The following is a 55879-nucleotide window of genomic DNA, read 5'->3' as shown; positions in this document are numbered from 1 at the left end:
ACACGGACCGCCTGACACGACACGACACCGCTGCGCCGCGGCCAACCCCGGCAACGGGCCGAGGAGTTCCAGGAAAGATGAGCGACGAGCACTCACAGCAACGGCCCCGTGACCGGGCCGCCGGACCGCCGCCGGCCTGGGCGCCCAGAGGCGAGGCCGCCCGTCCCCGCAAGCGCACCGGATGGCGCCGGCTGCTGCCCACGTGGCGCCTGGTGCTCGGCGCGTTCGTCCTGGTCGTCCTGCTGATCGCGGGCGGCCTGATCGCGGGGTACACCCTGGTGGACATCCCCGCGGCGAACAAGGCGGCGACCGCCGAGAGCAACGTCTTCCTCTACGCGGACGGCAGCCAGCTCGCCCGCGACGGCGAGGTCAACCGGGAGAGCGTGCCGCTCAGCCGCATCCCCAAGAACGTCCAGCACGCCGTACTCGCCGCCGAGGACCGGGACTTCTACTCCGAGTCCGCCGTCAACCCCGAGGCGATGGTGCGCGCCGCGTGGAACACGGTCACCGGCAAGGGCAAGCAGTCCGGTTCCACGATCACCCAGCAGTACGTCAAGAACTACTACCTCGGCCAGGAACAGACCATCAGCCGCAAGGTGAAGGAGTTCTTCATCGCCATCAAGCTGGACCGCGAGTCCAGCAAGGACGACATCCTTGAGGGCTACCTCAACACCAGCTACTTCGGCCGCAACGCCTACGGGATCCAGGCCGCGTCCCAGGCGTACTACGGCAAGGACTCCGACAAGATCGACACGGCGCAGGGCGCCTACCTGGCGACGCTGCTCAACGCGCCGAGCGCGTACGACGTCGGGGCCCACCCCGAGAACAGGCCGCGGGCCATGGCCCGGTGGAACTACGTCCTCGACGGCATGGTCAAGAAGGGCTGGCTCGGCGCCGCCGAGCGCGCCTCCCTCAAGTTCCCGGCGCCCGGCAAGTCCCGGCCCCGGCTGGGGATGTCGGGCCAGCGCGGCTACCTCGTCGAGGCGGTCAAGGACTACCTCACCAGCAACAAGATCATCGATGAGCAGACGCTGGCCGCCGGCGGCTACCGGATCACCACGACCATCGACCGCAAGAAGCAGGACGCCTTCGTCAAGGCCGTGAAGTCCGAGCTGATGGACGAGCTGAGCGACTCCCGGAGGGTCGACTCCTACGTCCGCGCCGGCGGGGCCTCCATCGATCCAGGGACGGGGAAGGTCGTCGCCCTCTACGGCGGCATCGACTACACCAAGCAGTACGTCAACAACGCCACCCGCCGTGACTACCAGGTGGGTTCGACCTTCAAGCCGTTCGTCTTCACCTCGGCCGTGCAGCACGGCTCCACGACGCAGTCCGGCCGTCCGATCACCCCGTACACGATCTACGACGGGACCGACAAGCGGCAGGTCGTCGGGCCGGACGGGCCCGTCGGCTACAACCCCGCCAACGAGGACGACCGCAGCTACGGCCCCATCACCGTCACCAAGGCGACGGACCTGTCGGTCAACGCCGTGTACGCGCAGATGGCCGAGGACGTCGGCCCGGGGAAGGTGAAGGCCACGGCCGTCGCCCTCGGCATCCCCGAGAAGACCCCCGACCTGACCGCCTCCCCCTCGATCGCCCTCGGCCCCGCCACGGCCAGCGTCCTGGACATGGCCCAGGCGTACGCCACCCTCGCCAACCACGGGCGGCACGGGCCCTACACGCTGGTCGAGAAGGCCAGCAAGGGCGGCGAGAACCTCCAGCTGCCCAACCGCAAGGAGAAGAAGCAGGCCGTGCCGCGGGACGCGGCGGACACGACGACGTCCGTCCTGCAGAGCGTCGTCGACAGCCCCGGCGGGACGGGCGCCGCGGCCCGCAACTCCGGGCGGCCGTCGGCCGGCAAGACGGGGACGGCGGAGGAGGACAAGGCCGCCTGGTTCGCCGGCTACACCCCCGACCTCGCGACCGTGGTCGCCGTCATGGGCCAGGACTCCGACAGCGGCGAACAGAAGTCGCTCTACGGGGCGACGGGGCTGCCGCGCATCAACGGGGGCGGGTATCCGGCGCGGATCTGGGCCGCGTACACGGCGGACGCGCTGGAGGGGACGCCGGTGCGGGACTTCGACCTGGAGCTGGCGCGGGGGGCGTCCAGTCCGCCGCCGGAGGCGCCCTCGACGTCGGCGCCGCCGCCGGTCCCGTCCGCGCCGCCGGTCTCCTCCGCCCCGCCGAGGCGCCCCCCGACCTCCTCCTTCACCCCGCCCCCCGGCCCCCCACGGGCCCTCCCCCCGGCCCCCCGACCGGCCCCCCATCCGGCCCCCCGTCCCTCCCGATCATCACCCTCGGCCCGAACCCGGGGGCCCGTGAGGGCCGGGGCGGGGATCATCACGATCTGCTGGGTTACGACTACTGAGGTGGGGGTGGGGTCAGGCTCCCCAGAGGGGGCACCCCCGGGACGGGGCTGATTCAGCCCGTCCGGCGTCTGAGGACGAGCGGCGGAGCCGCGATCGGGGGGCCAGGGGGCGCAGCCCCCGGTGGGGTGCAGGGGCGAAGCCCCGCCGACCGCGCGGCAGCGCGCGCCCCCCGCCCCCCCCCCCCGCGCGGAACGCGCACCCGCCGCCCCGGGGCGCAGCCCCGCAGAAACGGTGAAGGGGCGGGGCGGGGAGAAAGAAAACCGCCTAGTGACCGGACGTGGCCTTGAGGCCGACGACCGCTACGAGCAGCAGCGCGACGAAGAAGATCCGGGCCGCCGTGGCGGGCTCGCCGAGGACGCACATGCCGAGCAGCGCCGCCCCGGCGGCACCGATGCCGACCCACACGCCGTACGCCGTACCGATCGGCAAGGAGCGGGCGGCCTGCGACAGCAGGAACATGCTCGCGAGGATGCCGGCGGCAGTGAAGACGCTGGGCCACAGCCGGGTGAAGCCCTCGGTGTACTTCATGCCCACCGACCAGCCGACCTCCAGCAGACCGGCCACGATCAGAAGAACCCATGCCATGACGACGGCACCTCCCAGTGACTCTCTCCAGGGGTGCGTCGTCTTGTCGTGACCCGGTACGGCGCGTCTCGTCGGGACCTGCGAGGGTAGCAAAAGTGTGCAGGCTACAGGTAGAGGCCCGTCGAGTCCTCCGCCCCCTCCAGCCGCTCCGCGGCCACCGCGTGCAGGTCCCGCTCGCGCATCAGCACGTAGGCCACGCCCCGGACCTCCACCTCGGCACGGTCCTCGGGGTCGTAGAGGACCCGGTCGCCGGGCTCGACCGTGCGTACGCTCTGTCCGACCGCCACGACCTCGGCCCAGGCCAGCCGGCGGCCCACCGCCGCCGTCGCCGGAATGACGATGCCGCCGGTGGAGCGGCGCTCGCCCTCGGGAATGTCGGTACGCACCAGCACCCGGTCGTGGAGCATCCGGATGGGCAGCTTGTCGTGGGTCGTGTTCGTACTCACGCCACGACGTTACCCGCCCGGACGGGCCGACGGCGCCCCAGGGGGCCGCACTGCGCCCGCTACGCCCTGCGCCGCTTCGAGGAGACGGTCAGCAGCCCCAGCACGCCCACGGCCAGCATCGCCGCCGGCACGATCCGCTCCAGCCGCGGCACGCCCTCGTCCGTCACGAACTGCGACCGCACATCGGCGATGACGCGATTCGCGAACGCACAGGCCCGGCCCGCGGTGTAGTCCACCTTCGAGGCGACCTTCGCCTTCGCGTCGCCGATGATCGTGCTCGGATGCATCCGCACCCCGATCTCGTCCAGCGTCGCGGCGAGCTCGTCGCGCCTGCGGGCGATGTCCGCCTCGATCTGCGCAGGGGTCCTGGCTTCCGGCACCGCGCTGCCTCCGTCGTATCGTCAGAGTGATTTACGAGTGATGACAACAGTCTGTCAGCTCCCCCGGCGGGACGCCCCACGGCACCCCCGCCCGACGCGCTGGCTAGGCTCGGGCCCGGCACCACGCGCACCGGCGAACCACCCGAGCGACCACCCAAGCGACCCCCAGAGGAGAGCCATGAGCACGCGCCTCGCGCCCGGCGACACCGCCCCCGACTTCACCCTCCCCGACGCCGACGGGCGGCCGGTCTCGCTGGCCGACCACAAGGGCCGCAAGGTCATCGTCTACTTCTACCCCGCCGCCCTGACGCCCGGCTGCACCAAGCAGGCCTGCGACTTCACCGACAACCTCGACTTCCTCGCCGGGCACGGCTACGACGTCATCGGCGTCTCCCCGGACAAGCCCGAGAAGCTCGCGACGTTCCGCGAGAAGGAGGACCTGAAGGTCACCCTCGTCGGCGACCCCGAGAAGAAGGTCCTGGAGGCGTACGGCGCGTTCGGCGAGAAGAAGCTCTACGGCAAGACCGTGACCGGCGTCATCCGCTCCACGGTGATCGTGGACGAGGAGGGCAAGGTCGAGCGCGCCCTCTACAACGTCAAGGCCACCGGCCACGTCGCGAAGATCATCAAGGACCTGGGGCTCTGACGGACCGGGCGTCCCGCGCCCCCGCCACGTCCCCGTCCGCGTTCCCCTCCGCACCCACGTCAGCGTCCTCGTCCTCGTCCGCCGGCTGCTCCGGGGCCTCCGGCAGGTCGAGGACGGCCTGCGCGCCCCCGCCCTCCGCGGAGCCGAACTCCAGCCGCGCGCCCAGCACCGCCGCCTGCCCCACCGCGATCGTCAGCCCCAGCCCGTGCCCGGTGCCGCGCTCCGGAGCGGCCGTGCGGAACCGCCGCGGGCCCTGGCTCACCAGCTCCGGCGGATAGCCCGGGCCGTGGTCGCGGACCACGATCCGGGTGCCCTCCACCCGCACCTCGATCGGCGGCTTGCCGTGCTTGGCCGCGTTGGCCAGGACGTTCACCAGGATCCGCTCCACCCGGCGGGCGTCCGTCGTCACGATCCGGCCCTCGCCGACGACCTCCACGGCCACGTCCTGCACCCCGCGCTGGCCCCGCGCCCGCTTGACGATCCCGCGCACCAGCGACGGCAGCTCCACGGCGTCCAGCTGGGCGCTCTCCACCCCGGCGTCCAGCCGGGACACCTCCAGCAGGTCCTCCACCAGGGCCCGCAGCGTCTGCGCCCGCTCCTGCACCATCTCCACCGCCCGCGGGTGCGGCAGCAGCTCCGCCGAGGCCACCAGACCCGCCACCGGGGTCCGCAGCTCGTGCGCCACGTCCGCGGTGAACTCGCGCTCCGCCTCCACCCGGGCCGCCAGCGCCGTCGCCATCGCCCGCACCGCGCGCTCCAGCTCCGCCACCTCGTCCCGCCCGGCCGGCACCGACCCCGTACCGCCCGGCACCGGCGTCTCCCCCGCGGCGATCCGCCGCGCCTCGGCCGCGCTGTGCCGCAGCCGCCGCGACAGCCCCTGCGCCACGAACCACCCCACCACGGCCATCAGCGCCACCGTCGCCGCGCCCGCCACCAGCAGGGCCCAGTCCAGCGCCCGCTGCAGCGGATCCCGCTTGGGGTACGGCGCCTGGATCGACAGCACCTTGCCGGCCCCGACCCCCGTCGCCGCCCACACCCGCGGATCGCTGCCGCCGCTGATGTATGTGCCCGAACGCCCCTGGGCCACCGCCTTCGCCAGCGGCGCCGGCAGCTTCGCGTCGTCCAGCTGCGCGCCCAGCGACAGCTGCCCCTCCCGCTGGTACAGCTGCAGCGCCGAGCTCAGCTGGCTGTCCTGCTGCGCCCGGGCCTGCTGCTCCCGCTCCAGGCCGGAGATGTGGTGGACGGCCAGTCCCAGCACCACGACGGCCAGCGCGGTGACGGAGGAGATCGCGAGCGCGATCCGGCCGCGGATACCCATGCCCATCACGCGATCGAGTACGTCTCCGTCGTCTTCCCGGCCGGGGTCAGGCCGGTGTACGCCACCTCCAGCGAGGTGAACGCCCGCGTCCCGTCGACGTCCCGCGGCGCGGAGAGCGTCAGCCGGGCCCGGAAGGCGGTGCGCGCCGAGCCGTTGGCGCCGCTCGACACCTGGACGACCCCGGTGCCCTCGGCGCGGTCCGCGGTGTACTCGTCCCACTCGATGTCGCTGGCGACGGTGGCGCCGGTGGCACAGGTCAGGGTGATGATCTTCGGCTCCCGGAGCGGTTCGCCGTAACCGCAGTCGCGAACGACCGGCAGCTCACCGGCCGCGCCCGCCCCGCCGAAGCCCGCGGCCGCCGACCGCTCGGCCTGCTCCTCCCGCGCCTTCTGGGCCCGGGCCGTCTTGGGGGCGTCGGACACCGCGCTCGCCCGGTCCATCCCGTGGCCGACCCACACGCCCCCGAGCAGCAGCACCGCCACCCCTCCGACGACCAGCAGCAGGGTGCGCACGCCGACCCTCCGACGACGGGGTACGGCACGGTCGGTCATCGGGCTCTCTTCCTCGGTCTCTTCGTCGCTCTCCGGGTCTCCGCCCTGAGGGACGGGTAAATACGCGGACGCGTTCCCTCAAGCGGACACGCGGTTCGGACGGACCTCGTCCCTGTGACCCGCCCCACAGGGGGCAACTCCGGCCGGGCGGCCCCCACTTCGCCGGCGGGCGGTCCCGGCGGCCCCGGGTGTCCCCGCCGCCGCCCGCCCGCTACGATGGCGGCGACCGGCGGCCGTGCCGGAATTGGCCAGACGGGCTGGGTTTAGGTCCCAGTGGGCTTCTGCCCGTGTGGGTTCGAGTCCCACCGGCCGTACGTCCCGAAGGCCCGCGCCCCGGTCCCGGAGCGCGGGCCTTCGTCATGCCCCGTCGCTCAGCCCAGCAACTCCCGCACCACCGGCACCAGTCCGCGGAACGCCTCGCCGCGGTGGCTGATGGCGTTCTTCTCCTCGGCGGTCAGCTCCGCGCAGGTGCGGGTCTCGCCGAGGGGCTGGAGGACCGGGTCGTAGCCGAAGCCGCCGGTGCCGGCGGGGGTGCGGCGGAGGGTGCCGAGGAGGCGGCCCTCGACGACGCGTTCGGTGCCGTCGGGCAGGGCCAGGGCGGCTGCGCAGAAGAAGTGGGCGCCGCGGTGCTCGTCGGCGATGTCGGAGAGCTGGGCCAGCAGGAGCTCCAGGTTGGCGCGGTCGTCGCCGTGGCGGCCGGACCAGCGGGCGGAGAAGATGCCGGGCGCGCCGCCCAGGACGTCCACGCAGAGGCCGGAGTCGTCGGCCACGGCCGGCAGGCCGGTGGCGCGGGCGAGGGCGTGCGCCTTGAGGAGGGCGTTCTCGGCGAAGGTGACGCCGGTCTCCTTGACGTCGGGGACCTCGGGGTAGGCGTCGGCGCCGACGAGTTCGACGTCGAGCGCGGCGTCCGTGAGGATGCGGCGCAGCTCGACGACCTTTCCGGGGTTGCGGGTGGCGAGGATCAGGCGCTTCGTGGTGCTCATGGGGCCCGATTATCGCGGGCGTTCAACCGGTGGCCCGGCACGCCCCGGCCAGGGAGTCGACGGCCCTGGTGAGGGAGGTCACGTCGGGGCGCTCGCCGTCGCCGATGCTGTCCTGGATGTCGTCGACGGCGGCGGTGAGTTCGCCGGTCGCGTCCTTGACGTCGGAGTCGCCCTGGGTGTCGGTCTGCCGGGTGACCTTGCCCAGGTCCCGGTTGATCCGGTCGATGAACTCCTGGGCCGCCTGCGGGTCCTTGGAGTCGTCGCGGATCGCGCCGCGCAGGTCGTCGACGTCGCGTCGGAGGTCCTCGGCGAGGGAGGCGCAGTCCACCGTCTTCTTCGAGCCGGAACAGCCGGTGACGGCGGGTATCGCGAGGACGGCGGCGAGTGCCGCGACGGCGGCGGTGCGGTGACGGTGGCGCGAGGCCATGGGACGGTTCCCCTCCGGTGGGCTTCGTTGCCCTGTGCTTCCTGGGGGTACGGGCTTCCCGCCGTACCCCCGTGAATGGTAGCTACAGCGTTCGCTCCAGGGCGTCGCGCTGGGCCTCGGCGAGCCCGGCGCAGCCCTTGACGGCCAGGTCGAGGAGGGAGTCGAGCTCGGCACGGTCGAAGGGCTGGGCCTCGGCGGTGCCCTGGACCTCGACGAAGCGGCCGTCGCCGGTGCAGACGACGTTCATGTCGGTCTCGGCGCGGACGTCCTCCTCGTAGCAGAGGTCGAGGAGGGGGACGCCGCCGACGATGCCGACGCTGACGGCGGAGACGGTGCCGGTGAGCGGGTGGCGGCCGTGCTTGACGAGCTTCTTGCGCTGGGCCCAGGCGACGGCGTCGGCGAGGGCGACGTAGGCGCCGGTGATCGCGGCGGTGCGGGTGCCGCCGTCCGCCTGGAGGACGTCGCAGTCGAGGACGATCGTGTTCTCGCCGAGGGCCTTGTAGTCGATGACGGCGCGCAGGGAGCGGCCGATGAGGCGGGAGATCTCGTGGGTGCGGCCGCCGATCTTCCCGCGGACGGACTCGCGGTCGCCGCGGGTGTTGGTGGCGCGCGGCAGCATCGCGTACTCGGCCGTCACCCAGCCCTCGCCGCTGCCCTTGCGCCAGCGGGGGACGCCCTCGGTGACACTGGCGGTGCAGAAGACCTTGGTGTCGCCGAAGGAGACGAGGACGGAGCCCTCTGCGTGCTTGCTCCAGCCGCGCTGGATGGTCACGGGGCGGAGCTGGTCGGGCGTGCGGCCGTCGATGCGAGACATGCTCCCGAGCCTAATTCGTTTCTAGCGGTCGCGGTGACGCCCGAGGGCTTCACCCGGTCGTTCGAGTGCTGGGGCTGTGACACCTTTCTTGAGCCCGGCCTGTGAGGTCTACCTATAGACCGTGTGGGCAGCCCCGGCACTCGTGGTGGTGGCGGTCGCGTGGGCGCCGGGCGGATGTCTTCGCATGGCCTGGCCCTCGACGCCTCGGTACAGATCGGCAACGCTCGGCGTTCTCGCGGCTGCCACCACCTGCTCTGCTCGCTCGTTGATCTTCGTGGTGCGAGCCCGCCGCGCGGTGACCTCTCAATTCGCCCGAGCCGCTACCGAGCTCCCGTCTAGACCGAGGCCCGCGTGGCGCGCTGGTGCCACGAACGGCTAGCGAGGTGGCGGACCGGTCCTCTGGCCGAGTCCTGGAATTAGGTCGCTGCGTGGCCCGCATGCGCTCGTGACCAGCGCAAACACTCATGCTCAGGGGAGGAGCACTCTTGATCTACTGCGGTATCGACTGGGCCGAACGCACCCATGACGTCGCCTTGGTCGACGACAGCGGACAGCTGCTGGCCAAGCGTCATATCACCGACGACGCGGCCGGCTACCGGATCCTGCTGGACCTGCTCGCCGAGTACGGCGACACAGAGGAGACCCCGATCCCTGTCGCGATCGAGACGTCCCGCGGCCTGCTGGTCGCCGTGCTGCGGACCGGCAAGCGGCAAGTCTTCGCCATCAACCCGATGGCCGCCGCCCGCTACCGCGACCGCCACAGCGTCAGCCGAAAGAAGTCCGACCCCGGCGACGCCCTCGTCCTCGCGAACATCCTCCGCACGGACATGCACGCCCACCGCCCCCTGCCCGGCGACAGCGACCTGGCCCGCGCCGTCGCCGTGCTCGCCCGCGCCCAGCAGGACGCGACCTGGAACCGCCAGCAGCTCGCCAACCAGCTCCGCTCACTCCTACGCGAGTACTACCCGGCCGCCCTCGAAGCGTTCGGCGTCTGGCAAAACGGCCTGTGCCGTCCCGAGGCCCGCGAGCTCCTCAAGGCCGCCCCGACCCCGGCCCGGGCGGCCCGGCTGACGCGCCCGCAGATCACCGCCGCTCTCAAGCGCGCTGGCCGCCAGCGCGGCATCGACGCCGAAGCCGAGCGGCTCCGCGAGGTCTTCCGCGCCGACTGGGCCCACCAGCCACAGCTGGTCGAGGACGCACTCGGCAAGCAGATGCTCGCCCTCCTCGTCCAGCTCGACGCCACCTGCACCGCCGCCGACGGCCTCGCCGAGGCAGTCGAAGAGGCTTTCCCTCAGCACCCGGACGCCAAAGTGATCACTAGCTTCCCCGGTCTCGGCATCCAGCTCGGCGCCCGGGTGCTCGCCGAGATCGGGGACGACCGGGCACGCTTCGCCGACGCCCGCGGCCTCAAGGCATACGCGGGTGCCTCGCCCATCACCCGCGCGTCCGGGAAAAAGTCCAGCATCACCCGGCGGTGGGTGAAGAACGACCGCCTCAACCACGCCGGATACCTCTGGGCCTTCGCCTCCCTACGAGCATCGCCCGGGGCCATGGCCCACTATCGGCGCCGCAAAGAGCAGGGAGACTGGCACGCTGCTACCCAACGCAATCTCTTCAACCGCATGATCGGACAGCTCTACCACTGTCTCAAGAACGGCGTGCTGTTCGACGAGCAGACCGCCTTCCCCACCGAGCTCGCCGCCGCGGCTTGACGCCTTAGCGTCGCGAGGTGTCTATAGGCATGGCGAAGGGCCCCGTTCCGGTGCCGGTGCGGGGCCCTGTCGTGGTACGGCCGTGAGCTCAGCGGCTCACATCATGTCCTCGATCTCGGCGGCGATCGGGTCGGCGTCGGTGCCGATGACGACCTGGATGGCGGTGCCCATCTTGACGACGCCGTGGGCGCCGGCGGCCTTCAGCGCGGCCTCGTCGACCAGGTCGGGGTCGTTGACCTCGGTGCGGAGACGGGTGATGCAGCCCTCGATCTCCTCGATGTTGTCGAGTCCGCCGAGGCCGGCGACGATCTTCTCAGCCTTGCTGGCCATGTGCACTCCTGTTGTCTCGGCCCTCGGCGGTCCCGCCGACCGGCTTTCACACGGTAACCCACGTTCAGAGCAACTACGCGGGCGTATGTCCGTCATCTGACGAATGATGGCGGCCACCGGGCCCTGCGCTCCGGACGGACCGAATCGCACCCCTCAGTGGTCTACACCAGTATGCCAGCCGGGAGGACACGGATGAGCGCGGAGGCCGCGACGGGACGCGGGCGCAAGGCCCTGCAGGGGCTGCTGCAGGGCCTGCAGAAGATGGGCCGCAGTCTCCAGCTGCCGATCGCGGTGCTCCCGGCCGCCGGGATCCTCAACCGGCTGGGGCAGCCGGACGTCTTCGGCAAGGACGGCCTGGGCTGGACGGACGTGGCGAAGGTCTTCGCCGGCGCGGGCGGCGCGCTGCTGGACTCCGCGCTGGGGCTGCCGCTGCTGTTCTGCGTGGGCGTGGCCATCGGCATGGCGAAGAAGGCGGACGGTTCGACGGCGCTGGCCGCGGTGGTGGCCTTCCTCGTCTACTTCTCCGTCCTCCACCAGTTCCCCGAGGACTGCCCGCGCACGGCGAAGTTCGAGGGCGCGGGGCTGTGGAGCGGGGTGTGCGTCTCGGGGTCGGGCGCGGCGACGCTCGCCGGCTTCCAGAACCCCGGCATCTTCGGCGGCATCGTGATCGGGCTGCTGAGCGCCTGGTTCTGGGTGCGCTTCCACCGGGTGCGGCTGGTGGACTGGCTGGGCTTCTTCAACGGCCGCCGGCTCGTCCCGATCATGATGTCGTTCGTGGCGCTGGTCTTCGCCGTCGTCTGCCTCTTCATCTGGCCGCCGGTCGGCGACGGGCTGACGCGCTTCAGCCGGTGGCTGACCGACCTGGGGCCGACGGGCTCGGGCGTCTTCGGGCTGGCGAACCGGGGGCTGCTGGTGGTGGGGCTGCACCAGTTCCTCAACACCTTCATGTGGTTCCAGTTCGGCTCGTTCACCAAGCCGGACGGGACGGTGGTGCACGGCGACATCAACCGCTTCCTGGCGGGCGACCCGACGGCCGGGCAGTTCACCTCCGGCTTCTTCCCGGTCATGATGTTCGCCCTGCCCGCGGCGGCCCTGGCGATCACGCACACCGCCCGGCCGGAGAACCGGAAGATGGTCGGCGGCATGATGCTGTCGGTGGCCCTGACGTCCTTCGTGACGGGCGTGACGGAGCCGATCGAGTACTCCTTCCTCTTCATCGCCCCGGCGCTGTACGCGCTGCACGCGGTGCTGACCGGGGTGTCGATGGCCGTGACGTGGGCACTGGGCGTACACGACGGATTCAGCTTCTCGGCGGGCCTGATCGACTACGTGATCAACTGGGGCCTGGCGACGCGGCCCTGGCTGATCATCCCCATCGGCTTCGCGTTCGCGATCGTCTATTACGTGGTGTTCCGCTTCGCGATCGCCACGTTCGACCTGCCGACGCCCGGGCGTGAACCGGAGGACGTCGCGCGGGAGATGGAGCGCGAGAAGGTGGAGTAGTCCGGGCGGTCCAGGGCCGTTTGGTCCCGGTTGTTCTGTGAGCCGCCCCACACCTCCCGTGTGTCACAGGCCACCGCTGTTGACGGATTCCTTTATGCCCGCTTCACGTGCTACAACAGGTCTAAACCACAAGTGGTGTAGACCAAATTAAGCGGGCCATCTCCCCCTCGATCCCCCGATCTTTCGAGTGCCCGCCTCACCTGGAGGAATCCGATGAGTACGGCTAGCGACGCCGCGGCCGAGAAAAAGGGCTTCGGAAAAAGCGCGATGGCGGTGGCCCAGCGTATCGGCCGCAGCCTCATGCTGCCGGTGGCGGTGCTTCCCGCGGCCGCGCTGATGGTCCGCCTCGGCCAGGACGACTTGCTGGGCAAGAAGTCGCTCCCCCACTTCCTGAACAAGATCGCCGAGTTCCTGGCAGCGGGTGGCGGCGCCATCATCAACAACATGGCGCTGCTGTTCGCGGTCGGCGTCGCCATCGGCTTCGCCAAGAAGTCGGACGGCTCGACGGCGCTGGCGGCCGTGGCCGGCTACCTCGTCTTCCAGAAGGTGCTGGCCACCTTCAAGGACGGGAGCCTGCCGCAGGTCGAGGCCGTCGTCGACCACAAGGTCGCCCTGGTGAACCAGGACGTCGACGCGAAGGTCCTCGGCGGCATCGTGATGGGCCTCGTGGTCGCGCTGATCTACCAGCGCTTCTACCGCACCAAACTGCCCGACTGGGCGGGCTTCTTCGGCGGCCGCCGGCTCGTGCCGATCCTGTCCTCCTTCGCCGGCCTCTTCATCGGCATCGCCTTCGGCTACGTCTGGCCCGTGCTCGGCAAGGGGCTGCACAACTTCGGTGAGTGGCTGGTCGGTTCGGGCGCCGTCGGCGCGGGCATCTTCGGTGTCGCCAACCGGGGTCTGATCCCCATCGGCATGCACCACCTGCTGAACTCCTTCCCCTGGTTCCAGGCCGGTTCGTTCGACGGCCCGAAGGGCGCCGTCAGCGGCGACATCGCGCGCTTCCTCGCCAAGGACCCCAGCGCCGGCCAGTTCATGACCGGCTTCTTCCCGATCATGATGTTCGCCCTGCCGGCCGCCTGCCTGGCGATCGTGCACTGCGCCCGTCCGGAGAACCGCAAGGTCGTCGGCGGCATGATGTTCTCGCTCGCCCTCACCGCGTTCGTCACCGGTGTCACCGAGCCGATCGAGTTCACCTTCATGTTCGTCGCGCCGGTGCTGTACGCCGTGCACGCGGTGCTCACCGGTGTCTCGATGGCCCTGACGTGGGCGCTCGGCATGAAGGACGGCTTCGGCTTCTCGGCCGGTGCGATCGACTTCCTGCTGAACTGGGGCATCGCCAGCAAGCCGTGGATGCTGATCCTGGTGGGGCTGTGCTTCGCGGTGATCTACTACGTGGTCTTCCGCTTCGCGATCACCAAGTTCAACTTGATGACGCCGGGGCGGGAGGTGGATCCGGAGTTTGCGGAGGCGGCGAAGGGGGTTGCTGCTGCGGCGGAGGCGAAGCCGGGGAAGGGCTCGAAGGCTGCGAAGTCTTCGACGTCTGCCAAGCCCGCGAAGTCTGCGAAGTCTGCGAAGTCTCAGGAGTCCGTGAAGGACGCCGCGTCCGCGAAGGACGCGAAGGCCGCTCCTGCGGCCAAGTCCAAGGGCTGACGTCCTCGGCCCGATCCCCCCGGAAGCCTCGCGTTCCCGGGGGGATTCGCGTTTTCCCGCCCCGGCCCCGCCCCTTCACCGTTTCTCAGGGGCTGCGCCCCTTCCACCCTCCCGGCCCCGGCCCAGGTCGCGCTCCGCGCGGCGGGCGGGGGCTGCGCCCCTTCCCCTTCCCGGGGCGCGGAGCCGGGGCCGTGCCCGCGCTCCGCGCGGTGGCGGGGGCTGCGCCCCCTGCACCCCCCTGATCGCGGCTCCGCCGCTCGTCCTCAAACGCCGGACGGGCTGGAATCAGCCCGTCCTGGGGGTACCCCCTCCGGGGGAGCTTGAGGACGACCGCGCGGAGCGCGGTTGCGGGGTCCGGGGCGGAGCCCCGAAGCAGGAGCCAGGGACGCAGCCCCAGTGGAGTGCAGGGGCGGAGCCCCGCGGGTCCAGGGGGCGAAGCCCCCGGTGGGGCGCAGGGGAAGCCCCCGCCTCGCCCCCTCGGAGTGCGGGGCGAAGCCCGCGGGGTCCAGGGGCACAGCCCCGCAGGGCCCAGGGGGCGAAGCCCCCGCACGCCGCGCGGCGGCGCGGGCCGGGGCCGGGGCGGAGCCCCGGGAGAAAGGGTGAAAGGGCGGGTCCGGGGCGAGTCACACCTCGTAGACGGCCCCGGCGTGGGCGAGCTCCGCAGGGCCCTCGTAGACGGAGCGCGCGTCGCGCAGGTTCGTCAACGGATCGGTCCACGGCGGGATGTGCGTGAGCACGAGGCGCCCCACGCGCGCACCGGCCGCGATGCGCCCGGCCTCGAGCCCGTTCAGATGCAGATCGGGAATGTCTTCCTTCCCGTGCGTGAACGACGCCTCGCACAGCAGCAGATCCGCGTCCTTCGCCAATGCGTTGATCGCCTCGCAGGGCCCCGTGTCCCCGGAGTAGACGACGGCCGAACCCCCGTGCTCCACCCGGAAGGCGAACGCCTCCACGGGGTGGTTGACGCGGTCGGTGAAGACCGTGAAGGGCCCCAGCGAGAAGGAGCCGGGTTCCAGCGTGCGGAAGTCGAAGACCTCGCTCATGCACGCCTCGTCCGGCACGTCCCCGTACGCGGTGAGCAGCCGCTCCTCCGTGCCGGCGGGCCCGTGGACGGGGATCGCCCCGGCCCGTCCGCCGTCGTGCCGGTAGTAACGGGCGACGAAGTAGCCGCACATGTCGATGCAGTGGTCGGGATGCAGGTGCGACAGCAGCACGGCGTCGAGGTCGTAGAGCCCGATGTGGCGCTGGAGCTCACCGAGGGCTCCGTTGCCCATGTCGAGGAGCAGCCGGTAGCCGTCGGCCTCCACGAGGTAGCTCGAACAGGCCGACTCCGTGGACGGGAACGACCCGGCGCATCCGACGACGGTGAGCTTCATGCGGGCCTGAACCTCCGTGGGCCGGTGACGGGGGGCTGGGGGCCATGCGGTGCGTCCGAGGGTAAGGCGGGAACGGAGCGCCCGCTCCTCGGAGGGCTGGGTGTGTGGCTGGAATCACCAGGACAATCAACCGGACAGCGGACCGGAACGGACCGGCGGTGGACCGGACGCGCGCAGGGCCCCGCCCGCACCCCGGAAGGTGCGGGCGGGGCCCTGCGCGCGGAGACCGCCCGGCCGCTAGAGCGGCCGCAGCTTCTCGGCGCGGTCGAGGGTGTCCATGAAGCGCCGGAAGCGCTCCGCGGACTCCTTGCTTCCGGCCGTCACCGTGAACTCCTCGGGCGACATGAAGGCCGCCAGCCGTTCACGCGTCTCAGGGGCGAGCGCATCCCATGCCGCCCGATCCAGCCGTGACTGCGCCGCAGCTTCCGCACTGCCAGTTTCCATTGTTGAGTTGCCTCATGTCCGAAGATCCACATGCGGGACAGTTCATGTGTGTCTCCCGGGATGATGTCAGTCGGCCGCCAACATCGGTAGGGGCGGCCTCAGGCCCATAGCCGGCCGTGCAGGGCGGCCACGGCCGCCTCGGTGGTCGGCGCGGTGTACACGCCGGTGGACAGGTATTTCCAGCCGCCGTCGGCGACGACGAAGGCGATGTCGGCGCGCTCCCCCGCCCGTACGGCCTTGCGCGCGACGCCGAGGGCGGCGTGCAGGACGGCGCCGGTGGAGACGCCCGCGAAGATACCCTCCTCGGCGAGGAGTTCACGGGTGCGCCGGACGGCGTCCTCCGAGCCGACGGAGAAGCGGGTGGTGAGGACCTTCTCGTCGTAGAGCTCGGGGACGAAGCCCTCGTCGAGGTTGCGCAGGCCGTAGACGAGATCGTCGTAGCGGGGCTCGGCGGCGACGATCCGCACGTCCGGCACGTGCTCGCGCAGATAGCGTCCGACGCCCATCAGGGTGCCGGTGGTGCCGAGCCCCGCGACGAAGTGGGTGATCTCCGGGAGGTCGGCGAGGATCTCGGGGCCGGTGGTGGCGTAGTGGGCCCCGGCGTTGTCGGGGTTGCCGTACTGGTAGAGCATCACCCAGTCGGGATGCTCCGCGGCCAGCTCCTTGGCCATCCGCACGGCCGTGTTGGAGCCCCCGGCGGCCGGCGAGGAGATGATCTCCGCGCCCCACATGGCGAGCAGCTGCCGCCGCTCCTCGCTGGTGTTCTCCGGCATGACGCAGACGATGCGGTAGCCCTTGAGCCGGGCGGCCATGGCCAGGGAGATGCCGGTGTTGCCCGAGGTGGGTTCGAGGATGGTGCACCCCGGGGTCAGCCGGCCGGCCCGCTCGGCCTGTTCGATCATGTGCAGGGCGGGGCGGTCCTTGACGGAACCGGTCGGGTTGCGGTCCTCCAGCTTGGCCCAGACGCGCACGTCCTCGGACGGCGAGAGGCGGGGCAGCCGGACGAGCGGGGTGTTGCCGACCGCCGCCAGGGGGCTCTCGTAGCGCATCGCGCTCCTAGGCCCTTCCGCCGGCGACGGCCGGGAGGATCGTCACGCTGTCGCCGTCGCCCAGCTCGGTGGCGATGCCGCCGAGGAAGCGGACGTCCTCGTCGTTGAGGTAGACGTTGACGAAGCGGCGCAGCTCGCCCCGGTCGTCGACGAGCCGCTCGCGGATGCCCGCGTGCCGGCTCTCCAGGTCGGTGAAGAGCTCGTCGAGCGTGGCGCCGCTGCCCTCGACTGCCTTCTTTCCGTCGGTGTAGGTGCGGAGGATGGTCGGGATGCGGACCTCGATGGCCATGGGTCGTGCTCCTCGTGAAGGGGGTTCTCTGCGGGGCAACCTCGGGCGCATGCTATCGATTCCCTGTACAGCACCCGTAAGTTCGTACCGGACGGACGCGGCTCAGCGGGCGTCGACGACCCGGACCTCCTCCTCCGTGATCACGCCGTCCACGATCCGGAAGGAACGGAACTGGAACGGTCCCGCGCCGTCCTTGTCCGCCGTCGAGACCAGGACGTAGTGGGCCCCGGGTTCGTTGGCGTACGAGACGTCGGTGCGGGAGGGGTACGCCTCGGTGGCGGTGTGCGAGTGGTAGATGACGACCGGCTCCTCGTCGCGGTCGTCCATCTCCCGGTAGAGCCGCAGCAGATCGGCCGAGTCGAACTCGTAGAACGTGGGCGACCGCGCGGCGTTGAGCATCGGGATGAAGCGCTCCGGCCGGTCGCTGCCCGCGGGGCCCGCGACCACCCCGCACGCCTCGTCGGGGTGGTCGGCGCGGGCGTGCGCGACGATCCTGTCGTAGAGGTCCTGGGTGAGCGTCAGCATGCGGTCAGCTTAGTTCGCGCGGCAGTTGCGGCCCCCCGGGGCCTCATTGACGCGTGCGCCCCGGCCGGGACGCCGCCGATGACGCCGCCGATGCCGTGGACGCCCGGCTCCGCGCGGGCCGTTGGCGCCCGGCTCCGCGAACGTCCCGCCCCGTACGGCCCGCTGGGCGCACCCGCGCAAGGGGCCGGACCGGGCGGGGAAGGGGCCGGGCGGGGGAAAGGGCCGGGCCCGCCCCCGCACCGGAGGGGTGGTGCGGGGGTGGGCCCGGGGCCGGGAGGGTCAGGCGGCCTGTTCGACCTGCGCGGCCTTCTCGGCCGTCCCGGCCGAGTAGTCCTTGCGCGCGAACGCCTGCGGGTTGCGGGCCTTGAGCACGAAGTACGAGGCGACCATGACCGCGGCCCAGACGGGAGCGCAGTAGAGCGAGACGCGCGAGTCCTTGTCGATGCCCATCAGCACGATCACCATGCCGATGAAGGCCAGGGCGAAGAGGCTCGTCCACGGCGCGCCGGGCGCCCTGAACTCCGACTGCGGCAGTTCGCCGCGGTCCGCCTTGCGGCGGTAGCGGAGCTGGGCGAGGAGGATCATGATCCAGGCCCACATGCCGGAGATGGTCGCGAAGGACACGACGTACTCGAACGCCTTGCCCGGCCACTGGTAGTTGATCCAGACGCCGACGAGCATGAACGCGGCCGAGACCGTCGTACCGCGCAGCGGCAGGCCGCGGGCGGACAGGACGCCGAAGAACTTCGGGCCCTGGCCGTTGAGCGCGAGGTCGCGCAGCATGCGGCCGGTGGAGTACATGCCGGAGTTGCAGGAGGACAACGCCGCGGTGAGGACGACGAAGTTGACGATCCCGGCGCCGGCCGGCAGGCCGATCTTGGCGAACGCCTCGACGAACGGGCTGACGCCCGGCTCGAAGACGGTCCAGCTGACCACGGACAGGATGATGACGAGCGCGCCCAGGTAGAAGACGGCGATGCGCCACGGCACGGTGTTGATGGCCTTGGGCAGGGTCTTCTTGGGGTCGGTCGCCTCGCCCGCGGTGACGCCGACGAGTTCGACGGCGAGGAAGGCGAACATCACGATCTGGAGCGTCATCAGCGTGCCGCCGATGCCCTTGGGGAAGAATCCGCCGTCGGACCAGAGCAGCGAGAAGGACGCGGTGTCACCGGCGTCGGAGAATCCGAGGGTGATGACGCCGATACCGATCAGGATCATGCCGATGATGGCGGTGACCTTGACCATGGAGAACCAGAACTCCAGCTCGCCGAAGAGCTTCACGGATATCAGGTTGGCCAGGTAGAGGACGGCGGTGAAGGCCAGCGCGGAGAGCCACTGGGGAATCGACTTGTCCCAGTACTGCACATACTTGGCCGCCGCGGTGACCTCGGTGATTCCGGTGACGACCCAGAAGAGCCAGTACGTCCAGCCGGTCACGTATCCCCAGAAGGGACCGAGGAATTCACGTGCGTAATCGGAGAAGGAGCCCGAGACCGGGCGGTACATGAGGAGCTCGCCGAGCGCCCGCATGATGAAGAAGATGACGAGACCGGCCATCGCATAGGCCAGGATGAGGCTCGGCCCGGCCTTGGATATCGCCGTTCCCGCACCGAGGAAGAGCCCGGTGCCGATGGCGCCACCAATGGCGATCATCTGGATCTGTCGGTTGCCCAGCCCCCGCTGGTAACCCTCGGAAGCGTCCTGACCGCTTCCGTTCTCGTCCCGCTCCCCGGCTGCGCCGGCGACACGGGACACGACCTGCTCAGAGGTCATGGTGGAACGCCTTTCTCCATACCGGTCCGGATCGTTCCGGACCGGGTTCCGATCCCCCCGGATGGAGTCCTGCACGTGCCGACGGTCGGTCGGCCTAAGCGCTCCCGCTCCCCGACATGGGTGGCGTCGATGGATGCAGGTCGTGAAGATTTATCACGAGTAACACCTAGATCGCCAGTTCGATTGTGTCCCAGGGCACACAAAAGGCCCCGGCAAAGCGGGACAAACCTAATAACGAGGGGCGAGAGCCGCCACTCGGTAATGCGATCGTTATCCGGACGGAGGCGTTCGCCCAGCGGACGGAGATCGGAAGGCGTAAATCCGGATCAGCGCGGCCCGAGCGTCTCGATCAGGGTCTCCTGGAGCCCGCCGAGCCAGAGGTACGCCATGACCATCGGCTTGCGGGGATCGTCGTCCGGCAGCCGGAAGAGGGCCTCGCTCTCGTCCTCGTCCGTGATCTCCAGCCGGGCACCGATCGTCAGCCGCAGGTCGTTCAGCGTGCCCAGCCACTGCCGGGAGGCCTCGGGGGTGAGGCGCAGGACCGCGCCGCGGTCGCCGGCGGGGGTCAGCCCGTCCAGCGAGCGGACGACGGCGAGGCCGTCCTCGCGCTTGCGCGCCCGCAGGTCGTTCTCGGTGAAGCGGCGGAACTCGGCCGCGTACGCCTTCGCCCGCTCGTCCGGCTCCTCGCCGGGCGCGCCGTACGCGTCGGGGAAGAGCCGGGCCAGGGCCGGGTCGGACGGCGGCTCGCTGGGCCCCTCGGCGAACAGCCGGGCCAGCGGATCGTCCCCCTCCGCCCCCGCGGCCCCGTCCTCGGGCCCGATCAGCTCCAGGAGCTGCACGGCGAGGCTGCGCAGGATGGAGATCTCCAGTTCGTCCAGGGCGATGGCGGCCCCGCCGCCCGGGAGCGGCTCGAAGTGCCCGGCCATCAGCGGTCCTGCGAGAGGGTCGCCCAGAGCCCGTACCCGTGCATCGCCTGCACGTCGCGCTCCATCTCCTCGCGCGTGCCGCTGGAGACGGTGGCGCGGCCCTTGTGGTGGACGTCGAGCATCAGCTTGCGGGCCTTGTCCTTGGAGTAGCCGAAGTACGTCTGGAAGACGTAGGTGACATAGCTCATCAGATTCACGGGGTCGTTGTGCACGAGGGTGACCCAGGGGACATCGGGCTCGGTCACGGCGAAGGGGGACTCGCCCGTCTCCGGACGCTCGATCTCGACAGGTGCCACACTCACGCCGGCTCCACACCTCGCTTCTCCGCCGCCCCGCGGCGGTCCGCCCACTGACTCCATGCTGCCACCTCGCCGGTCCGCGCGCACAAACGGCCCCCGAAATCGTCAGTCTGACGAGTAATGGCGGTAGCATCCGGGTGTCATCGGAACGGAAATGCGAGGTAGGGGCCAAGTGAACGCTGCGGACCTGGGGCTGCCGGTGGCTGTGCCGTCGACGGCGCTCTTCACCGACCGGTACGAGCTCACGATGGTGCAGGCCGCCCTCCGCGCCGGGACCGCCGACCGGCGCTCGGTCTTCGAGGTCTTCACCCGCCGGCTGCCCGAGGGGCGGCGCTACGGCGTGGTCGGCGGCATCGGGCGCGTCCTGGACGCGGTGGAGAACTTCCGCTTCGACCCCGCCGTCCTCCAGTTCCTGGAGCGGTTCGGGATCGTGGACGAGCCCACCCTCGCCTGGCTCGCCGACTACCGCTTCCGCGGCGACATCCGGGGCTATCCGGAGGGCGAGGTCTACTTCCCTGGCTCCCCCGTCATGCGGGTCGAGGGCACCTTCGCCGAGGCCGTGCTCCTGGAGACGGTGATCCTCTCCATCCTCAACCACGACTCGGCCGTCGCCGCGGCCGCCTCCCGGATGGCGGTCGCCGCGGGCGACCGGCCGCTGATCGAGATGGGCGCCCGGCGCACCCACGAGCTGGCGGCCGTCGCCGCCGCCCGCGCGGCCTACGTCGGCGGCTTCGCCTCCACCTCCGACCTCGCCGCCGGCTTCCGCTACAACATCCCGACCGTCGGCACCAGTGCGCACGCCTTCACGCTGCTGCACGACAGCGAGCGCGACGCCTTCCGTGCCCAGGTCGCCTCCCTGGGCGGCGGCACCACCCTCCTCGTCGACACCTACGACGTCCAGGAGGCCGTGAAGATGGCCGTCGAGATCGCGGGGCCCGAGCTCGGCGCCGTCCGCATCGACTCCGGCGACCTGCTGCTGCTCGCCCACCGGGTGCGCCAGCAGCTCGACGACCTCGGCGCGCGGAAGACGAAGATCGTGGTCACCAGCGACCTCGACGAGTACGCGATCGCCTCGCTGGCCGCCGCGCCCGTCGACGCCTACGGGGTGGGCACCCAGCTGGTGACCGGCAGCGGCCACCCGACCTGCTCGATGGTCTACAAGCTCGTCGCCCGGGCCGACGGGGACGGGCCGGACGCGCCGCTGCGGCCGGTCGCCAAGAAGTCCATGGGCGGCAAGATGTCGATCGGCGGCCGCAAGTGGGCCGCGCGGCGGCTGGACGCCGACGGCGTCGCCGAGGCGGAGGTCGTCGGCACCGGGCCGGTACCGGCGGACCTCGTGGACCGGCAGCTCCTGGTCGAGCTCGTCCGCGGCGGCAGCGTCGTCGGCCGCGAGCCGCTGGACGCGGCGCGCGAACGGCACATCGCGGCCCGCTCGGTCCTGCCGCTCTCCGCGACGCAGCTGTCCAGGGGGGAGCCCGTGCTGCCCACCGAGTACCTCTGACCGCCCCCTGTGCTCCTCCTCCCATCGCCCCACGGGACTCACTACCCTCGGTCACAGAGAGCCGATCCGCACCGTCGGCCGAGGGCCATTTCACCGAAGGATCGAGCGCCATGAACCGTGCACTGATCATCGTCGACGTGCAGAACGACTTCTGCGAGGGCGGCGCCCTGCCGGTGGCCGGCGGCGCCGACGTCGCGGCGGCCATAACGGACCTGGTCGGGGAGGCCACGGCCGGGTACGCCCATGTCGTCGCCTCCCGCGACATGCACGTGGACCCCGGGGACCACTTCTCCGACCACCCCGACTACGTCGACTCCTGGCCGGTGCACTGCGTCGCCGGTACGGAGGGCTCCGGTTTCCATCCCAACCTCGCCCCCGCCCTGGCCTCCGGCGCGATCGCCGCCGTCTTCGACAAGGGCGCCTACGCAGCGGGCTACAGCGCCTTCCAGGGCGCCGACGAGAACGGGACGTCGCTGGAGGACTGGCTGCACGCGCGCGACGTCGACGAGGTGGACGTCGTCGGCATCGCCACCGACCACTGCGTCCGCGCCACCGCCCTCGACGCGCGGCGCCTCGGCTTCACGACCACGGTCCTCCTCGACCTCACGGCCGGTGTGGCCCGCGAGACGGTGGCCTCCGCGGTGGAGGAGATGCGGCGGGCGGGTGTGAAGCTGGCGGGCTCGCCGGTGGTCGCGGCGGCGTAGCTTTTTTCTCTCCCCGCCCCGCCCTTTCACCGTTTCTGCGGGCCTGTTGCCCCGGGGGCCCGACCGCGCTCCGCGCGGGGCGGGACCGCGCGGCTCCGCGCGGGCGCGCGCGCGCGGCCGCGCGAAGCCGCGCGAAGCCGCGCGAAGCCGCGCGAAGCCGCGCGAAGCCGCGCGAAGCCGCGCGAAGCCGCGCGAAGCCGCGCGAAGCCGCGCGAAGCCGCGCGAAGCCGCGCGAAGCCGCGCGAAGCCGCGCGAAGCCGCGCGGTGGCGGGGCTTCGCCCCTGCACCCCACCGGGGGCTGCGCCCCCTGGGCCCCCTTCCGGGAGCTGCGCCCCGGACCGGACCGCGCTCTGCGCCGGCGGGGCGGGACCGCACGCTGCCGCGGTGAGCGGGGCGGCGCGCTCCACGCAGGTGGGGCGGGGACCGGTGCCCCCCCGCGCAGGCGGCTCGGGGCTTCGCCCCTTGCGCCCCCCGGGCTGCGCCCCCTGGCCCCCTCTTCGGGGCTCCGCCCCGGACCCCGCAACCGCGCTCCGAGCGGTTGTCCTCAAGCTCGCCCAGAGGGGGTACCCCCTCTGGGCGAGCTTGAGGACGAGCGGCGGAGCCGCGATCAGGGGGTGCAGGGGGCGGAGCCCCCCCGCCCGCCGCGCGGAGCGCGGCCCGACCCCGGGGCAGAGCCCCGCAAGGGGGTGCAGGGGGCGTAGCCCCCGCCACCGCGCGGCAGCGCGGACCCGCCTCGCCCGCGCGGCAGGGCGGTCCGCCCCAGGGGCGCAGCCCCTGCGGAAACGGTGAAAGGGCAGGGCGGGGAGAGAAAAAAGCTACGCGGCCCGCCCCCGCCGAGGCCGCAGCAACCGCCCTATCGGATGCCAGGACTCCGTCTCATCCCCCGGCACGGCCCGCCACACCAGCCCCTCAGGGTGGTACAGCGCCGCGCTGATCTCGTCGGGCGACGGCGGCTCGCTGTTCCCCCGCAGGTACACGGCCCGGAGCCCCAGATTCCGGACGCGGGTGAGCGCCCGCGCCCGGTTGGCCGCGTGGACGAGGACCCGTACCCGCTCCCCGGTCGTCCCCGCTCCGTCGCCGGACGGACACGGAAGGGACAGGGCGACGACCACACTCCCGTCCGGGAGCTTGACGAAACCACCGCCTGCCATCGGGCGACCACCCTCCGCCGGAGCACTCGTGTCAATAAGAGGACACCACCGGAAGCATCCAACCGCGAACCCCGGCACCCCGCCAGGGGATTCCGAAAAAACGCTTTTGACCTGCGGAAACAATAACCCAGCGAGCGGACGGCCGGGATCCGTTCCGGACCCGGGACACCACCGGTGACACCCCGCCCCGACCGGTGGTGTCAGTAAGCGCGTCGGCAAGCGCGAGCGCCCCCCGGCGCCGCCGCGACCCCGGCGCGACCTCACCGCGGGCAAGCGCACGGTTGTCGGCGGTTCCGCTCGGGCAGACAGGACCGTAGAGTCTTTTTGCGGTACGTACGTGTCGGCTCTGCACCCCACCATCCCCCCGAGGACGGATCCCGTCATGCCGCGTCCGACGTCAGCACAGATCGCCTACGGCTCGGTCACCGTCGTCCTGTCGACCCTCGCCATGCTCCTGCTGTCGGGGACGAGTTCGGCCACCGGGGTCGCCGTCGTCGTCCTGGGCGCCCTCGCGCTCGGGCTCGTCGTCGCCTCCCTCCTGCCGCTCCCCCGCCGGAGCCCACGCCCGGCCCGGGCGGCGCGGCCGCCGCGGACGGTGGCCCGGGGTCCCCGCGCCCCGCGGCAGCGCGCGGGGTCGGCGCCCGCCCGGGTGGGCGAGCACTCACTGCACGGTTGAGACCACGACCGTCTTCGCCGCCTTGTCGTGGATGCACTGGTGGTACGGCTGGTCCCAGGTGCACCACAGCACATTGATCACCCAGAAGACGAAGCCGCAGCAGGGCACGATCCACGGCAGGCAGTAGACCGCGGCCCGGACCCAGCCGGGCCCGTTCTGCGGGACGGCGCCGTTCTCCAGCACGGCGACCCGGAGTTGCAGCGCCATCTTGCCGAGCGTCTGGCCACGGGCCGTCAGCATCAGCCCCTCGTAGAGGAAGTAGACGATGGCGATGAGGATGCTGAGGCCGGTGTTCTTGGTGTTGTCCCGGTAGGGATCCCAGCTGTTCCAGGTGAAGGCCGAGTAGACCAGGCTGACCGGGATCGAGACGATCAGGAAGTCGATGACCCGGGCGACCAGCCGCTTGAAGCGGTTGCCCAGCGGCGGCATGCCCGCCAGCGGGTCGGTCGCCCCGCCCGGCCCGCCGTAGGGACCGCCGGGGCCGCCGGGCGGCGGCGGTCCGCCCGTGTCGTACGGACCGCCGGGCCCCGGGCCGCCGCCGTACGGCCCGCCGGGGTACGGTCCGCCGGCGGGCGGGCCGTTGCCGGGGGCGTGCCCGTACGGCGGGAGGTCGCCCGGCGGCTTCTGGCGGAACGGGTCGTCGTCCTGCGGCTGGTCCGTGCTCATGGCCCGAGTAGAACCCGGCGGCCCGGACGCCGCATCCGCCCGTATGCCGTTCGAGTTGCCCTCACCGGCGACCGCCCCGGCGGTCAGGCGCCGCCGGAGGACGCCACGAACGTCCGCGCCGCCTTGTCGTGCCAGCACTGGCGCCAGGGCCGGTCGAACAGACACCACACGACGCCCAGCAGCCCCACCCCCAGGACCCCCGGCAGGCTGTACATCAGCCAGCGCAGCAGCGCCGCGCCGAACGACGCGGTGTCGTGCGACTCGATGTCGAGCACGCGCACCCCGCACAGCCTCTTGCCCAGCGTGCGGCCCCACTTGGCGGTCGGCAGCGCCTCGTAGAGCACCCCGCCGACCAGCAGCGCGGCCAGCACGATCGCCAGATAGGTGCCCGTGGTGCCGTCGAGGAGCCAGACGGTCACGGTCTGCCCGGACCGCTTGGCGCGGTCCACCTTCTCGTCGATGTGCTCGACGGACTTGCCCCACAGCGGCACCGCGAGGGCGGCGAGCGCGCCGCCGAGGACGGCCGTGTCGACGAGCCGCGCGGCCAGCCGCCGGCCCAGCCCCGCCGGGCGGCCCTCCTGGCGGGCGGCCTGGAGGAAGGGGTTCTCCGTCGGCGGCTTCCAGGGCGCGGGCACCCCGCCCTCGCGCACGGCGAGCGGCGCGGCGGCCGCCTGCGGGGCGGGCAGCGGCTGAGGCTGCGGCTGCCCCTGCGGCTGAAGCTGCCCCTGCGGTTGGGGTTGCGGTTGCGGCTGGAGTTGGGGCTGAGGCTGGGACTGGAGTTGGGACTGATGCTGGGGCTGGGGCTGGGAATGGGGCTGGGGCTGGGAATGGGGCTGCGGGTGCCGCTGAGGATGCTGAGGCTGCTGCACCGCCTGTGGTGCGGGCTGCTGCTGAAGCTGCTGCGGGGACAGCCCCTGCGGCGGGGACCACGGCCCCCCGGACACCCCACCGTCCGGCCGCCCCGCCGCGGTCCGGTGCCCCGGCTGCTGCGCCGGGCCGGGCCGCCGGCCCTCCTCCGGCCACGGGCCCTGCGGCTGCGGCTCGGCCGGGGCCAGGGCCGACGGCCCGTGGTGGACCCGCGGCCCGGACGGCACCGGCCCGGGCTTGCGGCCGCCGAGGTCCATCGTCCCCTCGCGAACGGGCTCCACGGGCCCCGCGCCGGGCACACGCGGACCGTGCGCGGCGGACGCCGACGGCTCTCCGCCCCACGCCCCCGGCTCGCGCCGCGCGGGCAGCCGCTCCTCGTCGAAGAACACGGGCCCCGTCTCGTCCCGCCCCTGGCCGGCCAGCGAGGGGGACGGCGGCACGGGCCGCGGCGCGGCGAGGGCGGGCAGCGGCGCGGGGGCGAGGCCGGGCGGCGGTCCGGGCAGGGGCTCGCCCTCGGCGGGCGCGGGCCGGCTGGTGCCGGGGACCCAGGCGGTGCCGCTCCAGTAGCGGATGTAGCCGGGGATGGACGGGTCCGGGTAATAGCCTTGGCTGGGGCTGCCGTCGGCGGATCCCGGGATGGGTGCGCTCATGGTCTCCGGTGTCCCGTATCTGTTCGGCCGTGCTGGGATGTCAGGCAGTCTGCCGCACTGGCGTGGTGTCCTGTGTACCGCTCCGGGTCCGGTGCTCGCGACTGCGGGCGCACGTCCATGTGACCTCTATGCGCAAAAGACAACCCGGGGCGCAGCCAACAGGTCTACCAGACGGCTCCCCTCTGCGTGGACGTGACGCCGACGGGACCACTCACACGTGCGACCGGGAGGCGCCGCGGCGCGAAGTCGCGTCATGGCGCGGGGCCGGTCCGCTCTGTCCTGGTGCGGGGCCCGGTCGTGAGGGCCGCGCGGCGGACAGAGGACGAAAGAGGGCGCACTTCATGCATGCCGTGGTGGAACGAGACCTGGAGATGGACCTGGTGCTGGAGCCGGGGCGGAGCATTCCGGTGCCGGCGCGGCTGAGCTACCGGGCCGACGACCCGTACGCGGTCCGGATCGCCTTCCACGTCACCTCGCGGTCGCCGGTCAACTGGACCTTCGCGCGCGAGCTGTTGGCCGAGGGCGTCCACCGGGCCTGCGGCTCGGGGGACGTACGGGTGTGGCCCGGCTCGTCGGGCGGGCGGACGGTGGTGTGCGTGGCGCTGTCGTCGCCCGACGGCGAGGCGCTGCTGGAGGCGCCGGCCCCCGCGGTGCGCACCTGGCTGGAGAGCACGCTGCGTCTGGTGGAGCGGGGCGCGGAGGGCAAGTGGCTGGCGCTGGACGAGGGGTTGCGGGAGTTGCTGGGGGCGTAGGGCCGGGCGGCGAGGGCGGGACGCCCCGCGGGCGGCGCGCGCGGCGGCCCGCGCGGCGGCGCCCCCGGCCCGCGTCCCGGCTCAGAGCACCTTGCCGGGGTTCAGCAGCCCCAGGGGGTCGAAGACCGCCTTGATGCCGCGCTGCATCTCCATGGCCACCGGGCCCGCCTCCCTCGCCAGCCAGTCCTTCTTGAGGAGGCCGACCCCGTGCTCACCGGTGATCGTGCCGCCGAGTTCCAGCCCCAGGGCCATGATCTCGTCGAAGGACTCCCGGGCGCGGCGGGCCTCGTCCTCGTCGGCGGGGTCGAAGCAGACGACGGGATGGGTGTTGCCGTCGCCGGCGTGGGCGCAGACGCCGATGGTCAGGGCGTGCTTGTCGGCGATGGCGGCGGTGCCGTCGATGAGGTCGGCGAGGCGCGAGCGCGGGACGCAGACGTCGTCGATCATCGTGGCCGGGCGCAGCGCCTCCAGCGCGGGCAGCGCCATCCGCCGTGCGTGCAGGAGGAGTTCGGACTCCGCGGGGGAGTCGGCGGGGACGACCTCGGTGGCCCCGGCGGCGGTGCACAGCTCGCCGACGGCGGCCAGGTGCGGGGCGGGGTCGGGGGTGTCGAAGGCGGCGAGGAGCAGGGCCGCGGTGGTCTCCGGAAGTCCCATGTCCGCAAGGGAGTTGACGGCGCGGAGCGTCGTCCGGTCCATCAGCTCCAGCAGCGACGGGGCGTGGCCGTCGGCCATGATGCGGCGGACCGCCTCGCACGCGGCCGCTGCGGAGGGGAACTCGGCGGCCAGCGCGAGCTGTCGGGGCGGCGCCGGCTTGAGCGCGAGCACGGCCCGTACGACGACGCCGAGGCTGCCCTCCGAGCCGACGAACAGCCGCGTCAGGTCGTAGCCCGCGACGCCCTTGGCGGTGCGGCGGCCGGTGGTCAGCAGCCGGCCGTCGGCGAGGACGACGTCCAGTCCGAGGACGTATTCGGCGGTCACGCCGTACTTGACGCAGCACAGGCCGCCGGAGGCGGTGCCGATGTTGCCGCCGATGGTGCACTGCTCCCAACTCGACGGATCCGGCGGGTAGTAGAGGCCGTGTTCGGCGACGGCGCGGGAGAGGACGGCGTTGACGACGCCCGGTTCGACGACGGCGATGCGTTCGGCCGGGTCGATCTCCAGGATCCGGTCCATCTTGACGAGGGAGAGGACGATGCAGCCGTCCGTGGCGTTGGCCGCCCCGGAGAGCCCGGTGCGGGCGCCCTGCGGGACGACGGGGACGCGCAGCGCGGTGGCGGTGCGCATCACGTGCTGGACCTGCTCCGTCGTCCGGGGCAGGACGACGGCGGCGGGCGCGCCGGCGGCGCAGAAGCTCGCCATGTCGTTGGCGTAGGAGGCGGTGACGTCCGGGTCGGTGAGGACGGCGTTGGCGGGGAGTCCTTCGCGGAGGTGCTGGATCAGGTCGCCCATGTGTTCACTCTGCCACCGCCCGCCGCGCACACGGAAGATCGCCGCCCCGCCCGCGCGTGCGGGCGGGGCGGCGCGGTCCTGCGGCGGCCGGATCCCCTACAAGTTCCCCCGCTTGGCCTGCTCGCGCTCGATCGCCTCGAACAGCGCCTTGAAGTTGCCCTTGCCGAAGCCCATCGACCCGTGCCGCTCGATCATCTCGAAGAAGACCGTCGGCCGGTCCTGCACCGGCTTGGTGAAGATCTGGAGCAGGTAGCCGTCCTCGTCGCGGTCGACGAGGATCTTCAGCTCGCGGAGCGTCTCGACGGGGACGCGCGTCTCGCCCGCCCACTCGCCCAGGGTGTCGTAGTACGAGTCGGGCGTGTCCAGGAACTGGACGCCGGCCGCCTTCATCTGGCGCACGGTCGCGACGATGTCGTTCGTCGCGAGCGCGATGTGCTGGACGCCGGGCCCGCCGTAGAACTCCAGGTACTCGTCGATCTGCGACTTCTTCTTCGCCACGGCCGGCTCGTTGAGCGGGAACTTCACCTTGCGGGTGCCGTCCGCGACGACCTTGGACATCAGCGCGGAGTACTCGGTGGCGATGTCGTCGCCCACGAACTCCTTCATGTTCGTGAAGCCCATGACCTTGTGGTAGAAGGTCACCCACTCGTCCATGCGGCCGAGTTCGACGTTGCCCACGCAGTGGTCGATGGCCTGGAAGTTGCGCCGCTCGGGCGGGGTCACGATCGGTTCGGCGGCCGTGTAGCCGGGGAGGTAGGGGCCGTTGTAGCCGGAGCGGTCGACGAGCGTGTGGCGGGTCTCGCCGTACGTCGCGATGGCGGCGAGGACGACGGTGCCGTGCTCGTCCTTCAGCTCGTACGGCTCCTCCAGGCCGCGTGCGCCGTTCTCGACCGCGAAGGCGTACGCGGCCCGTGCGTCCGGGACCTCGATCGCCAGGTCCACGACGCCGTCGCCGTGCTCGGCCACGTGCCGCTCCAGGAAGCGGCCGCGCTCGCTCGTTGCCTTGATCACGGTGGTGAGGACGAACCGGGCGCCGCCCGACTCCAGGACGTAACTCGCCGTCTCCCGGCTGCCGTTCTCCGGTCCGGAGTAGGCGACCAGCTTCATGCCGAAGGCGGACGAGTAGTAGTGCGCCGCCTGCTTGGCGTTGCCGACGGCGAAGACCACCGCGTCCATCCCCTTGACCGGGAAGGGGTCGGCCTGCCGTGCGGTGTCAGAGGTGTGATCCGTGGTCTGCGTCATGGCCGCAGCGTCTCGCCGATCCACAAGGTGCGCAATAGTTCGTGCATCGGCTGGGCAATCTGCACAGTGCACCGCCGGTAACGCCGGACGTTCTGTACAGGATGCCCACGAGGGGAAGATCATGGCGATCGATCGTTTGGACGGCAGGCTCATCGAACTGCTCGCGCGCGAGCCGCGCATCGGCGTCCTGGAGGCGTCCCGCCGCCTGGGCGTCGCCCGCGGCACGGCACAGGCGCGGCTCGACCGCCTCCTGTCCCAGGGCGTCATCCGCGGCTTCGGGCCGGACGTGGACCCGGCGGCGCTCGGCTATCCGGTGACCGCCTTCGCCACGCTGGAGATCCGGCAGGGGCAGGGGGCGGACGTGCGCACGCACCTGGCGGGGGTGCCGGAGGTGCTGGAGCTGCACACCATCACCGGGCACGGGGACATGCTCTGCCGGCTCGTCGCCCGCTCGAACGCGGATCTCCAGCGGGTGATCGACAAGGTGGTCGGCATCGAGGGCATCGTGCGGGCGTCCACGGCGATCGTGATGGAGAACGCGGTGCCGCTGCGGATCATCCCCCTGGTGCGAGAGGCCGCGGGCGCCGACGACTGACCCCCACCCCAACCCTCTTCCACAGGAGCTCCGCCCTGTACGACCCGCCACTCCGCACGACGGGCCCGGGCCCCGCCCCGCACCCCACCCGGGGGCTCCGCCCCGGGCCCGCTACCGCGCTCCGCGTTCGGGAACGACGGGAACGAGCGGCGGAGCCGCGACGGAACCGCGCGCAGCGCGGCGGGGCACAGGGGGCGCAGCCCCCGCCACACCGCGCGGCAGCGCGGTCCCGGCCGAGGGCGCAGCCCCCCGGGTGGGGTGCGGGGCGCAGCCCCGGAAGAAACGGTGAAAGGGCGGGGCGGGGGCTCAATCCCCCGCGGGCATCAGCAGGCCGGCACCCGCCCCCCCGAAGACAACGCCTTCAGCGAGGCGACCGCATCCCGCAGACCGACGACGGGAATCAGGCGCATCCCCTCCGGAGCCTCCCCCTTCGCCTCCTCGCACTGCGCCTTCGGCACGAGGAAGACCGCAGCCCCGTCCCGCCCCTCCGCCTGCACCTTCAGCGGCACGCCGCCCACCGGGCCGACCGTCCCGTCCGGCTCGATCGTGCCCGTGCCGCCTATCGTCCGCCCGCCGGTGAGGTCGCCGCCCCGCCCGTCCCCGTCGAGCTTGTCGACGATGCCGAGGGCGAACATCAGGCCCGCGCTCGGCCCGCCGATGTCGGCGAGCCGGAGGGTCACCTTGACGTCCTTGGGCGAGCGGTGCAGATACGCGAGGGCGGCGCGCGTCGCGGAGTCCTGGGACTTGGTCATCTCGGCGATGTTGTGCTCCTCCGTCTCCTTGTCGGACTTGCCCGGCGGGAAGACGGAGTCGCGCGGCATCACCGCCCGGTCCGTGCGGAACCAGTCGCTCGCCACGTCCGCCAGGCCGACGTCCGCCCGCGGACCGGTGGCGATGATCGAGGACATCCGCAGCTGTCCGCTCGTGCGGCGGGTCTCCGCACCGCTCACCGAGATCACCGGCTTGCCCTGGTGGTCGCCCAGCACGTTCACCGTGGAGCCGGGCCGGGCGATGGAGAACGGCAGGGGGGCGAAGGCCGCGGTCCCGAGCAGGGCGAGGACGGGCAGGGCGCAGACGGCGGAGATCCGGGCCCGGGGGGACCACGCGGACGGGGGCGGGAAACGCATGGTGCGAATCTAGTTCACCGGCGGTCCCGCACGCCCGGCCGCCCTCACCTCAGCGCGTCCGCCACCTCCTTCGCCGCCTCGACGACCCGCGGCCCGACGCGGTGCGGGACGGCGTCGGTGAGCATGACGACGCCCACGCTGCCCTCGATGCCGCTGACGCCGAGCAGCGGCGCCGCGGCGCCGCTCGCGCCGGCCTCCAGCTCGCCGTGGGTGAGCGCGTAGCCGGGGTTGTCGACGTCGCCCGCGCGGGCGGCGAGTATGGCGCGGCCGGCCGCGCCGCGGTCCAGCGGGTGCCGGAAGCCGGCGCGGTAGGCGACGTGGTAGTCCGTCCAGGTCGGCTCGACGACGGCGACGGCGAGCGCCTCCGCGCCGTCGACGAGCGTCAGATGGGCGGTGGCGCCCACGTCCTCGGCCAGCGCCCGCAGCGCCGGCAGGGCCGCCTCCCGCACGAGCGGGTGCACCTGCCGGCCCAGCCGCAGGACGCCCAGGCCCACCCGGGCCCGGCCGCCGACGTCCCGCCGGACGAGCGCGTGCTGCTCGAGCGTGGCGAGCAGCCGGTAGACGACGGTCCGGTTGACGCCGAGCCGGGCGGCCAGCTCGGTGACGGTCAGGCCGTGGTCGGTGTCGGCGAGCAGTTTCAGGACGCGCAGTCCTCTGTCGAGCGTCTGCGAAGTCTCCGCGGTCACGACGCCCCCTCCTCCGATGAAAGGCGGGCTCTCGTCGTGGTGGGGTTGCGCCTCCGGTCCCGTCCGGCAGCGCGTGAGAGAGGCCGCCGGTGAAACAGACGTACAACCGGCCGCGCTCCGCGGCGGCGCTGCCACGGGGCGTGTGCGTGACCGGCACGCTAGCGAGCCGGTCCGCTCAGCGGAAGAGTCTGCCCACAATCCGGGCGCTCCGCACGGGATTTGGGGAAGGCCCGGTCGGCTGCCGCACCGGCCCGCTACTTCATGCGCGTCGCCCACTCCCGCAGCTTCTTGATGCGCTCCGTCAGCTGCCCGGCCGTCGCCTCCGCGCTCGGCGGGCCGCCGCAGGTGCGCCGCAGCTCGGTGTGGATCACGCCGTGCGGCTTGCCGCTCTGGTGGGCGTACGCCCCGACCAGGGTGTTGAGCTCCTTGCGCAGGTGCAGCAGCTCCTTGTGCGTGACCACCGGCCGCCGCTCGGCCGGGATCTCCAGCAGGTCGGCCTGCTCGTCCGGCTTGCGCCGGCTGTGCGCGATCTGCCGCGCCTGCCGCTTCTGGAGCAGCAGTTGGACCTGCTCGGGCTCCAGCAGGCCGGGAATGCCGAGGTAGTCCTGCTCCTCCTCGCTGCCCGGGTGGGCCTGCATGCCGAACTCGGCGCCGTTGTACATCACCCGGTCGAAGACGGCGTCGGACTCCAGCGCCTCGAACGGCAGCATGTCCTGCTCGCCGGTGTCCTCGTCCTGCTGCTTGTTCGCCTCGTCCATCTCCTTCTCGGACTCGGCGTAGGGGTCCTCCTCGTCCCCCTCCTTCTTCGGCCGGTCGAGGACGTGGTCGCGCTCGGCCTCCATCTCGTTGGCGAAGCCGAGCAGCATGGGGATGGTGGGGAGGAAGACGGACGCGGTCTCGCCGCGCCGGCGCGACCGGACGAAGCGGCCGACCGCCTGGGCGAAGAACAGCGGCGTCGAGATCGTCGTCGCGTAGACGCCGACCGCGAGCCGGGGCACGTCCACGCCCTCGGACACCATGCGGACGGCGACCATCCAGCGCGCGTCGCCCCGGGAGAAGTCGTCGATGCGCTGCGAGGCGCCGGAGTCGTCGGAGAGGACGACGGTGGGGCCCTCGCCGGTGATCTCCCGGAGCAGCTTGGCGTAGGCGCGCGCCGAGTCCTGGTCGGAGGCGATGACGAGGGCGCCGGCGTCCGGGATGGACTTCCGCACCTCGCTCAGCCGCTGGTCGGCGGCGCGCAGCACGTTGGGCATCCAGTCGCCGCGCGGGTCCAGCGCGGTGCGCCACGCCTGGCTGACCGCGTCCTTGGTCATCGGCTCGCCGAGGCGGGCCTCCAGCTCGTCGCCGGCCTTGGTGCGCCAGCGCATGTTGCCGCTGTAGGAGAGGAAGATGACCGGGCGGACGACGCCGTCGGCGAGCGCGTTGCCGTAGCCGTAGGTGTAGTCGGCGGAGGAGCGGCGGATCCCGTCGGCGCCCTCCTCGTACGTGACGAACGGGATGGGGTTGGTGTCCGAGCGGAACGGCGTGCCGGTCAGGCACAGCCGGCGGGTGGCCGGCTCGAACGCCTCCAGGCAGGCGTCGCCCCAGGAGCGGGAGTCGCCGGCGTGGTGGATCTCGTCCAGGATGACGAGCGTCTTGCGCTGCTCGCAGCGGTTGCGGTGCAGCATCGGGCGGACGCCGACGCCCGCGTACGTCACGGCGACGCCGTTGTACTCGCGGCCGAGCGGGCCCGCGCTGTACTCCGGGTCGAGCTTGATCCCGACGCGGGCGGCGGCCTCCGCCCACTGCTTCTTCAGGTGCTCGGTCGGCGCGACCACGGTCACCTGCTGGACGACGTGGTGGTGCAGCAGCCAGGAGGCGAGGGTCAGCGCGAAGGTGGTCTTTCCCGCTCCCGGGGTCGCGACGGCGAGGAAGTCGCGGGGCTGGGTCTGGACGTAACGGTCCATGGCGGCCTGCTGCCAGGCGCGCAGCTTGTTCGCGGTACCCCAGGGGGCCCGGCCGGGGAAGGCGGGCGAGAGGTGGTTGGTGGCTGTGGTGGTAGTCACGGTCTCCGTCGGGTGGATCGGGGGCCTTGAGGAAACGACAACCGCGACAGCCTACCCGGGGGCGAGTGGCGGGAGTCCCGTTCCCGCCACTCGCCCGGCGTCCGTGCGCGGCCCCCGCGGTGCGGGGCCCGGCCGTGCCGGGGGAGGGCAGCGCGAGCCGCACGTGTCCGGTTCGGGAGGCGAGGTCATGCCGGGCGCACCCCGCCCTTCGGCCGCAGCCGCGTGGCGACCAGCGCGCCGGCCACGGCCGTCGCGGCCATGGCGGTGTACACGGCGGCGAACGCCGCGTGGGGCGCCGCGTCCGCCGTGCCATGGGCGCCCTGGGCGACGGTCCCGCCCCCGAACGCGCCGAAGAGCACGCCCGCGACGCCGACGAGCACGATGTTCCCCAGCGCCTCGGAGATCTGGAGGGCCGCCGAGCTGACGCCCTCCTCCCCGCGCGGGGACAGCTCCAGCGCGAGCACCGCGCTGCTGGAGACGTTCAGCCCGATCCCGTAGCCGCCCACGATCCACGAGACGGCGACCAGCCACACCGGCGCCCCGTCCAGCAGCACCAGCGGCACCGTCGCGATCGCGGCGGCCATCAGCACCAGCCCGAGGCACATCAGCCGCCGCCGGTACGGCTCCAGCCGCGACCGGCTCTGGGTGTAGGAGCCGAGGCTCCAGGTGAGGCCGCCGCCGGTGAGGGAGAGTCCCGCGGCGGTCGCCGACATGCCGCGCTCGCTCACCAGCATGAGCGGGACGAAGCTCTCGGACGCGAGGAACGCGCCCACCGCGATCCCCCGCAGCAGCACCACGGACGGCAGCCCGCGCACCGCCCGGAAGGTGCCCTTGGGCAGCAGCCGGACGATGGACGGCGCGAGCAGCGCGAGCCCCGCGGCCGCCGGCACGAGGGCGAGCCACGCACGGTCCTGGCCCGCGTACTGGAGCAGTCCGGCCCCGACGGCGACGGCCAGCGCGAGGGCGATCCGCCGCCGGTCGGGAGCCCCTCCCGCCGCCCCGCGCGGGACCTTCCGCAGCGCCGGCAGCATCACCGCGAGCGGCAGCAGGATCAGCACCGGGATCGCCAGGAAGACCCAGCGCCAGCTCAGCCGCTCGGCCACCGAGCCGGCGACCACGGGGCCGACGAGGACGGGCACCACCCACGCGGCCGAGAACGCCGCGAGGATCTTGGGCCGCAGCCGGTCGGGGTAGGCGCGGCCCACGACCACGTACAGGGACACCACGACGAGCCCGCCGCCCAGGCCCTGCACGGCCCGCGACGCCACGAGCATCCACATCTGCTGCGCGGAGCCGGCGAGCACCAGCCCGGCGCCGAAGGTGGCGATGCCGGTGAAGAGCGGGCCCAGCGGCCCGGACCGGTCGGCCCACTGCCCCGCGACGGACATCGAGAAGAGGCTGGCCGTGAAGTAGGCGGAGAAGGCGAAGGCGTACAGCCCGACGCCGCCCAGCGCCCGGGCCGCGAAGGGCATGGCGGTGGTGATGGCGCTCGCCTCGAAGGCGATGAGGGAGACGACGGAGATGATGCCGAGGGTGAGCGCGCGGTACCGGCGTCCGAGGACGCCCCCGGCCTCCCCCGGTGGCGCCTCGGCGGCGTCGGCGGCCCCGGCGGCCGACGGTATGGAGTCAGTGCTGTTCATGCCGGAGAGCGTAGGGACGGAGCAGCTCCCGGCGCTTCTGTCCAGGGGCCGGAACGGTCTCGTCCGTTGGCCCTACCTCATCGGTCACGGACCGGGGCCCCACCCGCCCCACGCCCCTCCCGGCGAGCCCGCCGCGCGCCGTACGCCGTCCGCCTCGCGCCCGGCGCGCACCACCCCGTGACACGCCCCTCACCCCACCACGCGCACCCCCGTGACAAGCCCCCTCACCCCACCATCAGCACCCCCGCGTACGACACCCCCGCGATCACCGCCCACGCCCCCAGGCCGAGCGCCGCGACCCGCCCCCCGGTACGGACCAGCGACGGCAGGTGCACCGCGCTGCCGAGCCCGAACAGCGCGGCGGCGAGCAGCAGTTCCTGGACGTGCCGCGCCCCGTCCAGCACCACGCCCGGCAACAGGCCGGTGCTGCGCAGGCCCGCCATGGCCAGGAAGCCGGCGACGAACAGCGGGAGGACCGGCGGCCGCCGCCCGCCCCGGGCGGCGGCCGGCTCCCCGGCGCCGGACCCCCCGGCGCCGCCCGCCCGCCGCCGGCGCACCGCCACCGCGACGGCCCCCACCAGCGGCGCCAGCAGCGCCACCCGCATCAGCTTGACGAGGACCGCCTCGCCCAGCGCCTCCGGCCCCGCGGTCTGCGCGGTCGCCACGACCTGGCCCACGTCGTGCACGCCCGCCCCGACCCAGCGGCCGAAGGCCGCGTCGTCCAGCCCGAGGGGGTGGTGCAGCAGCGGCAGGACGCCGATGGCCAGCGTGCCGCAGAGCGTCACCAGCGCCACGGACGTCGCCGTGTCCTCCTCGTCGCTGCCGGACACCTCGCCGACCGCCCCGATGGCGGACGCCCCGCAGATCGCGTAGCCGGTCGCGATCAGCAGCGGCTGGTCGCCGCGCAGCCCGAGCCGGCGGCCGAGCCAGAGCGTGCCGAAGAAGGTGACGACGACGGTCACCAGCACCACCGCCACCGTCGCCCAGCCGACCCCCAGCACGTCGCCGAGGCTCAGCCGCAGTCCCAGCAGCACCACGCCGAGGCGCATCAGCCGCTTCCCCGCGAGGGTGAGCCCCGGCCGCCCGGCGCCGCGCACCCGCTCCCGGACGCCCGGCAGGTGCGCCGCGGCGACGCCCAGCACCACGGCAGCGGTGAGCAGCGGGACGGCGGGGACGAGCCGGTGCACCGCCCAGGCCAGGACCACCCCGGCGGCCGCCATGGCCAGGCCGGGCAGCCGGCCGGGCGGCGGCACGGCGCCGGCGGCGGTCCCGGGCCGGTTCTCGGTGAGGGTCACCGGTGCGCCCGCGGCGCGTCGTCCGCCGGCAGCCGGTACACGCGCCGCACGCTCGTGCCCAGCCGCGAGACGTCCGCGCCGTAGACGTGGATCGAGACCGCCGGGCCGGAGGAGGCGTTGCGCACCCGGTGGATGTCGCCGGGCGGCGCGAAGCCGCACACCTCGCCCTGCCGGTTGACCACGTCCTCGACGGCGACGAGCCGCGCGCTCGGCCCGTCGGGGACGAGCCGGTAGCGGCGCTCGCTCTCCGTGCCCTCGTGCACGCCGGTCACGCACCACGCGACGTGGTCGTGGATCGGCGTCCCCTGCCCGGGCAGCCACACCAGGGCCACGACCGAGAAGCCGCCGTCCGGTTCGGCGTGCAGGACGTGCTGGCGGTAGTGGTGCGGGTCCCCGGCGCGCTGCGCGTCGGTGAGCAGGTCGGGCGCCCCGAGGTGGCCGGCGAGCAGCTCGCCGACGAGGTAGGCGGTCGTGTCGGGCGGCAGACCGCGGTCCACCGCCTCCCTGATCTCGTCGACGAGCCCGCGGAGGCGGGCGGTGGCCGGGGGCGGGGGCGGAGCTGCGGACACGGTCGGCGCGGTGGGTGTCGTCATACGGGCAGCGTCGGGCGGCCGGTGGATCACGTCCAACGACAGTTCGTTGGGCGGGGGCGAAGCGGCGCTTATGGTTTGTTCGAACGGGGTGGTGGGTTCGACCGGTTCGAACGGGCCGGGCCGCGCCGCCCGCCCGCCGGGCCCGCCGGGTTCAGCAGCAGCCGGCCCGCCGCCGCGCCGCCGCCTTCAGCTCGTCCAGCACGAGCGCGGTGGCCGGGACGCGGAGGTGGTCGCGCAGGACGTACGCGGAGACCTGGCGGCGCGACGCCGGGTCGAGCGGCCGGCCGACGATCCGGTCGTGGCGCAGGAACGACAGCACCAGCCCCGGCATCATCGCCACCCCGAGCCCCTCCGCGACGAGCGACTGCACGACCAGGATGTCGTCCGTGGTGAACGCTATGTCGGGCGCGAAGCCGACCTGGGTGCACTCGTGCAGGAAGTTGGTGCGGCAGCGCAGGCAGCCGGCGATCCAGCGCTCCTCGGCGAGGTCGGCCAGGACGACGGCGCGGCGGCGGGCCAGCGGGTGCCCGGCGGGCATCAGCACCGTCAACTGGTCCTCCAGCAGCGGTATTTCGACGAGCTCGTCCGGCACCTCGTCGTGCAGCCCGGGGTAGGTGAAGGCGAGGGCGATGTCGAACTCGCCGCGCTCCAGGCGGCGCAGCGACTCCGGCGGCTCGCCCTCCAGCAGCTCGACCCGCACGCCCGGGTGGTCGGCCGCGAGCCGGGCCAGCGCCTCGGGGACGAGTGTGGCGCCCGCGCTCGGGAACGCGCACATCCGGACCCGCCCGGAGCGCAGCCGCGTCAGCGAACTCATCTGCTGCTGGGCCACGGTGAGCGTGTCGAGGATCGTCTCCGCGTGCCGGGCGAGGGCCTCGCCCGCCTCGGTCAGCCGCATGCGGCGCCCGACCCGGGTGAACAGCGGGGTGCCGACGGCCCGTTCGAGCGCCTTCATCTGCTGGGTGATCGCGGGCTGGGTGTATCCGAGCACGCGGGCGGCCGCGGAGTACGAACCGGCCGCCACCACCGCGTGGAACGTCTTGATGTGCCGCGAGTCGAACACACCGGAATCATAAGCGGATTTTGGGGCAGCGGGGAGTTCACTGATGGATTGCTTCTGGATCACCCAACCCATGAGGCATGGTGGACATATGCCGCAAACCGCAGCGCACTACCGCTCCTACGACGGAGCCGAACTGGCCTACCGCACCCTCCCGGCCCGCGAGCCCGGCGCCGCCGCCGGCCGCCCGCCCGTGATCTGCCTCGCCGGCGGCCCCGGCCGCGACGCCGCCTACCTCGGCGACCTGGGCGGCCTCGACGCCCGCCACACCCTGGTGATCCCCGACTCCCGCGGCACCGGCGCCTCGCCCCCGGCCCCCGACCCGTCCGGCTACGCCTTCCCCGCCCTGGCCGAGGACGTGGAGTCCCTCCGCGCCCACCTCGGCCTCGACCGCTTCGCCCTCCTCGCCCACGACGCCGCCTGCGCCACGGCCCAGGCGTACGCCGCGCTCTACCCCCACCACCTCACCCGCCTCGTCCTCGTCACCCCCGGCTCCCGCCTCCAGGGCGAACTCCCCGGCGACGCCGAGGAGATCTTCGAGTCCCGCGCCGCCGAGGACTGGTGGGTGGACGCCTACGTCGCCGCCCACTCCCTCCCCGACGCCCGCGACTTCACCGAGGCCCGCGCCCTGCTCCGCCGCGCGGCCCCCCTCGCGTACGCCCGCTGGGACGCCCCGCAGCGCGCCCACGCCGCCACCGAGGACGGCCAGCTCCACCCCGTCCCCCGCATCGCCTTCTGGGAGGGCGTGGACGACGCCGCCCGCCGCGCCGTCCTCGACCACCTGCGCGCCGTCACCTGCCCCGTCCTCGTCCTCACCGGCGACCGCGACGCCGTCACCGGCATGCGCGCCGGCGAACTCGTCGCCGCCTCCTTCCCCCACGCCACGGTCCGCCCCCTCTACGACGTCGGCCACTACCCCTGGGTGGACGAGCCGGACGTCTTCCGCCCGGTGGTCGAGGAGTTCCTGACCCGCGGGGCGGTCCCGTGAACGGCACATGTCCGGTCCATGGCACTCCCCGCCGAACCGTTGAGCCCGCGCCCGCCCCGACCCTAAGGTCGTTCCTGTGGTGACGAGCGACAGCTCGACACGGCCGTGTGCCCGAGTGGTTCAGGGACTCGCCTGCAAAGCGAGTTACGCGGGTTCGATTCCCGCCACGGCCTCTGCGCCGTGAGTACGCCTACTCACGGCCGCACCCGCACGGGGACGGATGCCGGGTGCGGGCACGGGTTTCTAGCGTGGCGGACATGACAGCAGCCGCCCGACACGAGAGCGCCGCCGCCAACTGCCTCAAGGCCATCGGCGGCCTGGTGCTCTGGCTCTTCGCAGGAGCCACGTTCCTCTTCGCACCCCTCGCCGTGATGGCCAGTGACCCCTGCGCACCGGAGGACACCCAGCTGATCTGCACCGCGGCCGGACAGCAGTTGGTGGCCTACGTCCCGCTGGGCGCCGCCCTGGCGGCAGCGCCCCTGGGCACCTGGGGCCTCGTCTCGCGCCGCGAGCTCGCGCCCCTGGCCTGGGTCGCGGCGATGGCGACGCTGGCCGTCGCGTGGTTCGTCGTCCTCGCGATCGCGGGCTCGCACCCCTAGCCGAGGAGCCGGCTGAGCTGCCGCGACAGCTCCAGCGTCTCCGCGCCGTGCGCCCGCGCGGCCGTCAACTCCCGTACGTACTCCCGCGCCTGCTCCTCCAGCTCCCGCTGCCGCCTGCCCAGCCGGTGGCCGGCGAGCCAGACCCACCCGGCGAGGGGTACGAGCAGGAGTCCTGCCCATCCGAGGGGCTTGTCGACGATGAGGCACACGAGGAAGGCGCCCAGGACGAGGATCCAGCCGGCCTCGTCGTGCCGGCCGCCCTTCTCCGCGAGACGCTCGTACTCGGCGACGGCGTCGGGCTCGGGCGGCACGGGGACGGGGGTCGCGGGGCGCGGCCGGTAGTCGGCCGGGGACGGCGGCCACGCGGCGGCGGCCGGGCGGGGCAGCCAGCCGGGGACGTGGACGACGTCCACACCGTGCGCCGCGGCCGCGGTGAGCACCTGCCGGTAGGCCACCAACTGCGGGTGCCGCCACCTCTGTTGGGTCACCGCGGCGGACAGGATCAGAACCGGAATCGAGACCGGGAGGAGAACGGCGGCCCCGGCGAGCGGCAGAAGCCGTCCCGCGGCGGCGGCCGGGACGAGCAGGCCCAGCCCGCCCACGAACGCCGCCAGGCAGAGCCACGTCGCCGCCCCGTGGCGGACGCGGTGCGCGCCGAGCACGGCCCGCACCGCCTCGTCGTCGAAGTAGTCGACGCCGCTCCGCCGTCCGATGTCCCCGACGGCCGCCGCGAGCCGGGGATCGGCCGCCAGGGCCGCTCCGCTCACCGGCAGCACTCCCCCGTACCCGGCCACGCGAGCCCCCTCTCGTCTCAGACCCGTGTGCAGGGCGTGATCACCCTGACCATCAGCCGCCGCTCCCCGGCGACGATCGTCACGCCCGCCCGGTACCCCTCCGCGTTGCGCGCCGCCGACAGCAGGCTCGCGTCGGCGACGTCCTCGAAGGAGACCCAGCCGCCCGCCTCGAACCACGCCCCCAGCCGCACCAGCGCCTCCGGCAGCGCCGTGTCCCGCACCCGGTCCACGTACCACTGGTGCCCCACGGCACACGGCGTCTCCGTGAACCCCCACGGCACGCACTCGGGACACACCACGGACATCACGTCGTCCGCCCGCCCCACGCGCCGCCGCAGCGCCAGCGCGTCGAGAATCCGGCTGGAGTGCGCGTAGAGCTCCCGGACCAGTGCGCCGTCCGGGGCCACCTGCGGCACGGCGACGACGTCCAGACACCCGGACGCCGAACGATCCGCCTCCGAGGCATCCACGAAGCCCACCGTGATCCCGCCCTCACGCGCTCACAAAGAAACATCCAATCGATGCACAGGTTAGCGAATGAGGGACAATCAGAATCGCTCGACCGGATTGCCCACAAAGGGGTGCGCCGGATTCCGGATAGCGGATGAGTAGCCGTACTCATGCCCCGTCACCTCCGGACGACGGACGATGCCGTACATGACCGGACGAACGAAGACCCTCCTCATCTCGACCACGGCCCTGGCAGGCGCCGCCGCCCTGGTGATGGGCGTGGTGTCGTTCGCCCGCTGGGCGAAGACGGTGTGGGAGGGCGACCCGTACCCGCTCGCCCGCCCGGCGGCCACGGCCACCCGGCTCGACGGCCACACGCAGTCCGTCTACGACGCCCTCGGCCTGCCGCGGGCCCGGCTGGACGACGACTGGGCGGGCCGCGGTGTGGAGGCCGAGGGCTACGCGTGCCCGCGCCAGGGCCTGCGCCACCTGCCCGACAACCTGAACGACAACCCGCCGGCCGCACCCCACGTCGTGGACGTGCGCGAGGAATGGGCCCTCAAGGACGTCCCGCGCGCTGAGGCGGGCCCCGCGCTGGAGCGGGTGCGGCAGAGGCTGACGCGGCAGGGCTGGAAGGTCACCAAGTTCGACGCCGCGACACCCGGCCACGAGCTCTGGCTGACCCTCGACCACCCGGCCACCGGCGACACCCTCCAGATCCAGACCAACCCCGGCAACCGCCTCATGATCTCCGCCCACGCCGCCTGCGCGCGCTACCCCTCGGACACGGACCTCGACTCCTCGGGCCGGCCCGCTCTCCCGACCCACCGGGCGCCGGCCCAACTCCGCACCGCTGCCCGCGAATAGGTAGCCGTACTCATGCCCGTCGGGCCACCGGCTCGGGACGATGCCGGCGTGACCGGACGAAGGAAGAGACTCATCATTTCGACTGCGGCGCTGGTCGGAATCGGGGCGCTGCTCACGGGCGTCCTGGCATTTGTCCAGTGGGCCGAGCCGAAGTGGGAGGGCGAGCCGTATCCCGTGGCCCGCCCGGCGGACACGGCCGCACGGCTCGACCGCCACACCCAGACCGTCTACGACGCCTTGGACCTGCCCCGGGCCCGGCTGGACGACCACGATCCCGACCAGGGCCTGAAAGCCGACCCCTCGGCCTGCCGCCGACGGGGCCTGCAACACAAGCTGGACGACTACCAGGACCCGCCGCCCTCCGAGCCCCACGTCGTCGCCGTACAGGAGAACTGGACCCTCCGGGGCGTCCCCCGCTCCGAGGCGGCGCCCGCTTTGGAGCGCGTACGGCGGAAGGTGACCCGGCTGGGCTGGAAAGTCATCCCCGGCAGGCCCTACCCCGACACGATCGGCCTGGTCCTGGAGCACCCCGGCACCGGTGACCGCATCTCGCTGATGACCTATCCCGAGGACGGCCTGAATGTCTCCGCCGATGCGGCCTGCGCGAAATACCCCTCGGGCACGGAACTGGACCGGTCCGACGTGCCGTTGCTCCCGCCCATGCATGCCCCGGAGCGTCTCCGCCGCGACCCCGCTCACAGCCCCGCGTAACACGGCGCCGCCTCCCGCGAGAACACCACCCACCTCCGGTTGCCGGCCAACGGCCCTCGCGCGTCCTCCAGCCCGCAGATCCCTCCACAGCTCTCCACCACCCCGTCCCGCACTCCCAACGCCTGCCGCCGCAGCCCGAGACAGCCCCTCCCCTCCCCGCCCGACGCATGCGACGGATGCTTGTCAAACACGGTCAGCCGCAGTACCTCATACCGTCACGCGGGCACGCCCACTCCGGGGGGCGAAGGGGAACTCGGCCATTGGCTCTGATAGCCATCAGAACACTTCGCCCCAACAATCACCATTCGGGCGGCGAACAGCCATGCCGCTTCGCCGAGTTCACTGCAAACGTCTTCAGTGCCTGTTTTTCCTGCGGCGAATCCGGCGCTATCGTGACGTCGGCGTAGTGCAGATTCTCAACGGTGTACAGAGCTTGCCCGGAGGAACAGGAAGCTGTCGTCCAGTATGCCCCCTCGCCACCACCAGTAGGCCTACGAATATCCGCACCTACCAGGGTTTCGCGACGCGCACTTTTTGCGTAGGGGCCATAGTAGGCAGCGAGTCTGAACCTCTTCCTCCCTCTCTCATCGGCCAGGAAACAGTCCTCGATGGGAGCCGTACCATCCGCAGCCGATTCATAAGACGCCGATGCAACGCCTCGGCAGGTTCCGACGGCTTCTCCCGCCCGTTTAAGGTTCTTGGTGGAATCTTCGGGCAGGCGAGCAATCCAGTTGCCGCGAGGCGTCCCCTCGCATCCACGTTTGTCCGCAAGCTTGCCGAGCGTCCCGGTCAACGAACGGGCCAAACCAGCCCGCCTGTCGGCACTCAAGGGTTCTGCGGGGCCTGCTGGATCCACCTGCATGCTCACAACGATGGCGTCATTCTCTCCACTTCTCGCAGGCTTGCGACAGACCATATACGCACCGGCCCATGTCGTCCCGCCATCGGTACTCAAAATCGCGCCCCACCCATTTCCCACGGGGGTCACCGCCTGGCCGGGCTTATGAGAATCCATCCGGGCGATGAGCGACAACAGACGTTCGCCTCCTCCGCCCTGTTTAATGTTCACGGCCACAGATGTCTCACTATTACCCGGATCGGCCACCTTGCAGTCCGATAAGCCCGACCCCTTGGCCCGCAGTCGATCGACACCCAGCACCTCTTTCAGTTCGGAGTAATCGAGACTTCCACCGCACGCTGAAGAGAGAGAACGGTTGTCCTGCCAGTCGTCAAAAGCTCCTGAAAGGTATACACCGGTGGCCGCAAGCACCCCAAGCGCCACAACACCAGACATCGCGACGCCGATACCGCGCCACCGTCGAATTTCCATCTTCGCAGCCATTATTCCCGGCCCAAGTAATTCATGACGTCTCTTCGACTCACACCGAAGGACTGCCCCATTTCATGCCGGAGTTCACTGACGTGGGCGTCCGTACCAGGATCCCTTCCCCATGCTCGCGCCCAGCTGTCAATCAGATCGCGTGCCGCATTTCTGCTACCTTCAAGCCTCTTGGATGATTCGACTTTCCCAACCTCCTCCGCCTCCGACTTGATATCGTTTCCCCAATCATAGGTAGCGATGTCAACAACCCTCTGAGCAGCATCTCCCAGGCCGGGGAGAAGGGTTATCGGAGCGCCGCCACCATGATAGACATATTTCGCCACGTCGTCCGCCCAGCTCTTTCGCGCATCACGGGCATCGAAAAGAATGTCGGTGCTTATTGCATTGAAGGCACCCATGCCCAGCCCCACATTACGGGCACGATTCCTCCAATCCACACCCGGCTGCGTCTCGGCATTATGCAGATCGTACGCCGCCTGAAGCCTCTCGGCCTCATAAAGCATCGTAAAGTTCTCCGGGGAATCGGATACTCCACGAAGAGTCCTGACCAGAACTCGTCCTGGGACGTGGATATGCCCGCCGTCCTCGGGTACGTACTCCTGGTTCCCACCGAGGATGCGATGAGTATCTGCGGAGTAATCGACCAGTGTGCGCGCAAGTGGTGCTTGAAGGTTCTTGTGCACCGAATCCGCGCCGCCACCTTCGTCGAGCGCGTTGAGGGCACCTTGAAGGACCCGAGCCTCCTCGATGGTGTGCTTTCCCCCATGATGCTGCCCACTGCCGGGCGGTGAACCGGTCGCTGCCGCTTCGATGGCTGCCCCCAGCCCCTTTCGACCGTTCACAGCTTCCAAGTCAGGGGCGCTGTGCAGTAGATTCCCCGCCCCGTGGTCCCTGATTCCCGACGGCTGCGTGTCACTGACAACGTTCCAGTCCCGCTCCTTGAGCAGGTAGTGAAGCCGGTCGTTGCCACGCTGCCCCGTGCCCTCCCCGCCCGCTCCAGGATCGAGGTAGGCGGTGGCCGTCTTCGGGTCGCGACTCATGATTCCGAGAACTTCGTCCACAGGGTCATGTGCGAACCAACTCCGGCTCTTGTCGCCGTAGTTTCCGTAGAGATCCCAGATATTCTTGTCCTTCTTCTCGACCGCGATCATGTCATCAGCGATGTCGGACAGGAACTGCGGCGAAACCCCGTCAGCGTGCTTCATCAGAGTGACCAGGCTCTGGTAGCCTCGGACCTGTTGCCCACTCCCCTTGAATCCGGCAGGCCTTCCCTCCGCCACCTCGAGATCGTACTGTTCAACCCCTGCCTTTCTCATACCTTCTCGCCATCTACCGTAAAACTCCCCCTCCTTTGTCCCGGACCAGCTTCTCAGGGCTTGGCGGTACGCCTTGCTGCCGTACGGAATCACCTTGCCGTCAGAACCCTTGAATTCTGGTATCCTGGTCGCGCTGTTGACGGTGTCGGCCAGCCCCTTCTCCAAGTTCAGGTAGTCCTTTTTGTTATCGGCGTCGTCGAAGTACGCGAGATCGTTGAACTTGTTGGCAAGTTTGAGGGTGTTCTCAGGGCCGAGCGAGTCCAGCATCGTACGGCTGAAGACCTGATCGTTGGCATTGTCCCGATACAGCCTCGCCAACTCCGCCCGCTCCGAGGCGTTCAGCTTGTCACCACGAATAATCCGGTCTGCGTAAGCCTTCGCCTCACGCGCTTCATAGACCTCGATGTCACCGACCGCTTTGGCGTTGAAGTCGTGGAAGACAGAGTTGGGGTGGATATCTGCGGCCTGGTGGAGGGCGTACTTGACACCTTGATCCGCATCGTCGACCGCCTGCACCGCCTTCTTTATGGCTTCTGTCCACGAAGCCTCGGCCTCACGGCACTTGCTCAGGAAGGCCGGGTAGTCGGGATCGTTCCGCGTGGGCTTGACCTTGCTGAAGTCGAAGGTGGCTCGGCCCTCGCTGTCGATGTGCATGCCCTCCTTCCGGGCTTCGGAAACAAGGGATTTGACCTTCTGGACGAGGGTGGTGAGCTGCGAGTGTGCATCCCGCAGCAGGGACGCGATCGCTTTGGCCTGGGTCTGCGCGGCGGTCAACTGCTCGCGCGTGCCGGTGAACCGGCCGTACGACGCATCGGCGGCATGCCCCACCCATATGCCGTCCGTCGACACGGACAGCACCTTGCTTCGATAGACGGACTCGACTCCATGGAATGCCTGGGCCATCTCATCCCACTTGGCGGCGGCCGAGGAGAGCGAGTCGAGCTTCACCGTCACGGCTTCTTGATACGACAGCATGCAAAACTCCGAACGTGCCTACTTGGCCTGATCCGATCCGACCTGGAACCTCTCGAGGAGAGAAGCGGTCCTGCGGTCGTACGTGACGAATCCCTTCAGTGCCTGCTGAAGTGCGTTCCTGTCTGCGGTGAGCCGCGCCTGGAGGGCCTTCACCTGTCGCCCCCACTCATCTTGGACGTCCTTCAGTCCCGAGCCCGTGGCCCATCCATGAAGCGCCGACGCGACCTTCCCGTTGGCCTCGTCCGCTGTCATGCCGGCCGCGTCGACGCCGGGCTGGATGTCCCCCGCAAGTGCCTTGACAGCCGCTTCCTTGCCCGGCTCGTTCGTCCTCAACTTGCCAAGATCTCCGCTGGACATGGCTATCCTTCCGGACCTCCGTGGTCGACGACAGCACCTTGCACATCACGCTGCCGTCCTGCTCAACCGACGTACTTCCTCGTCTGCGTGCGGGCATCGGTGTCTCCGGACAACACCGCACGCCACCTGCGACGCCGACTGCTTGTACCGGGGCGATAACATGCAGTCACATGCATACGGCAAGGTATCTCACGGCGCATGAGTACGCATACTCAAGTGCCTTGAGAGGTAAGCCACTTCCACCCTCGTCGGGCGTGTCGCATGATGGCGCACCGGATGGACGGGACACAGCAATCAGCGTTTTGGCGGTGTGCGGCTGTGGAGCAGCCGCACACCGCAGCCGAGTCGCCACGGGTTCAGGGGGCCAACGACATTACCGCCAGGGGCGCAGCTCGTCTGCCGCAAGTCCGCGCGGAGGACATGCCGGCACGCGTCCGCCAGCAAGCTCCGTGAGCAGCAGCACACCCTCTGACGCCTAGGCGGAAAGTGTGCCTGCAACCGGCAGCAGCCGGCCATGGCGCAACGCCGTCATGCTGCCGGCTGCCGCCGATCCCACCTCTACGGCGACGCGTTGCCCAATTGCCGTGACCCAGGGTGATCGGTCACGTCTGATGCGCGTGCCAGGAAAGACCCTTGCCATGTACATGGAGCTATCGAGAGGTGAGTGATGAGTGGCATGGTGCCGGAGACCGCTCCGGCGAATCGGAACTTGAAGATCGTGCTGGTGGTCGTGGCTTCCCTGGCCGTCGTCGCACTGATAGCCGTGGGAGTGATCGCCGGTCGGCACAGCGGCAGCGGGAAGGCGGTCAAGGGTGCGGGTAAAGCGAGGCCGACGGCCGACTCGGCAACGGTCATCAGCACCACGGACTTGAGCAGCCTTGCCCAGGACCGGTTGTCGTGTGAGGGCTCAGGACTTTGTTGACAGCTTGGCCTCACGACATCGATGACGGTCTCAGGTGATGCTGGACAGCGCGTCAGAGCTTCGGGGCGTGGATTTTGGCCCTGAAGCGGGTGACGGGATGCTGTTCCTTGCGTGGGTGAAGCGACAGGTCGGCGCCGTTGAGGGTGATGCGGAAGTACGTGTCCTCGACGTGGACCGTGACGATCTCGCCGGCGTAGGTGCGGCCGACGCGGAGCCGCTGGCGGGCGACCATGATGACGCCGTCGGTGGGGACCTTGCGTTCGACGTGAATTGCCCCGGTGGCGGATGGGGGAAGCTCGCCGGTGACGATTCTGGCTCCGCGGAGCCCAGCGCGTTGGTCGGCGTCGATGGGGGCGGGCAGGGTCTTGGCGAGCACGCCGTCGTGAACGACGTGCAGCAGGTGGCCGTCCAGGCGCAACGTGACGCGTCGGCTGGCCAGTTCGTAGCCGATCGTCACCGGGACCTTGCCGAGGCTGGCGATGCCGCTCTGGTCGATGTTCCGGTCGACCTCGATCACCGTGCCGGGCTCCAGACGTCCTGCCCGGGCTGCGGCCGGGGCAGCCGGCGGTGGTCCGGCAGGCACGGCCCCGCGCATCGAGAGCTCGCGCAGGTTCCCGGCGTCCAGGCACGATGCGGCGCTTCGGACCAGTTCGCCGTCGATGGTGATGTGGACGGTGTGCTCGTCGGCCCACACCCGCGCCCGGCGGCCTGCGTAGTCCTTGCTGAGCTTGACGCGCTGCACGCGCGGCAGGACTCCGACATGGCCCGTGGCGGCGACGACGGTCTCGAACTCCACGGCCGGCGCCGACGTCGGCACGAGCAGGGTGGGCGGTCCCGGCGGCCCTGCCGCGACGACTGGTTCCTCGGCAGGCGCCGGAGAGGCGACGATCGTTGGTTCTGGCTGGGGGTTGGGCCGGAACCGGCTGGCGGGTGTGGCCATGTCCAGGGCCTGGTGGGGCCGGGCGGTGTTGTAGGTGTGGACCCACGCGTCGACCGCGGCCTGTGCCGCGGGCAGGTCGGCGAACGGGCCGGAGACGTCCAGCAGTTCCCTCCGCAGCGTCTGATGCCAACGCTCGATCTTCCCCGTCGTGGTCGGCGAGTACGGCTTGATCAGCTTGGCCGTGACACCGTTCTCCCGGCAGACACGCTCGAACAACACCTCGGCCGGCCGGGGCTTGGTGAACCGCCCGGTGAACTGCTTGCCGTTGTCCGTGAGGACCTCGGCCGGCACCCCGTAAGTGCGCATCGCACGCACGAACCCGTCGGCGACGGCCCGGCCGGAGGGCACCGCCAGGACGGTGGAGATGACGACGAACCGGGAGTGGTCGTCGATCCCGGTGAGCATCTTGCACTCGCGGCCGTCGGCCAGGTATATCCCGCCGACCAGGTCCATCTGCCACAGGTGCATCGGCGTCTCGCGCTGCCACCGTTTGTACTTGCGGCGGTGCTGCTGCTTCTGGTGCCGGATGAGCCCGTTGCGTTCAAGGACGCGGTGCACCGTCGCCCGCGATGGTGCACCGGCAGAGCCGGCCTTCGCGATCTCGTAGGCGATCCGCCGGGCACCCCAGCGCGGATTTGCCCGGCGCATCTCACACGCCAGGGCCTCCACCTCGGCGGGAAGCCGGGTCGGGCTGGTTCGCGGGCGCCGGGACTTCTCCCGCAGCCCTTCCAGCCCCTCGGCCTCGTACTTCGCCTTCCACGTATAGATCGCCTGGCGTGACACGCCGTACCGGACGGCCACCTCGCTGACCGGCGAACCGTCGAGCACCTCAAGTACCGCCCGGTACCGCTGCTCGACGAGCCATGCAGGGCCGTGCTCTCCGGACTCATCCCCCTCTGCCACAGCAACTCATGATCGAGGAGCAGCCGAGCCACCGTCAAGAATGTCCCGAGACGCCCGTCAAGGATCTCCCGAGACTCTTCTGTCACCTATCTCCTGAGGCCCCACACGACAGACCGGTCACGTGCACTGGCGGCCGGGGATGAGGACGAGTTCGTCGCGCCGTTCGCGGACGATGTGAAGGAGCAGCAACGTCATGTCTTCCGCAACTTGCGGAAGGTTCCTTTCGATCGCAATTCGACCGGATTCCGGGTGACAAGCAGTAGCGGCCGCAGGTCGAGCGTGTTGGGAGGACCGCTCGAAACCACAGTCGATGTGTCCTTCGCCCACCGCATACCGGGTGTGGACCTCGCACCGGTCTCCGAGGGGTACCGGTGGACGGTGACACGTTCATCGGCCTCGGCAAAGCTTGTGATCAAGAAAGTGACCGGCACGCCCTATACCAAGTCGCTGGAGTCGGACCCGGACACCATGATGGCGTACCCGGCTCCATGGGACATGTACGACGAGATGACCGTAGAGCGGTCCGACCACATGGTGCTGATGAGCGACGCCTCCCACGCACGCGAACTTCACGCGGCAAAGGGAGACTTGCAGAAGGCCGGTGACGAGGTCCTGGCTCTCTGGAAGGCGGACGGGCCCGGACGTCCGGCCTCACCGGGCTTCGCTCTTGTCTACGAGCCGGATACGAAGAAGGCGGCGGCCCTGTACGGCCAGGGTGGCCAGGACCGGGGCGAGGACGGCGTCACCATCCCCATGAAGGCCGACGTCCTCGGCGCGCAGCAGTCCGTGGCCGGCGCGCGGGTGGTCAGTCGTGTGACAGACGCGCGAGTCGGCAAGCACGAGATGGTGCACGCGCTGTTGGAGCCGCTGACGGGCCCGACGGCAGTCGGTTCGCTGGGAGGACCGGAGCCCTGGGTGGTGGAGGGCCTGGCCGAGTACGTCGCCTCCACGGGATCGGACGACCGCGGCATGCACACGGCGCTTCAACGCAGCGGGTTCAACGGCCTCCTTCCTGATCTGATCACCTTCTACAGCAAGGACTCGGTCAGGCAGGCCGCTAACTACGAGCAAGGGCGGCTCGCGATCGGCTTCATGGCGGACCGGTACGGCAAGAAGAAGGCGCTCGCCTTCGCCGCAGCGCACTACGGCCAGCCGTCCGATCTGGACGAACAGCTGCGCGAGGCGACCGGCAAGGACAAGAGCGGATTCCAGGCCGAATGGGCCGAGTACGTGAGGGGGACCCTACGGTGAGCAACGACTACGTGATCACGCCTCCGGCCCCGCCCCGACCACCCGCCCCCCATCGCAAGAGCCGCATCCTGTTGCTGTCGCTGATCGGGCTCTGCAGTCTGGTCCTGGTGGCCGCTGTCCTCACCGGCGTGTGGTTGCTGCGCCCTTCCGGCGACAAGGCGGGCACCGACCGGACCGGGACGGCGAGCACAACACCCACGACCTCATGGAGTCTGGCTGACAAGTCCTACGGGCTGGCGGGCGGCGGGACAGATGTCCAAGGCCTGTGGTTCCAGGGACAGACCGTGATCAAGGCACTTCCGGAGGGGCTGGTAGGGCTCGACCGTGCCACGGGTCGGCAACAGTGGGGCATATCGACCCCCGGATCCGGCACAGCGATGTGCCAGACCTCCCCTGACACCAGCGACAACGTCCTCGTTCTGGCCTATGGGCAGGACCGCACCTGTGATCACTTCTACGCTGTGGACCTGTCCCGACGAAAAGTGCTGTGGGAGCACACTCTTGAGCACAGTGACTGGGTGGCCGGCAAAGGGGTACGCATCGCACGCACCGGGGACGTCGTTGTCCTCGAGGCGGATCAACGCATCGCCGAGGCATTCCGGGTGAGCGATGGCAAGTCCCTCTGGAAGGACGGGAACTCGGTCTATCAGCCCAAGGACTCACATGACGACTGCACAGGTCGCGGATACACCGGTGGCAAGACGCTGATACGTCTTGAGCGCTGCTCCACAGGCAGAGCCGACGGCGATCCCTACTACGTGGCAGCCGTGGATCCGGCCACGGGCCACAGTCGCTGGAAGCACCGGGTGGACGGCAAGGACGGAGAGCTGACCGAAGTTCTGGCCACATCCCCCGTCATCTACAGCATGCCCGACAAAGACCGGCCGCTCGACGGGCTCTTGCGTATGCACGTTCTGGACGATGCCGGGCGTCCGCGCAGCAGCCTGGCACCCGGCCCGGAGCACCGCACTTTCCGGCACGTCGACAACGGCAGCCAGCTGCCCGACATCCGCATCGTCGGTGATGTCCTGGCCGCCATCACCACCATGGACTCCAAGGACCGCGAGAGCGGCAAGGATCACAACAAGATCGTCGCGTGGTCGCTCACCAGTGGCAAGCGACTGTGGGAGCACACCAGCACCGGGTACATCCAGCAGTATCTCCCCGTGGACTCTCCCGACACGCCTGGCATCTATGCCTACTCCTCCGGGAACATCTACGACCCCAGCACCCTCTTCCGCTTCGACCCGGTCACCGGCCGGCAGAGCATCATCCGCCGCTACCCGCCAACCCCCGACGAGCGGACACCTTCGACGCCCTTCGTCACACTTGCCCATGACACCCTGTACCTGTCGGCGCGCTTCGAGGAGGCGTTGCCTGGCATCGAGAAGGACAAGAGGGACAAGGCGCTGATCGTCAAGCCCGTGAAATAGCCCCTGTCGTCCCACTGGCCCCATGGCAATGGACCTCTCATCCGTGGGGCCGGCAGCGGGACCCTGGAGGCCACTCCCCGGCGGGAAACCGCTGGAGGAGTGTGGAGCCCCTCCCTAGAAGTCCCGGCCCGGCTCTCTATGAGAACGTCGGCGGTTTCGCGCCCGAAGCAACGGAACGATGACTGCAATGCCGATGCAGACAAGTGCTCCTGCACCTAGGGCAACCCACTTCCCGGCGCTCCCACCCTCGTCCTGTCGGGTGTCAGCACGGGGCGCCTGATCGCGCTGGACATGGTTCTGTCCGCCCTCCTGTCCCGGCTGCGGCGCTTGCGACGTCTGAGGTGGCGCACTTTTCGCGCCGGTCAATGGATTGACGTCGGCCGCGCCCGGATCACCCGGGCTCTTGAGGGCTACACGCGGGCGGACCACTCCATAGCCGAGGGACGCGCTGCGCTTCGCCCCGCTTTCGGGACCATGAGCGGTGTTGATGAGGACGCGGAGGACTTGGTTCGCGGTCCAGTCGGTGTGGACGGACCAGAGGAGGGCGGCGGAGGCGGAGGCAAGGGCGGAGGCGTCGCTGGTGCCGTGGCCGCGGCGAACGCCGCCTCCCCGCTCGGAGGTTGTGTACATGTCCTCGCCTGGAGCCGCGAGGGTCACTTGGCTTCCACGCTCGGACTCTGCCGTCACGGTTGCGTTCTTGTCGATGGCTCCCACCCCTACCACGCCCTTGTGGGCTGCCGGGTAGAGGATCGGGTTACCCTTCTGCGCCGAGTTCCCGACACCTGCGAAGACCAGCTTTCCCTTTTCGAGCGCATAGTCCAACGCCTGGGACTGGGCTTCGATCTCCGCGATGTTGGCCAGTGAGATATTGATGATCCTGGCTTCCGAGTCCGCCGCGTACCGAATGGCGCGAGCCAAGGCATGATGTGTGTCCGGCAAGGGTTTCGGAGATTGATCGGTGTCGACCCGTAGGGGGAGAACCTTGGCCCCCGGTGCAAGGCCCTTGGCGCCTCGCCCGTCAAATCCCCGGCCGGTGCCGGCAATCAGTACGGCCATGGCAGTACCGTGGCCGTCATAATCTGTGTGCGAGTCTCCAGGGGCTCCGGAAAAGTCCTTCCCAGGAAGCACTTGCCCTTCAAGGTCGGGCAGATCGGCGTCCACACCCGTGTCAATGACAGCCACCGTCACGCCGGAACCGGTGCTCGTGCGCCACATCTCCTCGGCATGCATGCCGTCGAGGTGCCATTGCCGCTCCCTGACCGTGTCGGCATGGGCCGGTGCCGTGGTGAACGCCAGAAGGAAGAGGGCGGCAGCGCAGTGCAACGCGCCAGACCGTAGACCTCGTCCGAGACGCGTGTCTCTGCGCATGAACTGCCCTCTTCCTTCCAGGAGTCAGCCGATCACCGGCGGTACGTTCCGCTGCCCGTCATGGGACGGCCACGATTCCTCGTCCTCGACCAGATAGTCGGGACGCTTGCCCCGTCGGCTGTGCCGCTGCCGGTCATCCGGGGTGCGGACGAGTCCCGTACCGCCCTGGGTGAAAGCACGGCTGCCGTTCTGCGTGCTGCCGCCGACGACACCGCCGGCCTCCGATGCCAGCCGACGACCGCCTGCTCCGACGCCACGGCCACCGCCGGGCGCGCCGGGCACACCGCCGAAGCCGGGGCCGGCCATACCCGGTCGTCCTTGCATTCCTTGGGCTCCGTGCACGGGTTCGGCTCCGACGACCGTGCCGCGAGGAGTCTGCAGCGGCGACGGGGCCGCTGCCCGGGGGGCCGGCCGACCGCCGATGACCTCACTTGCGGGGACTCGGGGGGCGCTCGAAGGCATCCCCACACGCCCAGTGCCCGGGCTGCTCCCCGGGCCCCCCGGCACACCCGGGATGCCGGGCACGCGCCGGGTACCCGGGGAACCCGGACCGGTCACCACAGGGCCGGTCCGGCCCTCCGGCTTGGACGGCGAGGGCATTCGGCCCGGCGTCCTCGAAGTGACCGGCGGGATCTTGGATGTATGCGGAGTGGGCACATGCGGATGGACGACGGGCGGCGGTACATGTGGACCGTGTGGCGAAGGCGTGGTCGGTGGACCGCCATTGGGTGTGGCCGGAACGTTGGGCAGCGACGGCACGGTTTTCACCACGCTGTCCGACCTCGTCGATGAGTCGGTCGAGGGTTCGGAGCGGTCGCCATGGGGTGGGGAAACCACGCCGGTGGACGTGTCCGCACCACTGGAGGAAGTGCTGTTCCCGTGGCTCCCGGTCACGCTGGACGGCCCCGAGGGCTCCTGCCCGGATCCGGCGGCGGCTGCCCCGTACCCAGCACCACCGGCGGCGGCACCGCCCGCACCGGCGCCTCCCCCGGGGCCGGGAAGGTACTCGGCCTCCTCCACGCTGCCGGGCGGGGGCATCATCGTCCCCGGCATGGGCGGAAAGTTCGGCCGCGTTGCCTTCGTCAGCTCCGCGCCCGAGTCGTTGTACGCCGACGCCAACTTGGTCATTGCACTGGCCGCCTCGTCGTGCTCCTTGCGGAGCGTCTGGAGCGCGCTCGTCACCTGGAAGGTGCTGGGGCCGCCCTTGAGGCGGGTGATGTCATCGTTGAAGAGCAGAGGGTTGCCGCGGATGCCGGGGTAAAGACGGTCGAACTCCTCGACCGTCGACTTGGCCGACGCGGGGACCTTCGGCATTTTCTTCGCGGCGCTGAGGGCGTTCGAGGCAACCTGCATCCAGTCACCGGCCTTTTCGGCATAAGCACCCAGCTGTGTGGTGGCGTTGGCCATGCTGCCGCCCCACGCGTGGAAGGCGTCGGCGCCCTCGCCCTCCCAGTCGACGCGGCTCATGTGCTCCTTGAGATCCCGGCCGATGTCATGGACGGTCTGGGCGGCCTCGTGGAGCTTGCTCGCGATTTCGTGGACCTTCTCCGGGTCCGCGTGCTCGATCAT

At 71.2% G+C, this 55879-nt stretch carries 54 protein-coding genes, 2 tRNA genes and 1 riboswitch (1 of these 57 cut by a window edge); of the genes, 19 read left to right on the top strand and 37 right to left on the bottom strand.

The genetic code is table 11. The features are described from left to right. Positions 1 to 77: 77 nt before the first annotated feature. Positions 78 to 2423 carry a transglycosylase domain-containing protein gene (locus AC230_RS29220; protein WP_198535633.1) on the top strand — a complete coding sequence of 782 codons (2346 nt, stop codon included), beginning with the start codon at positions 78 to 80 and terminating at the stop codon, positions 2421 to 2423. Positions 2424 to 2636: 213 nt separating this feature from the next. On the opposite strand, the gene AC230_RS29215 is transcribed toward AC230_RS29220, so the two are convergent. The 3 genes from AC230_RS29215 to AC230_RS29205 all read right to left on the bottom strand — a co-directional run bounded on the left by AC230_RS29215 (position 2637) and on the right by AC230_RS29205 (position 3783). Continuing rightward, positions 2637 to 2957 carry a DMT family transporter gene (locus AC230_RS29215; RefSeq protein ID WP_049719331.1) on the bottom strand — a complete coding sequence of 107 codons (321 nt, stop codon included), beginning with the start codon at positions 2955 to 2957 and terminating at the stop codon, positions 2637 to 2639. Positions 2958 to 2989: 32 nt separating this feature from the next. After that, positions 2990 to 3055, bottom strand: a riboswitch (guanidine-III (ykkC-III) riboswitch). A 6-nt stretch (positions 3056 to 3061) separates the two neighbouring features. Beyond that, on the bottom strand, positions 3062 to 3364 hold the full coding sequence (locus AC230_RS29210) for a GroES family chaperonin (RefSeq protein ID WP_049719557.1): 303 nt from the start codon (positions 3362 to 3364) through the stop codon (positions 3062 to 3064). Between the two features lie 98 nt (positions 3365 to 3462). Beyond that, positions 3463 to 3783: a DUF3618 domain-containing protein gene (locus AC230_RS29205; RefSeq protein WP_049719330.1), complete on the bottom strand. Its 321-nt coding sequence runs from the start codon at positions 3781 to 3783 to the stop codon at positions 3463 to 3465. Positions 3784 to 3961: 178 nt separating this feature from the next. On the opposite strand from AC230_RS29205, the gene bcp reads away from it, so the two are divergent. Then, positions 3962 to 4429 (top strand): thioredoxin-dependent thiol peroxidase, encoded by a 468-nt coding sequence (gene bcp, locus AC230_RS29200; protein WP_049719329.1) that lies wholly within the window; start codon positions 3962 to 3964, stop codon positions 4427 to 4429. On the opposite strand, the gene AC230_RS29195 is transcribed toward bcp, so the two are convergent. Next, a complete protein-coding gene (locus tag AC230_RS29195; RefSeq protein ID WP_241833397.1) occupies positions 4410 to 5753 on the bottom strand; it encodes a HAMP domain-containing sensor histidine kinase in 1344 nt (447 codons plus the stop codon). The two genes, bcp and AC230_RS29195, sit on opposite strands and share 20 nt — an antisense overlap. After that, positions 5753 to 6298 (bottom strand): hypothetical protein, encoded by a 546-nt coding sequence (locus AC230_RS29190; RefSeq protein WP_078871659.1) that lies wholly within the window; start codon positions 6296 to 6298, stop codon positions 5753 to 5755. Before AC230_RS29190 ends, AC230_RS29195 begins: the two co-directional genes overlap by 1 nt. A 229-nt stretch (positions 6299 to 6527) precedes the next feature. On the opposite strand from AC230_RS29190, the gene AC230_RS29185 reads away from it, so the two are divergent. After that, positions 6528 to 6612 (top strand) — tRNA-Leu (locus AC230_RS29185). A gap of 57 nt (positions 6613 to 6669) precedes the next feature. On the opposite strand, the gene rdgB is transcribed toward AC230_RS29185, so the two are convergent. The 3 genes from rdgB to rph all read right to left on the bottom strand — a co-directional run bounded on the left by rdgB (position 6670) and on the right by rph (position 8522). Beyond that, on the bottom strand, positions 6670 to 7281 hold the full coding sequence (gene rdgB, locus AC230_RS29180; protein WP_049719327.1) for an RdgB/HAM1 family non-canonical purine NTP pyrophosphatase: 612 nt from the start codon (positions 7279 to 7281) through the stop codon (positions 6670 to 6672). Positions 7282 to 7303: 22 nt separating this feature from the next. Next, on the bottom strand, positions 7304 to 7708 hold the full coding sequence (locus AC230_RS29175; protein ID WP_049719326.1) for a hypothetical protein: 405 nt from the start codon (positions 7706 to 7708) through the stop codon (positions 7304 to 7306). Between the two features lie 82 nt (positions 7709 to 7790). After that, on the bottom strand, positions 7791 to 8522 hold the full coding sequence (rph, locus tag AC230_RS29170) for a ribonuclease PH (RefSeq protein ID WP_049719325.1): 732 nt from the start codon (positions 8520 to 8522) through the stop codon (positions 7791 to 7793). Positions 8523 to 8986: 464 nt separating this feature from the next. Here rph and AC230_RS29165 point away from each other — a divergent pair, with 464 nt between their 5' ends. Further along, positions 8987 to 10234, top strand: coding sequence for an IS110 family RNA-guided transposase (locus tag AC230_RS29165; RefSeq protein WP_049719324.1), 1248 nt, complete (start codon positions 8987 to 8989; stop codon positions 10232 to 10234). A gap of 96 nt (positions 10235 to 10330) precedes the next feature. Here the strand turns inward: AC230_RS29165 and AC230_RS29160 are convergent, their stop codons facing one another. Continuing rightward, the gene (locus AC230_RS29160; RefSeq protein ID WP_078871657.1) at positions 10331 to 10660 is read right to left on the bottom strand and encodes a PTS sugar transporter subunit IIB; all 330 of its coding nucleotides are present in this window, start codon (positions 10658 to 10660) and stop codon (positions 10331 to 10333) included. A 96-nt stretch (positions 10661 to 10756) separates the two neighbouring features. On the opposite strand from AC230_RS29160, the gene AC230_RS29155 reads away from it, so the two are divergent. After that, entirely contained in the window at positions 10757 to 12067 is a 1311-nt protein-coding gene (locus AC230_RS29155; RefSeq protein ID WP_049719322.1) for a PTS transporter subunit EIIC, read from the top strand. A 213-nt stretch (positions 12068 to 12280) separates the two neighbouring features. After that, the gene (locus AC230_RS29150; protein ID WP_049719321.1) at positions 12281 to 13717 is read left to right on the top strand and encodes a PTS transporter subunit EIIC; all 1437 of its coding nucleotides are present in this window, start codon (positions 12281 to 12283) and stop codon (positions 13715 to 13717) included. 623 nt (positions 13718 to 14340) lie between these two features. On the opposite strand, the gene AC230_RS29145 is transcribed toward AC230_RS29150, so the two are convergent. The 8 genes from AC230_RS29145 to clpS form a co-directional block, all read right to left on the bottom strand. After that, positions 14341 to 15093 carry an MBL fold metallo-hydrolase gene (locus AC230_RS29145; protein WP_049719320.1) on the bottom strand — a complete coding sequence of 251 codons (753 nt, stop codon included), beginning with the start codon at positions 15091 to 15093 and terminating at the stop codon, positions 14341 to 14343. Positions 15094 to 15463: 370 nt separating this feature from the next. Continuing rightward, entirely contained in the window at positions 15464 to 15607 is a 144-nt protein-coding gene (locus AC230_RS34785) for a hypothetical protein (RefSeq protein ID WP_422125658.1), read from the bottom strand. A gap of 28 nt (positions 15608 to 15635) precedes the next feature. Then, positions 15636 to 16586: a PLP-dependent cysteine synthase family protein gene (locus AC230_RS29140; RefSeq protein WP_049719319.1), complete on the bottom strand. Its 951-nt coding sequence runs from the start codon at positions 16584 to 16586 to the stop codon at positions 15636 to 15638. Between the two features lie 7 nt (positions 16587 to 16593). Next, positions 16594 to 16875: a MoaD/ThiS family protein gene (locus AC230_RS29135; protein ID WP_049719318.1), complete on the bottom strand. Its 282-nt coding sequence runs from the start codon at positions 16873 to 16875 to the stop codon at positions 16594 to 16596. Between the two features lie 102 nt (positions 16876 to 16977). Next, entirely contained in the window at positions 16978 to 17400 is a 423-nt protein-coding gene (locus tag AC230_RS29130; RefSeq protein ID WP_049719317.1) for a M67 family metallopeptidase, read from the bottom strand. A gap of 279 nt (positions 17401 to 17679) precedes the next feature. Beyond that, positions 17680 to 19173, bottom strand: a complete 1494-nt coding sequence (locus AC230_RS29125; protein ID WP_049719316.1) for an amino acid permease — start codon at positions 19171 to 19173, stop codon at positions 17680 to 17682. Between the two features lie 326 nt (positions 19174 to 19499). Then, entirely contained in the window at positions 19500 to 20099 is a 600-nt protein-coding gene (locus AC230_RS29120; RefSeq protein WP_049719315.1) for a DUF2017 domain-containing protein, read from the bottom strand. After that, complete coding sequence (clpS, locus tag AC230_RS29115; protein ID WP_049719314.1) at positions 20099 to 20458, bottom strand: ATP-dependent Clp protease adapter ClpS; 360 nt, start codon at positions 20456 to 20458, stop codon at positions 20099 to 20101. The genes AC230_RS29120 and clpS overlap by 1 nt, the downstream gene beginning before the upstream one ends. A 112-nt stretch (positions 20459 to 20570) precedes the next feature. On the opposite strand from clpS, the gene AC230_RS29110 reads away from it, so the two are divergent. Then, the gene (locus tag AC230_RS29110) at positions 20571 to 21899 is read left to right on the top strand and encodes a nicotinate phosphoribosyltransferase (RefSeq protein WP_049719313.1); all 1329 of its coding nucleotides are present in this window, start codon (positions 20571 to 20573) and stop codon (positions 21897 to 21899) included. 110 nt (positions 21900 to 22009) lie between these two features. Next, positions 22010 to 22603 carry an isochorismatase family protein gene (locus tag AC230_RS29105; RefSeq protein ID WP_049719312.1) on the top strand — a complete coding sequence of 198 codons (594 nt, stop codon included), beginning with the start codon at positions 22010 to 22012 and terminating at the stop codon, positions 22601 to 22603. Positions 22604 to 23418: 815 nt separating this feature from the next. Here the strand turns inward: AC230_RS29105 and AC230_RS29100 are convergent. After that, on the bottom strand, positions 23419 to 23754 hold the full coding sequence (locus AC230_RS29100; RefSeq protein ID WP_049719311.1) for a hypothetical protein: 336 nt from the start codon (positions 23752 to 23754) through the stop codon (positions 23419 to 23421). A 382-nt stretch (positions 23755 to 24136) separates the two neighbouring features. Here AC230_RS29100 and AC230_RS29095 point away from each other — a divergent pair, with 382 nt between their 5' ends. Next, positions 24137 to 24430 carry a hypothetical protein gene (locus AC230_RS29095; protein ID WP_049719310.1) on the top strand — a complete coding sequence of 98 codons (294 nt, stop codon included), beginning with the start codon at positions 24137 to 24139 and terminating at the stop codon, positions 24428 to 24430. Here AC230_RS29095 and AC230_RS29090 read toward each other — a convergent pair. Together AC230_RS29090 and AC230_RS29085 are read right to left on the bottom strand one after the other, a co-directional pair. Next, a complete protein-coding gene (locus AC230_RS29090) occupies positions 24416 to 25096 on the bottom strand; it encodes an RDD family protein (RefSeq protein ID WP_049719309.1) in 681 nt (226 codons plus the stop codon). The two genes, AC230_RS29095 and AC230_RS29090, sit on opposite strands and share 15 nt — an antisense overlap. An 83-nt stretch (positions 25097 to 25179) precedes the next feature. Continuing rightward, a complete protein-coding gene (locus AC230_RS29085) occupies positions 25180 to 26613 on the bottom strand; it encodes an RDD family protein (protein ID WP_049719308.1) in 1434 nt (477 codons plus the stop codon). A gap of 341 nt (positions 26614 to 26954) precedes the next feature. Between AC230_RS29085 and AC230_RS29080 the strand changes: the two genes are divergently transcribed. Continuing rightward, positions 26955 to 27365, top strand: a complete 411-nt coding sequence (locus AC230_RS29080) for an SsgA family sporulation/cell division regulator (RefSeq protein WP_049719307.1) — start codon at positions 26955 to 26957, stop codon at positions 27363 to 27365. Positions 27366 to 27446: 81 nt separating this feature from the next. Here the strand turns inward: AC230_RS29080 and AC230_RS29075 are convergent, their stop codons facing one another. Both AC230_RS29075 and hppD read right to left on the bottom strand, forming a co-directional pair. After that, complete coding sequence (locus tag AC230_RS29075) at positions 27447 to 28814, bottom strand: FAD-binding oxidoreductase (RefSeq protein ID WP_049719306.1); 1368 nt, start codon at positions 28812 to 28814, stop codon at positions 27447 to 27449. 96 nt (positions 28815 to 28910) lie between these two features. Then, positions 28911 to 30056, bottom strand: coding sequence for a 4-hydroxyphenylpyruvate dioxygenase (gene hppD / locus AC230_RS29070; RefSeq protein ID WP_049719305.1), 1146 nt, complete (start codon positions 30054 to 30056; stop codon positions 28911 to 28913). 121 nt (positions 30057 to 30177) lie between these two features. Here hppD and AC230_RS29065 point away from each other — a divergent pair, with 121 nt between their 5' ends. Further along, complete coding sequence (locus tag AC230_RS29065; protein WP_049719304.1) at positions 30178 to 30651, top strand: Lrp/AsnC family transcriptional regulator; 474 nt, start codon at positions 30178 to 30180, stop codon at positions 30649 to 30651. 323 nt (positions 30652 to 30974) lie between these two features. Here AC230_RS29065 and AC230_RS29060 read toward each other — a convergent pair whose 3' ends face one another. The 7 genes from AC230_RS29060 to AC230_RS29030 form a co-directional block, all read right to left on the bottom strand. After that, entirely contained in the window at positions 30975 to 31778 is an 804-nt protein-coding gene (locus AC230_RS29060; RefSeq protein ID WP_049719303.1) for a hypothetical protein, read from the bottom strand. A 44-nt stretch (positions 31779 to 31822) separates the two neighbouring features. Further along, complete coding sequence (locus AC230_RS29055; RefSeq protein WP_049719302.1) at positions 31823 to 32464, bottom strand: IclR family transcriptional regulator; 642 nt, start codon at positions 32462 to 32464, stop codon at positions 31823 to 31825. A 254-nt stretch (positions 32465 to 32718) separates the two neighbouring features. Continuing rightward, positions 32719 to 34509 (bottom strand): DEAD/DEAH box helicase, encoded by a 1791-nt coding sequence (locus tag AC230_RS29050; protein WP_107082265.1) that lies wholly within the window; start codon positions 34507 to 34509, stop codon positions 32719 to 32721. A gap of 185 nt (positions 34510 to 34694) precedes the next feature. Then, on the bottom strand, positions 34695 to 36149 hold the full coding sequence (locus tag AC230_RS29045; RefSeq protein WP_078871656.1) for an MFS transporter: 1455 nt from the start codon (positions 36147 to 36149) through the stop codon (positions 34695 to 34697). 224 nt (positions 36150 to 36373) lie between these two features. Further along, positions 36374 to 37444, bottom strand: coding sequence for a YeiH family protein (locus AC230_RS29040; RefSeq protein ID WP_049719300.1), 1071 nt, complete (start codon positions 37442 to 37444; stop codon positions 36374 to 36376). After that, positions 37441 to 38037 (bottom strand): cysteine dioxygenase family protein, encoded by a 597-nt coding sequence (locus tag AC230_RS29035; RefSeq protein ID WP_049719554.1) that lies wholly within the window; start codon positions 38035 to 38037, stop codon positions 37441 to 37443. The genes AC230_RS29040 and AC230_RS29035 overlap by 4 nt, the downstream gene beginning before the upstream one ends. Before the next feature lie 151 nt (positions 38038 to 38188). Further along, entirely contained in the window at positions 38189 to 39097 is a 909-nt protein-coding gene (locus AC230_RS29030) for a LysR family transcriptional regulator (protein ID WP_049719299.1), read from the bottom strand. Positions 39098 to 39185: 88 nt separating this feature from the next. On the opposite strand from AC230_RS29030, the gene AC230_RS29025 reads away from it, so the two are divergent. The 3 genes from AC230_RS29025 to AC230_RS29015 all read left to right on the top strand — a co-directional run bounded on the left by AC230_RS29025 (position 39186) and on the right by AC230_RS29015 (position 40681). Next, entirely contained in the window at positions 39186 to 40082 is an 897-nt protein-coding gene (locus tag AC230_RS29025) for an alpha/beta fold hydrolase (RefSeq protein WP_049719298.1), read from the top strand. 101 nt (positions 40083 to 40183) lie between these two features. Next, positions 40184 to 40255 (top strand) — tRNA-Cys (locus tag AC230_RS29020). A gap of 84 nt (positions 40256 to 40339) precedes the next feature. Further along, positions 40340 to 40681 (top strand): hypothetical protein, encoded by a 342-nt coding sequence (locus AC230_RS29015; protein WP_157868683.1) that lies wholly within the window; start codon positions 40340 to 40342, stop codon positions 40679 to 40681. On the opposite strand, the gene AC230_RS29010 is transcribed toward AC230_RS29015, so the two are convergent. Both AC230_RS29010 and AC230_RS29005 read right to left on the bottom strand, forming a co-directional pair. Continuing rightward, the gene (locus tag AC230_RS29010) at positions 40678 to 41448 is read right to left on the bottom strand and encodes a hypothetical protein (RefSeq protein ID WP_157868682.1); all 771 of its coding nucleotides are present in this window, start codon (positions 41446 to 41448) and stop codon (positions 40678 to 40680) included. The genes AC230_RS29015 and AC230_RS29010 overlap by 4 nt on opposite strands. 44 nt (positions 41449 to 41492) lie before the next feature. Further along, positions 41493 to 41945, bottom strand: a complete 453-nt coding sequence (locus tag AC230_RS29005; RefSeq protein ID WP_157868681.1) for a hypothetical protein — start codon at positions 41943 to 41945, stop codon at positions 41493 to 41495. Between the two features lie 187 nt (positions 41946 to 42132). Here AC230_RS29005 and AC230_RS29000 point away from each other — a divergent pair, with 187 nt between their 5' ends. After that, positions 42133 to 42792 carry a hypothetical protein gene (locus AC230_RS29000; protein WP_157868680.1) on the top strand — a complete coding sequence of 220 codons (660 nt, stop codon included), beginning with the start codon at positions 42133 to 42135 and terminating at the stop codon, positions 42790 to 42792. A gap of 48 nt (positions 42793 to 42840) precedes the next feature. Then, complete coding sequence (locus tag AC230_RS28995) at positions 42841 to 43503, top strand: hypothetical protein (protein WP_157868679.1); 663 nt, start codon at positions 42841 to 42843, stop codon at positions 43501 to 43503. Between the two features lie 298 nt (positions 43504 to 43801). Here the strand turns inward: AC230_RS28995 and AC230_RS32830 are convergent, their stop codons facing one another. Genes AC230_RS32830 through AC230_RS28985 form a run of 3 tightly spaced genes read right to left on the bottom strand, consistent with a single transcriptional unit; the run spans position 43802 to position 47493 of the window. After that, positions 43802 to 44845: a hypothetical protein gene (locus AC230_RS32830; RefSeq protein WP_157868678.1), complete on the bottom strand. Its 1044-nt coding sequence runs from the start codon at positions 44843 to 44845 to the stop codon at positions 43802 to 43804. After that, positions 44845 to 47115 carry a hypothetical protein gene (locus tag AC230_RS28990; RefSeq protein WP_157868677.1) on the bottom strand — a complete coding sequence of 757 codons (2271 nt, stop codon included), beginning with the start codon at positions 47113 to 47115 and terminating at the stop codon, positions 44845 to 44847. Before AC230_RS28990 ends, AC230_RS32830 begins: the two co-directional genes overlap by 1 nt. A gap of 39 nt (positions 47116 to 47154) precedes the next feature. Next, a complete protein-coding gene (locus AC230_RS28985; protein WP_049719291.1) occupies positions 47155 to 47493 on the bottom strand; it encodes a hypothetical protein in 339 nt (112 codons plus the stop codon). Between the two features lie 676 nt (positions 47494 to 48169). Between AC230_RS28985 and AC230_RS28980 the strand changes: the two genes are divergently transcribed. Then, positions 48170 to 48415, top strand: a complete 246-nt coding sequence (locus tag AC230_RS28980; RefSeq protein WP_157868676.1) for a hypothetical protein — start codon at positions 48170 to 48172, stop codon at positions 48413 to 48415. A gap of 52 nt (positions 48416 to 48467) precedes the next feature. Here AC230_RS28980 and AC230_RS28975 read toward each other — a convergent pair whose 3' ends face one another. Beyond that, complete coding sequence (locus AC230_RS28975) at positions 48468 to 50258, bottom strand: IS481 family transposase (protein WP_049714346.1); 1791 nt, start codon at positions 50256 to 50258, stop codon at positions 48468 to 48470. A 339-nt stretch (positions 50259 to 50597) separates the two neighbouring features. Between AC230_RS28975 and AC230_RS28970 the strand changes: the two genes are divergently transcribed. Then, positions 50598 to 51509 carry a hypothetical protein gene (locus AC230_RS28970; protein ID WP_157868675.1) on the top strand — a complete coding sequence of 304 codons (912 nt, stop codon included), beginning with the start codon at positions 50598 to 50600 and terminating at the stop codon, positions 51507 to 51509. Further along, a complete protein-coding gene (locus AC230_RS28965) occupies positions 51506 to 52942 on the top strand; it encodes an outer membrane protein assembly factor BamB family protein (protein WP_049719288.1) in 1437 nt (478 codons plus the stop codon). The genes AC230_RS28970 and AC230_RS28965 overlap by 4 nt, the downstream gene beginning before the upstream one ends. Before the next feature lie 114 nt (positions 52943 to 53056). Here AC230_RS28965 and mycP read toward each other — a convergent pair whose 3' ends face one another. Next, entirely contained in the window at positions 53057 to 54310 is a 1254-nt protein-coding gene (gene mycP / locus AC230_RS31665) for a type VII secretion-associated serine protease mycosin (protein ID WP_078871653.1), read from the bottom strand. 24 nt (positions 54311 to 54334) lie between these two features. Continuing rightward, positions 54335 to 55879, bottom strand: the 3' portion of a protein-coding gene (locus tag AC230_RS28955) for a WXG100 family type VII secretion target (RefSeq protein ID WP_049719286.1). Its footprint extends 105 nt past the window's final position; only the last 1545 of its 1650 coding nucleotides appear in the window; its start codon lies beyond the right edge, outside the window — the gene reads right to left on this strand; its stop codon occupies positions 54335 to 54337.

The sequence above is a fragment of the Streptomyces caatingaensis genome, assembly GCF_001187435.1.
In the GTDB taxonomy this organism is placed as follows: Bacteria; Actinomycetota; Actinomycetes; order Streptomycetales; family Streptomycetaceae; genus Streptomyces; species Streptomyces caatingaensis.
The sequence above is the reverse complement of the archived record's forward strand: the minus strand, read 5'-3'. Positions and strand labels throughout refer to the sequence as shown.

Coding starts and splice junctions, on each gene's coding strand:
- AC230_RS29025 (WP_049719298.1), top strand. CDS start 39,186: ATGCCGCAAACCGCAGCGCACTACCGCTCCTACGACGGAGCCGAACTG.
- AC230_RS29140 (WP_049719319.1), bottom strand. CDS start 16,586: ATGCGCTACGAGAGCCCCCTGGCGGCGGTCGGCAACACCCCGCTCGTC.
- AC230_RS29060 (WP_049719303.1), bottom strand. CDS start 31,778: ATGCGTTTCCCGCCCCCGTCCGCGTGGTCCCCCCGGGCCCGGATCTCC.
- AC230_RS29135 (WP_049719318.1), bottom strand. CDS start 16,875: ATGGCCATCGAGGTCCGCATCCCGACCATCCTCCGCACCTACACCGAC.
- AC230_RS29065 (WP_049719304.1), top strand. CDS start 30,178: ATGGCGATCGATCGTTTGGACGGCAGGCTCATCGAACTGCTCGCGCGC.
- bcp (WP_049719329.1), top strand. CDS start 3,962: ATGAGCACGCGCCTCGCGCCCGGCGACACCGCCCCCGACTTCACCCTC.
- AC230_RS29130 (WP_049719317.1), bottom strand. CDS start 17,400: ATGCTGACGCTCACCCAGGACCTCTACGACAGGATCGTCGCGCACGCC.
- rdgB (WP_049719327.1), bottom strand. CDS start 7,281: ATGAGCACCACGAAGCGCCTGATCCTCGCCACCCGCAACCCCGGAAAG.
- AC230_RS29150 (WP_049719321.1), top strand. CDS start 12,281: ATGAGTACGGCTAGCGACGCCGCGGCCGAGAAAAAGGGCTTCGGAAAA.
- AC230_RS29175 (WP_049719326.1), bottom strand. CDS start 7,708: ATGGCCTCGCGCCACCGTCACCGCACCGCCGCCGTCGCGGCACTCGCC.
- AC230_RS28980 (WP_157868676.1), top strand. CDS start 48,170: ATGGTGCCGGAGACCGCTCCGGCGAATCGGAACTTGAAGATCGTGCTG.
- mycP (WP_078871653.1), bottom strand. CDS start 54,310: ATGCGCAGAGACACGCGTCTCGGACGAGGTCTACGGTCTGGCGCGTTG.
- AC230_RS29210 (WP_049719557.1), bottom strand. CDS start 3,364: ATGCTCCACGACCGGGTGCTGGTGCGTACCGACATTCCCGAGGGCGAG.
- AC230_RS29045 (WP_078871656.1), bottom strand. CDS start 36,149: ATGAACAGCACTGACTCCATACCGTCGGCCGCCGGGGCCGCCGACGCC.
- AC230_RS29100 (WP_049719311.1), bottom strand. CDS start 23,754: ATGGCAGGCGGTGGTTTCGTCAAGCTCCCGGACGGGAGTGTGGTCGTC.
- AC230_RS29080 (WP_049719307.1), top strand. CDS start 26,955: ATGCATGCCGTGGTGGAACGAGACCTGGAGATGGACCTGGTGCTGGAG.
- AC230_RS29000 (WP_157868680.1), top strand. CDS start 42,133: ATGACCGGACGAACGAAGACCCTCCTCATCTCGACCACGGCCCTGGCA.
- AC230_RS29215 (WP_049719331.1), bottom strand. CDS start 2,957: ATGGCATGGGTTCTTCTGATCGTGGCCGGTCTGCTGGAGGTCGGCTGG.
- AC230_RS29105 (WP_049719312.1), top strand. CDS start 22,010: ATGAACCGTGCACTGATCATCGTCGACGTGCAGAACGACTTCTGCGAG.
- AC230_RS29075 (WP_049719306.1), bottom strand. CDS start 28,814: ATGGGCGACCTGATCCAGCACCTCCGCGAAGGACTCCCCGCCAACGCC.
- AC230_RS32830 (WP_157868678.1), bottom strand. CDS start 44,845: ATGGCTGCGAAGATGGAAATTCGACGGTGGCGCGGTATCGGCGTCGCG.
- AC230_RS29125 (WP_049719316.1), bottom strand. CDS start 19,173: ATGACCTCTGAGCAGGTCGTGTCCCGTGTCGCCGGCGCAGCCGGGGAG.
- AC230_RS29145 (WP_049719320.1), bottom strand. CDS start 15,093: ATGAAGCTCACCGTCGTCGGATGCGCCGGGTCGTTCCCGTCCACGGAG.
- AC230_RS29085 (WP_049719308.1), bottom strand. CDS start 26,613: ATGAGCGCACCCATCCCGGGATCCGCCGACGGCAGCCCCAGCCAAGGC.
- AC230_RS29015 (WP_157868683.1), top strand. CDS start 40,340: ATGACAGCAGCCGCCCGACACGAGAGCGCCGCCGCCAACTGCCTCAAG.
- clpS (WP_049719314.1), bottom strand. CDS start 20,458: ATGGAGTCAGTGGGCGGACCGCCGCGGGGCGGCGGAGAAGCGAGGTGT.
- rph (WP_049719325.1), bottom strand. CDS start 8,522: ATGTCTCGCATCGACGGCCGCACGCCCGACCAGCTCCGCCCCGTGACC.
- hppD (WP_049719305.1), bottom strand. CDS start 30,056: ATGACGCAGACCACGGATCACACCTCTGACACCGCACGGCAGGCCGAC.
- AC230_RS29195 (WP_241833397.1), bottom strand. CDS start 5,753: ATGGGCATGGGTATCCGCGGCCGGATCGCGCTCGCGATCTCCTCCGTC.
- AC230_RS29120 (WP_049719315.1), bottom strand. CDS start 20,099: ATGGCCGGGCACTTCGAGCCGCTCCCGGGCGGCGGGGCCGCCATCGCC.
- AC230_RS29095 (WP_049719310.1), top strand. CDS start 24,137: ATGCCGCGTCCGACGTCAGCACAGATCGCCTACGGCTCGGTCACCGTC.
- AC230_RS29190 (WP_078871659.1), bottom strand. CDS start 6,298: ATGACCGACCGTGCCGTACCCCGTCGTCGGAGGGTCGGCGTGCGCACC.
- AC230_RS29165 (WP_049719324.1), top strand. CDS start 8,987: ATGCTCAGGGGAGGAGCACTCTTGATCTACTGCGGTATCGACTGGGCC.
- AC230_RS28985 (WP_049719291.1), bottom strand. CDS start 47,493: ATGTCCAGCGGAGATCTTGGCAAGTTGAGGACGAACGAGCCGGGCAAG.
- AC230_RS29155 (WP_049719322.1), top strand. CDS start 10,757: ATGAGCGCGGAGGCCGCGACGGGACGCGGGCGCAAGGCCCTGCAGGGG.
- AC230_RS29090 (WP_049719309.1), bottom strand. CDS start 25,096: ATGAGCACGGACCAGCCGCAGGACGACGACCCGTTCCGCCAGAAGCCG.
- AC230_RS29035 (WP_049719554.1), bottom strand. CDS start 38,037: ATGACGACACCCACCGCGCCGACCGTGTCCGCAGCTCCGCCCCCGCCC.
- AC230_RS29160 (WP_078871657.1), bottom strand. CDS start 10,660: ATGACGGACATACGCCCGCGTAGTTGCTCTGAACGTGGGTTACCGTGT.
- AC230_RS29220 (WP_198535633.1), top strand. CDS start 78: ATGAGCGACGAGCACTCACAGCAACGGCCCCGTGACCGGGCCGCCGGA.